48 protein-coding genes and 2 pseudogenes are annotated in these 56,632 nt (G+C 69.1%); 14 read left to right on the forward strand and 36 right to left on the reverse strand.

What is annotated here, in order from left to right; genetic code table 11:
* Positions 1–314: 314 nt before the first annotated feature.
* The 9 genes from GQ56_RS0129760 to GQ56_RS0129800 all read right to left on the reverse strand — a co-directional run bounded on the left by GQ56_RS0129760 (position 315) and on the right by GQ56_RS0129800 (position 9,546).
* Complete coding sequence (locus tag GQ56_RS0129760) at positions 315–1,268, reverse strand: oxygenase MpaB family protein (protein WP_031402133.1); 954 nt, start codon at positions 1,266–1,268, stop codon at positions 315–317.
* 23 nt (positions 1,269–1,291) lie between these two features.
* Positions 1,292–2,362, reverse strand: a complete 1,071-nt coding sequence (ruvB, locus tag GQ56_RS0129765; protein ID WP_031402134.1) for a Holliday junction branch migration DNA helicase RuvB — start codon at positions 2,360–2,362, stop codon at positions 1,292–1,294.
* A gap of 108 nt (positions 2,363–2,470) precedes the next feature.
* Positions 2,471–3,052 (reverse strand): Holliday junction branch migration protein RuvA, encoded by a 582-nt coding sequence (ruvA, locus tag GQ56_RS0129770; RefSeq protein ID WP_031402135.1) that lies wholly within the window; start codon positions 3,050–3,052, stop codon positions 2,471–2,473.
* A gap of 154 nt (positions 3,053–3,206) precedes the next feature.
* Positions 3,207–3,749 (reverse strand): crossover junction endodeoxyribonuclease RuvC, encoded by a 543-nt coding sequence (ruvC, locus tag GQ56_RS0129775; RefSeq protein WP_031402136.1) that lies wholly within the window; start codon positions 3,747–3,749, stop codon positions 3,207–3,209.
* Positions 3,750–3,900: 151 nt separating this feature from the next.
* Entirely contained in the window at positions 3,901–5,466 is a 1,566-nt protein-coding gene (purH, locus tag GQ56_RS0129780) for a bifunctional phosphoribosylaminoimidazolecarboxamide formyltransferase/IMP cyclohydrolase (RefSeq protein WP_031402137.1), read from the reverse strand.
* A gap of 44 nt (positions 5,467–5,510) precedes the next feature.
* A complete protein-coding gene (locus GQ56_RS0129785) occupies positions 5,511–5,744 on the reverse strand; it encodes a Fis family transcriptional regulator (RefSeq protein WP_017333386.1) in 234 nt (77 codons plus the stop codon).
* Positions 5,741–6,808: a tRNA dihydrouridine synthase DusB gene (gene dusB, locus GQ56_RS0129790; protein WP_031402138.1), complete on the reverse strand. Its 1,068-nt coding sequence runs from the start codon at positions 6,806–6,808 to the stop codon at positions 5,741–5,743. The genes GQ56_RS0129785 and dusB overlap by 4 nt, the downstream gene beginning before the upstream one ends.
* 124 nt (positions 6,809–6,932) lie before the next feature.
* On the reverse strand, positions 6,933–8,120 hold the full coding sequence (locus GQ56_RS0129795; protein ID WP_031402139.1) for a UbiH/UbiF/VisC/COQ6 family ubiquinone biosynthesis hydroxylase: 1,188 nt from the start codon (positions 8,118–8,120) through the stop codon (positions 6,933–6,935).
* 40 nt (positions 8,121–8,160) lie between these two features.
* A complete protein-coding gene (locus tag GQ56_RS0129800; protein ID WP_031402140.1) occupies positions 8,161–9,546 on the reverse strand; it encodes an aminopeptidase P N-terminal domain-containing protein in 1,386 nt (461 codons plus the stop codon).
* A gap of 185 nt (positions 9,547–9,731) precedes the next feature.
* Here GQ56_RS0129800 and GQ56_RS0129805 point away from each other — a divergent pair, with 185 nt between their 5' ends.
* Positions 9,732–10,343: a glutathione S-transferase family protein gene (locus tag GQ56_RS0129805; RefSeq protein ID WP_031402141.1), complete on the forward strand. Its 612-nt coding sequence runs from the start codon at positions 9,732–9,734 to the stop codon at positions 10,341–10,343.
* A 117-nt stretch (positions 10,344–10,460) separates the two neighbouring features.
* Here the strand turns inward: GQ56_RS0129805 and GQ56_RS0129810 are convergent, their stop codons facing one another.
* The 4 genes from GQ56_RS0129810 to GQ56_RS0129825 form a co-directional block, all read right to left on the reverse strand.
* On the reverse strand, positions 10,461–12,080 hold the full coding sequence (locus GQ56_RS0129810) for an FMN-binding glutamate synthase family protein (RefSeq protein ID WP_031402142.1): 1,620 nt from the start codon (positions 12,078–12,080) through the stop codon (positions 10,461–10,463).
* A 398-nt stretch (positions 12,081–12,478) separates the two neighbouring features.
* The gene (gene mnmA, locus GQ56_RS0129815; protein ID WP_031402143.1) at positions 12,479–13,618 is read right to left on the reverse strand and encodes a tRNA 2-thiouridine(34) synthase MnmA; all 1,140 of its coding nucleotides are present in this window, start codon (positions 13,616–13,618) and stop codon (positions 12,479–12,481) included.
* Positions 13,615–14,124: an NUDIX hydrolase gene (locus tag GQ56_RS0129820; protein ID WP_031402144.1), complete on the reverse strand. Its 510-nt coding sequence runs from the start codon at positions 14,122–14,124 to the stop codon at positions 13,615–13,617. The genes mnmA and GQ56_RS0129820 overlap by 4 nt, the downstream gene beginning before the upstream one ends.
* A gap of 316 nt (positions 14,125–14,440) precedes the next feature.
* The gene (locus GQ56_RS0129825; protein ID WP_031402145.1) at positions 14,441–15,361 is read right to left on the reverse strand and encodes a LysR family transcriptional regulator; all 921 of its coding nucleotides are present in this window, start codon (positions 15,359–15,361) and stop codon (positions 14,441–14,443) included.
* Positions 15,362–15,441: 80 nt separating this feature from the next.
* On the opposite strand from GQ56_RS0129825, the gene GQ56_RS0129830 reads away from it, so the two are divergent.
* Positions 15,442–16,365, forward strand: coding sequence for a carbon-nitrogen hydrolase family protein (locus GQ56_RS0129830; protein ID WP_031402146.1), 924 nt, complete (start codon positions 15,442–15,444; stop codon positions 16,363–16,365).
* Positions 16,366–16,459: 94 nt separating this feature from the next.
* Here the strand turns inward: GQ56_RS0129830 and GQ56_RS0129835 are convergent, their stop codons facing one another.
* The 8 genes from GQ56_RS0129835 to GQ56_RS0129880 form a co-directional block, all read right to left on the reverse strand.
* On the reverse strand, positions 16,460–17,146 hold the full coding sequence (locus GQ56_RS0129835; RefSeq protein WP_031402147.1) for a helix-turn-helix transcriptional regulator: 687 nt from the start codon (positions 17,144–17,146) through the stop codon (positions 16,460–16,462).
* A gap of 73 nt (positions 17,147–17,219) precedes the next feature.
* Positions 17,220–17,624, reverse strand: coding sequence for a VOC family protein (locus tag GQ56_RS0129840; protein WP_031402148.1), 405 nt, complete (start codon positions 17,622–17,624; stop codon positions 17,220–17,222).
* A 534-nt stretch (positions 17,625–18,158) separates the two neighbouring features.
* Positions 18,159–19,460, reverse strand: coding sequence for a THUMP domain-containing class I SAM-dependent RNA methyltransferase (locus tag GQ56_RS0129845; RefSeq protein WP_031402149.1), 1,302 nt, complete (start codon positions 19,458–19,460; stop codon positions 18,159–18,161).
* A 156-nt stretch (positions 19,461–19,616) separates the two neighbouring features.
* A complete protein-coding gene (locus tag GQ56_RS0129850; RefSeq protein WP_031402150.1) occupies positions 19,617–21,737 on the reverse strand; it encodes a site-specific recombinase in 2,121 nt (706 codons plus the stop codon).
* Between the two features lie 477 nt (positions 21,738–22,214).
* Positions 22,215–22,925, reverse strand: coding sequence for a PqiC family protein (locus GQ56_RS0129865; protein ID WP_031402151.1), 711 nt, complete (start codon positions 22,923–22,925; stop codon positions 22,215–22,217).
* Complete coding sequence (locus GQ56_RS0129870; protein WP_031402152.1) at positions 22,922–24,541, reverse strand: PqiB family protein; 1,620 nt, start codon at positions 24,539–24,541, stop codon at positions 22,922–22,924. Before GQ56_RS0129870 ends, GQ56_RS0129865 begins: the two co-directional genes overlap by 4 nt.
* Positions 24,534–25,163 carry a paraquat-inducible protein A gene (locus GQ56_RS0129875; RefSeq protein WP_031402153.1) on the reverse strand — a complete coding sequence of 210 codons (630 nt, stop codon included), beginning with the start codon at positions 25,161–25,163 and terminating at the stop codon, positions 24,534–24,536. The genes GQ56_RS0129870 and GQ56_RS0129875 overlap by 8 nt, the downstream gene beginning before the upstream one ends.
* Positions 25,160–25,825, reverse strand: coding sequence for a paraquat-inducible protein A (locus GQ56_RS0129880; RefSeq protein WP_031402154.1), 666 nt, complete (start codon positions 25,823–25,825; stop codon positions 25,160–25,162). Before GQ56_RS0129880 ends, GQ56_RS0129875 begins: the two co-directional genes overlap by 4 nt.
* 258 nt (positions 25,826–26,083) lie before the next feature.
* Between GQ56_RS0129880 and GQ56_RS0129885 the strand changes: the two genes are divergently transcribed.
* The 4 genes from GQ56_RS0129885 to GQ56_RS0129900 all read left to right on the forward strand — a co-directional run bounded on the left by GQ56_RS0129885 (position 26,084) and on the right by GQ56_RS0129900 (position 29,310).
* Positions 26,084–26,644 carry a cytochrome b gene (locus GQ56_RS0129885; RefSeq protein ID WP_031402155.1) on the forward strand — a complete coding sequence of 187 codons (561 nt, stop codon included), beginning with the start codon at positions 26,084–26,086 and terminating at the stop codon, positions 26,642–26,644.
* 8 nt (positions 26,645–26,652) lie between these two features.
* Positions 26,653–27,213, forward strand: a complete 561-nt coding sequence (locus GQ56_RS0129890) for a YceI family protein (protein WP_031402156.1) — start codon at positions 26,653–26,655, stop codon at positions 27,211–27,213.
* 65 nt (positions 27,214–27,278) lie between these two features.
* Entirely contained in the window at positions 27,279–27,860 is a 582-nt protein-coding gene (locus GQ56_RS0129895) for a YceI family protein (protein ID WP_031402157.1), read from the forward strand.
* 172 nt (positions 27,861–28,032) lie between these two features.
* Entirely contained in the window at positions 28,033–29,310 is a 1,278-nt protein-coding gene (locus tag GQ56_RS0129900) for an MFS transporter (protein WP_031402158.1), read from the forward strand.
* 12 nt (positions 29,311–29,322) lie between these two features.
* On the opposite strand, the gene GQ56_RS0129905 is transcribed toward GQ56_RS0129900, so the two are convergent.
* From GQ56_RS0129905 to queA, 6 genes are all read right to left on the reverse strand, one after another.
* Positions 29,323–30,855, reverse strand: a complete 1,533-nt coding sequence (locus tag GQ56_RS0129905) for a S41 family peptidase (protein ID WP_031402159.1) — start codon at positions 30,853–30,855, stop codon at positions 29,323–29,325.
* 196 nt (positions 30,856–31,051) lie between these two features.
* Positions 31,052–32,002, reverse strand: a complete 951-nt coding sequence (secF, locus tag GQ56_RS0129910; protein ID WP_006476870.1) for a protein translocase subunit SecF — start codon at positions 32,000–32,002, stop codon at positions 31,052–31,054.
* Positions 32,003–32,020: 18 nt separating this feature from the next.
* The gene (gene secD / locus GQ56_RS0129915; protein ID WP_031402160.1) at positions 32,021–34,045 is read right to left on the reverse strand and encodes a protein translocase subunit SecD; all 2,025 of its coding nucleotides are present in this window, start codon (positions 34,043–34,045) and stop codon (positions 32,021–32,023) included.
* Positions 34,046–34,151: 106 nt separating this feature from the next.
* The gene (gene yajC, locus GQ56_RS0129920) at positions 34,152–34,475 is read right to left on the reverse strand and encodes a preprotein translocase subunit YajC (protein WP_006476868.1); all 324 of its coding nucleotides are present in this window, start codon (positions 34,473–34,475) and stop codon (positions 34,152–34,154) included.
* 232 nt (positions 34,476–34,707) lie between these two features.
* A complete protein-coding gene (gene tgt / locus GQ56_RS0129925) occupies positions 34,708–35,895 on the reverse strand; it encodes a tRNA guanosine(34) transglycosylase Tgt (protein WP_031402161.1) in 1,188 nt (395 codons plus the stop codon).
* Between the two features lie 141 nt (positions 35,896–36,036).
* Positions 36,037–37,104 carry a tRNA preQ1(34) S-adenosylmethionine ribosyltransferase-isomerase QueA gene (queA, locus tag GQ56_RS0129930; protein WP_031402162.1) on the reverse strand — a complete coding sequence of 356 codons (1,068 nt, stop codon included), beginning with the start codon at positions 37,102–37,104 and terminating at the stop codon, positions 36,037–36,039.
* A 167-nt stretch (positions 37,105–37,271) separates the two neighbouring features.
* On the opposite strand from queA, the gene recG reads away from it, so the two are divergent.
* The 6 genes from recG (at position 37,272) to ubiA (ending at position 45,504) form a co-directional block, all read left to right on the forward strand.
* Positions 37,272–39,653 carry an ATP-dependent DNA helicase RecG gene (recG, locus tag GQ56_RS0129935; RefSeq protein ID WP_031402163.1) on the forward strand — a complete coding sequence of 794 codons (2,382 nt, stop codon included), beginning with the start codon at positions 37,272–37,274 and terminating at the stop codon, positions 39,651–39,653.
* A 126-nt stretch (positions 39,654–39,779) separates the two neighbouring features.
* A complete protein-coding gene (locus tag GQ56_RS0129940) occupies positions 39,780–40,739 on the forward strand; it encodes a hydrogen peroxide-inducible genes activator (RefSeq protein WP_031402164.1) in 960 nt (319 codons plus the stop codon).
* Between the two features lie 643 nt (positions 40,740–41,382).
* The gene (katG, locus tag GQ56_RS0129950) at positions 41,383–43,569 is read left to right on the forward strand and encodes a catalase/peroxidase HPI (protein WP_031402165.1); all 2,187 of its coding nucleotides are present in this window, start codon (positions 41,383–41,385) and stop codon (positions 43,567–43,569) included.
* Positions 43,570–43,671: 102 nt separating this feature from the next.
* Entirely contained in the window at positions 43,672–43,827 is a 156-nt protein-coding gene (locus GQ56_RS46115; protein WP_162836109.1) for a hypothetical protein, read from the forward strand.
* 118 nt (positions 43,828–43,945) lie between these two features.
* Positions 43,946–44,434: a Dps family protein gene (locus GQ56_RS0129960; RefSeq protein WP_031402166.1), complete on the forward strand. Its 489-nt coding sequence runs from the start codon at positions 43,946–43,948 to the stop codon at positions 44,432–44,434.
* A gap of 206 nt (positions 44,435–44,640) precedes the next feature.
* Positions 44,641–45,504 carry a 4-hydroxybenzoate octaprenyltransferase gene (gene ubiA, locus GQ56_RS0129965; protein ID WP_031402167.1) on the forward strand — a complete coding sequence of 288 codons (864 nt, stop codon included), beginning with the start codon at positions 44,641–44,643 and terminating at the stop codon, positions 45,502–45,504.
* Between the two features lie 90 nt (positions 45,505–45,594).
* Here ubiA and proC read toward each other — a convergent pair whose 3' ends face one another.
* The 6 genes and pseudogenes from proC to GQ56_RS0129995 all read right to left on the reverse strand — a co-directional run bounded on the left by proC (position 45,595) and on the right by GQ56_RS0129995 (position 52,706).
* Positions 45,595–46,407 (reverse strand): pyrroline-5-carboxylate reductase, encoded by an 813-nt coding sequence (proC, locus tag GQ56_RS0129970; protein ID WP_031402168.1) that lies wholly within the window; start codon positions 46,405–46,407, stop codon positions 45,595–45,597.
* 51 nt (positions 46,408–46,458) lie between these two features.
* Entirely contained in the window at positions 46,459–47,157 is a 699-nt protein-coding gene (locus GQ56_RS0129975) for a YggS family pyridoxal phosphate-dependent enzyme (protein WP_031402169.1), read from the reverse strand.
* 159 nt (positions 47,158–47,316) lie between these two features.
* Positions 47,317–48,543 carry a glycolate oxidase subunit GlcF gene (gene glcF / locus GQ56_RS0129980; protein WP_031402170.1) on the reverse strand — a complete coding sequence of 409 codons (1,227 nt, stop codon included), beginning with the start codon at positions 48,541–48,543 and terminating at the stop codon, positions 47,317–47,319.
* Positions 48,544–48,550: 7 nt separating this feature from the next.
* Positions 48,551–49,610 (reverse strand): annotated as a pseudogene (gene glcE / locus GQ56_RS39635) (glycolate oxidase subunit GlcE).
* A gap of 151 nt (positions 49,611–49,761) precedes the next feature.
* Positions 49,762–51,255 (reverse strand): FAD-linked oxidase C-terminal domain-containing protein, encoded by a 1,494-nt coding sequence (locus GQ56_RS0129990; protein ID WP_031402171.1) that lies wholly within the window; start codon positions 51,253–51,255, stop codon positions 49,762–49,764.
* A 41-nt stretch (positions 51,256–51,296) separates the two neighbouring features.
* The gene (locus GQ56_RS0129995) at positions 51,297–52,706 is read right to left on the reverse strand and encodes an FAD-binding oxidoreductase (protein WP_031402172.1); all 1,410 of its coding nucleotides are present in this window, start codon (positions 52,704–52,706) and stop codon (positions 51,297–51,299) included.
* A 173-nt stretch (positions 52,707–52,879) separates the two neighbouring features.
* Between GQ56_RS0129995 and GQ56_RS0130000 the strand changes: the two genes are divergently transcribed.
* Both GQ56_RS0130000 and hmpA read left to right on the forward strand, forming a co-directional pair.
* A complete protein-coding gene (locus GQ56_RS0130000; protein WP_031402173.1) occupies positions 52,880–53,431 on the forward strand; it encodes a cob(I)yrinic acid a,c-diamide adenosyltransferase in 552 nt (183 codons plus the stop codon).
* 103 nt (positions 53,432–53,534) lie between these two features.
* Positions 53,535–54,743 carry an NO-inducible flavohemoprotein gene (gene hmpA, locus GQ56_RS0130005; protein ID WP_031402174.1) on the forward strand — a complete coding sequence of 403 codons (1,209 nt, stop codon included), beginning with the start codon at positions 53,535–53,537 and terminating at the stop codon, positions 54,741–54,743.
* Between the two features lie 23 nt (positions 54,744–54,766).
* On the opposite strand, the pseudogene GQ56_RS42150 reads toward hmpA, so the two are convergent.
* From GQ56_RS42150 to aroG, 3 genes and pseudogenes are all read right to left on the reverse strand, one after another.
* Positions 54,767–55,179: pseudogene (locus GQ56_RS42150) on the reverse strand (type II toxin-antitoxin system VapC family toxin).
* On the reverse strand, positions 55,176–55,445 hold the full coding sequence (locus tag GQ56_RS0130010; protein WP_031402175.1) for a type II toxin-antitoxin system Phd/YefM family antitoxin: 270 nt from the start codon (positions 55,443–55,445) through the stop codon (positions 55,176–55,178). The pseudogene GQ56_RS42150 and the gene GQ56_RS0130010 overlap by 4 nt, the downstream one beginning before the upstream one ends.
* Before the next feature lie 113 nt (positions 55,446–55,558).
* Positions 55,559–56,632, reverse strand: a complete 1,074-nt coding sequence (aroG, locus tag GQ56_RS0130015; RefSeq protein ID WP_031402176.1) for a 3-deoxy-7-phosphoheptulonate synthase AroG — start codon at positions 56,630–56,632, stop codon at positions 55,559–55,561.

The following is a 56,632-nucleotide window of genomic DNA, read 5'->3' on the forward strand; positions in this document are numbered from 1 at the left end:
GGCGGGGGCGGGCGGCGTGGGCGCGGGGGGCGTCGGAGTGCCGGCGGACGGCGGTTGCGCGTCTGCGCGTGCGACGGCGGTGACATCGTCGCCGCCGCACGCGGCGAGGGCGAAGACGGTGGACAGGCTGGCGGCCAGGGCGAAACGGATCGGCAGGCGGGGCATCGCGGGCATCGGGTGTCGGTCGGGTTGGCGGGACACCGCGCGGGCGGACGTGCGAGAGGTGCGGCACATGCGGCCGCGCGCGGGTGCAAGCCCGTCAGCTTGTCACAGGTATTTGACAGCGATTTGAAATGATTCGGGAAAGCCGCTCGTCAGGCGGGCGGGGCGCCGTCGGGCGGCGCCGCGGCGGCGCGGCGCCGCGCGCGCTTCGACGCGCCGTTGACGAGCGCCCAGCGCAGGACGGGCGCGACGGCCCGTACGCCGGGCCGGACCAGCGCGCGCCGCAGCGGCGCGAACGCCGATACGCCGAGCATGCGCTGCGCCCACGGCGGCAGCAGGTCGATCCCCGCGTGCATCATCAGCGAGGCGGCCGGCCGCAGCGCGGGCGTTGCGACCGGCGCATTCAGCAGGATCTCCATCACGTCGAACGTGCGCGGCCCGGCCTCGAGTTCGGGCTGCATGCGGGCGAGATACGCGGCGACCTCGGCGCGCGAACGCGGCACGTCATGCGCGCCGAGCAGTTCGGCGATCAATGCCGTTTCGGCGTAGTAGTCGTCCTGCAGTTCGCCCGGCAGCGACGGATTCACGTAGCGCAGATGCGCGGCGAGAAAGCTCGACACTTCCGCGACATGCACCCACGTGAGCAAGGCGGGATCGTCGGCGCGGTACGGCCGGCCGTCGGGCGCGGTGCCCGAGATGCGCGCATGGATCGTTTTCACGCGCTCGATCAGCGCCAGCGCGTCCGCGCGGCTGCCGAACGTCGTGCCCGTGATGAACGTGGCGGTGCGCCGCAGGCGGCCGAGGATGTCGGTGCGAAACGACGAGTGATCCCAGACACCGGCGAGCGCGAGCGGATGGAGCGCCTGCAGCAGCAGCGCGGCGATGCCGCCCGTCATCATCGACGTGAAATCGGCATGCACGCGCCAGCAGACGGCGTCGGGGCCGAACAGCCCCGGATCCCCGGGTGGCGAAGAGAGGTCGATCGACGGACCGCCGCCGCCCGCCGTCAGGTGCGTGACGCCGGCCACGAGCCGCTTGCGGATCGGCTCGGCCCAACGCGGGCCCGTTGCGGGTGCGGCGGGGTGGCGGCTGGGGGGCGTCGTCATGGCAGGGCGGCTCGGGGGACGGGTTACTTCCCGTCGGGCGTGTCCCACTCGCCGCGTTCGGGGCGGCCGGTGTCCGGCGCGGAGAGCCCGAAGTGGCGATAGGTGAGCAGCGTCGCCACGCGCCCGCGCGGCGTGCGCTGCAGGAAGCCCTGCTGGATCAGGTACGGTTCGAGTACGTCCTCGATCGTGTCGCGCTCCTCGCCGATTGCCGCCGCGAGGTTGTCGATGCCGACCGGGCCGCCGTCGAACTTGTACAGGATCGCCTCGAGCAGCTTGCGGTCCATCAGGTCGAAGCCGACCGGATCGACGTCGAGCATCGCGAGCGCGGCATCGGCCACGGCCGCGGTGATCTGGCCGTCGGCCTTCACTTCCGCGAAGTCGCGCACGCGGCGCAGCAGCCGGTTCGCGATCCGCGGCGTGCCGCGCGAGCGCTTCGCGATTTCCAGCGCGCCGTTCGGATCGATCTGCGCGTTCAGCAGCGACGCCGAGCGCCGCACGATGCGCGACAGCTGATCGGCGTCGTAGAACTCGAGGCGCGCGACGATCCCGAAGCGGTCGCGCAGCGGGTTGGTCAGCATCCCCGCGCGGGTGGTCGCGCCGACCAGCGTGAAGGGCTGCAGGTCGAGCTTCACGCTGCGCGCGGCCGGCCCCTCGCCGATCATGATGTCGATCTGGTAATCCTCGAGTGCCGGATACAGGATTTCCTCGACGACCGGCGACAGCCGGTGGATCTCGTCGATGAACAGCACGTCGTTCGCCTCGAGGTTCGTCAGCAGCGCGGCGAGATCGCCCGCGCGCTCGAGCACGGGGCCCGACGTCTGGCGCAGGTTCACGCCCATCTCGCGCGCAATGATGTGCGCGAGCGTCGTCTTGCCGAGGCCCGGCGGCCCGAACAGCAGCACGTGATCGAGCGGCTCGGAGCGGCGCTTCGCGGCTTCGATGAAGATCTCGAGCTGGCCGCGCACCTTTTCCTGGCCGACGTAGTCGTCGAGCTGGCGCGGCCGCAGCGCACGTTCGAACACCTCCTCGTGCGACGAGGCGGGCGTGGCGGCGATGATCCGCTGCTCGGTGGCGAGTTTGTCGGTTTCAATCATGCGGCCATTGTACCGCGCGCCGACCCCGGGCCCACCTGGCCGAACGGCCGACTGGCGAGCGCCGCGCGACCGCGCGACACTGGCTTCGACGGCCCGACCTGTTACGCGTTACGCCTTCGACAGCGCCTTCAGCGCGAGCTTGATGCCTTCGGACACGCCGGTGCCGGCAGGCACGTTCTTGATCGCGGCGAGGCCTTCCTTCTCGGAGTAGCCGAGCGCGAGCAGCGCGTTGAGGATGTCGGTCGCGTGGTCGGACGGCGACGCCGCGCCGGCGAGCGCGCCGAGGTCGGCGCCGAGCTTGCCCTTCAGCTCGAGCAGCAGGCGTTCGGCCGTTTTCTTGCCGATCCCGGGCAGGCGCGTGAGGCGCGCGGCGTCCTGCATCGTCACGGCCTGCGCGAGTTCCTGCACGCTCATGCCGGACAGCACGGCCAGCGCCATGCGCGCGCCGATGCCGGTGATCTTCAGCAACTCGCGGAAGGTCGTGCGCTCCTGCGGCGTGAGGAACCCGTACAGCAGGTGCGCGTCCTCGCGGACGATCTGCTGCGTGAGCAGCACGATGCGCTCGCCCGTTTGCGGCAGGTTGTAGAAGGTGCTCATCGGCACGTCGATTTCGTAGCCGACGCCGTTGCAGTCGACGAGCAGGTGAGGCGGGTTCTTTTCGAGCAGGATGCCGGCGATGCGACCGATCATGGATGGCGGGATGCGAGGAATAAAGCGCGAGTGTAGCGCAGGTGCGGCGCCATGCCGACGCGATCGGCCACCGGGCCGGCACGATGCGCGCCGGAGGCGCGTCGCGCGCGCCCGGAACGGTCGGTCCTGCGCGCCGGGCGAGGGCGCGCGGGCGTCAGCCGACCAGCCGCCCGCGTCGTACGCGCAGCCCTTTTTTCACGAGCGCCGGCGCGAGGCCGCCGAGCGTGTCGAGCGTGTTGCCGCCGTGCGCATGGCAGATCGCCATGCCGAGCGCGTCGGCGGCGTCGGAGCCCGGCTGGCCGGAGAGGCTGAGCAGTCGCGTGACCATTTCCTGCATCTGCGCCTTGGTCGCGCGGCCGTAGCCGACGACGGCCTGCTTGAGTTGCAGCGCCGTGTATTCGGCAACCGGCAGGCCGCCCGCGACGAGGCCGCAGATCGCGGCGCCGCGTGCCTGGCCGAGCAGCAGCGTCGACTGCGGGTTCACGTTGACGAACACCTTTTCGATCGCGGCCTGGTCGGGCGCATGTTCGCGCACGATCGTCGAGACGCCCTGGAAGATCGTGCCGAGCCGGGTGGCCAGGTCGGCCGTCGGCGTGCGGATGACGCCGCTCGTGACGTAAGCGAGCCGGTGGCCGCTGACGTCGATCACGCCGAAGCCGGTGACGCGCAGGCCGGGGTCGATGCCGAGAATTCGCATGAGTGAGGAGAAATGCCTGATGCAGCGATACTACAACGAATGGTGCGGCAAGCCGGCCGCACGGTCGCACGCGAACGCGCCGCGCAATAAAAAACCCGGCGGGTGCAACGCCGCCGGGCCTGCATGGCGCGGCCGCCCGGGCCGCGTGAGATCAGTGACGGAAGTGGCGCACGCCGGTCAGGATCATCGCGATGTTGTGCTCGTCGGCCGCGGCGATCACTTCGTCGTCGCGCACCGAGCCGCCCGGCTGGATCACGCAGGTCGCGCCGGCCGCCACGACGACGTCGAGGCCGTCGCGGAACGGGAAGAACGCATCCGACGCGACGGCCGAGCCGGCCAGCGTCAGGCCCGCGTTCTGTGCCTTGATGCTCGCGATGCGCGCGGAATCGACGCGGCTCATCTGGCCGGCGCCGACGCCGAGCGTCATGCCGTTGCCGCAGAACACGATTGCGTTCGACTTCACGTACTTCGCGACGCGCCATGCGAACAGCAGGTCGTCCATTTCCTTCGGCGTCGGGTGGCGCTTCGTGACGACGCGCAGCTCGTGCGGCTGGACGTTCTTCGCGTCGAGCGACTGCACGAGCAGGCCGCCGCCCACGCGCTTCAGGTCGAATGCGTTATGGCCGTCGCCGAGCGCGATTTCGAGCAGGCGCACGTTCTGCTTCGCGGCGAATACCTGCTTCGCGGCGTCCGAGAACGACGGCGCGATCAGCACTTCGACGAACTGCTTCGCGACGGCTTGCGCAGCCGCCTCGTCGACTTCGCGGTTGAACGCGATGATGCCGCCGAACGCGGAAGTCGGGTCGGTCTGGAACGCCTTTGCGTACGCATCGGCCGAATCGTTGCCGACCGCGACGCCGCACGGGTTCGCATGCTTGATGATCACGCAGGCCGGCGCGTCGAACGTCTTCACGCATTCCCATGCCGCGTCCGAATCCGCGATGTTGTTGTACGACAGTTCCTTGCCCTGCAGCTGGCGGTAGTTCGCCAGCGCGCCGGCCGGCGTCGCGAGGTCGCGGTAGAACGCCGCGCTCTGGTGCGGGTTCTCGCCGTAGCGCAGGTCCTGCACCTTGTCGAACGCCATGTTCAGCGTCGCCGGGTAGGCGCTGCGCGAGGCGTGCTTCAGCTCGTCGGTCAGGCTCGTCAGGTAGTTCGTGATCGCGCCGTCGTACTGCGCGGTGTGCGCGAACACCTTCGTCGCGAGGCGGAAGTTGGTCGCGTAGCCGACCGCGTTGCCGTTCGCCTTCATCTCGTCGAGCACGACCGCGTAGTCGGCCGGATCGACGACGACCGTCACGTCGCGATGGTTCTTCGCGGCAGAGCGCAGCATCGTCGGGCCGCCGATGTCGATGTTCTCGATCGCGTCGGCGAGCGTGCAGTCGTCCTTCGCGATCGTCGCGACGAACGGATACAGGTTCACGACGAGCAGGTCGATCGTCGGGATGCCGTGCTGTTCCAGTGCCTGCATGTGCTCGGGCAGGTCGCGCCGGGCGAGGATGCCGCCGTGCACCTTCGGGTGGAGCGTCTTCACGCGCCCATCGAGCATTTCCGGAAAGCCCGTGTAATCGGCCACTTCGGTCACGGGCAGGCCCGCGTCGGCGAGCAGTTTCGCGGTGCCGCCCGTCGACAGCAGCTTGACGCCGAGGTCGGACAGCGACTTCGCGAAGTCGACGATGCCGGTCTTGTCGGAAACGGAAATGAGCGCTTGCTTGATCATGATGGAACCACCAATAGCCAGGGAAACGGGGACGGGACGGCTGCCTACAGCAGGCCGTGCTGCTGCAGCTTCTTGCGCAGCGTATTGCGGTTGATGCCGAGGTACTCCGCGGCGAGTGACTGGTTGCCGCCTGCCTGGTCGAGCACGACCTCGAGCATCGGCTTTTCGACGCAGGACATCACCATTTCATAGACGTCGTGCGGATTGGAGCCGTCTAGATCCCGGAAATACACGTCCAGGCTCTCGCGGACACATTGTTCGATGTTGTGCTTGCTCATGCTGCTAACTGGTTATGGTCGTCCGACTCGCCCTGGCCGTTTTCCTCTTCGTCATCGACGTAGACGAGGTGGTCCGACAGCGCTTTTTGCGCCTCGAAGAATGCATTGACGGCGGCGAGCTGCTCGCGGGAGGAATCGAGCGTGTTCATCCTGTGCCGGAACCCGTTGGCACCGGAAAGGCCGCGAGTGTACCAGCCGATGTGCTTGCGCGCAGTACGGACTCCCGTGAATTCGCCATAGAAAGCGTAGTGGTCTTCCAGGTGCTCGTTCATCACGTGCTGGATCTCGTCGATCCGCGGCGGGGGCAGCAGCTCGCCGGTTTGCAGGAAATGATCGATTTCGCGGAACAGCCACGGCCGACCTTGCGCGGCACGACCGATCATCAGGGCGTCGGCGCCCGTGGCATCGAGCACGGCCTTCGCCTTCGCGGGCGACGTGATGTCGCCGTTCGCGACCACCGGAATCCGCACGGCGGCCTTCACGGCCGCGATGGTTTCGTATTCGGCGTCGCCGCGGTACAGGTCGGCGCGGGTGCGGCCATGCACGGTGAGCATCGAGATGCCGGCGGCTTCGGCCAGGCGCGCGACCGTGATCGCGTTCCGGTGCTCGCGATCCCAGCCCGTGCGGATCTTCAGCGTGACGGGCACCGCATCGGGCCCCGTGCCGACCGCCGCGACGACGGCCTCGACGATCCGCTGCACGAGCGGCTCGTTCTGCAGCAGCGCGGAGCCGGCCGCGACGTTGCAGACCTTCTTCGCCGGGCAGCCCATGTTGATGTCGATGATCTGCGCGCCGTTGTCGACGTTGTAGCGGGCCGCCTCGGCCATCATCGCCGGATCGGCGCCCGCGATCTGCACCGCGATCGGCTCTACCTCGCCTTCGTGGTTCGCGCGCCGCATCGTCTTCGCGCTTTTCCACAGCTGCGCGTTGGAGGCGACCATCTCGGACACGGCGTAACCGGCCCCGAGCCGCTTGCAGAGCTGGCGGAACGGACGATCCGTCACGCCGGCCATCGGGGCGACGAACAGGTTGTTACGCAATACGTGAGGGCCGATAACGGGCATCGCAATGGCACCGCCCGCGACAGGCGCGGGCAGGGAAAGGGCAGACGGAAACGCGCATTTTACCGTATTCCCGTGCCCCGCCGATTTGACCCGGTTTGTATGGCGCCGCTGTGCGTGCTGCGCGTCAGTTGCGCTGGCCGAACATCATCTGGCGCGCGATCGCCTGCTTGAGCGGCGGCACGAATTCCAGCGCGGTGAGCGCGGCGCCGCGCAGCAGCGGGAGCGGGCCCGCGCCGATCGTGAACAGTCGCGCCAGCGTGTCGGTCGCACCGATCGTGAAGCGCCGGTCGAGCGCGCGGCGCGCATTGAAGGCGGCCAGCGCGGTCGTTTCGAAGCCTTGCGCGGACAGCGTGTCGACGAGCGTATGCGCATCGCGCAGCCCGAGGTTGAGCCCCTGGCCCGCGACGGGATGCAGCGTTTGCGCGGCGTTGCCGACGATCGCGACGCGGCCGCTGACGAGCGTCTGCGCGGCGCTCAGGCCGAGCGGGAACGACGCGCGGCCCGCGATCGCGACGAAGTCGCCCATGCGCGCGCCGAACGCGCTGCCGAGTTCGCGCAGGAACGCGTCGTCGGGCAGTGCGGCGCGGCGCGCCGCTGCGTCGGGCGTGCAGCACCAGACGAGCGCGTACTCGGCCTGGCGCGGCCCGCCGAGCGGCAGCAGCGCGAGCGGGCCTTCGTCGGTGAAGCGCTCCCAGGCGACGTTCGGGCGCGGCGCCGATACCGTGACCGTGCCGACGAGCGCGGTCTGCCCGTAGTCGCGGCGATGCTTGCCGGCATCGGCTTCGTGTTCCTGGAACAGCCCGCCTTCGGCATTGATGACGATGCGCGCCCGCAGCGTGCGCTCGCCCTGCGGGCCGTCGAGCGTCAGCGTGACGCCGTCGGCATCCTGCTGCGGCGCGCGCGCGGTGGTCGACGTGAGCCAGTCGACGCGCGTGCCGCGCACCGCGCCCGCGAGCGCCTGCACGATCGCGCCGTAGCGCACGACGTAGCCGAGCGCGGCGACGCCGTGCTCGTCGCGGTCGATCAGCGTGCGGCCGAAGTGGCCGCGCTGCGAAACGTGGATGTGTTCGATCGGGGTCGCGTCGGCGGGCCATGCGAGCGTGTCGAGCAGCACGCGGCTGCCGTGCGATACGGCGATCGCGCGCGGGTCGTTTGCGCTCGCGGCCGGCTCGCGCGCGTCGATCAGCGCGATCGACGCGTGTCGCGTGGCGCTGCGGCGCGCGAGCCAGCCGGCGAGCGCGAGCCCGACGGGGCCCGCGCCGACGACGGCGAGGTCGTAGTCCGGCGTGGCCGGGGAGGAGGCGGTCGTCATCTTGATTCGTGAAACGGAGGTAACGGTCGGCGGCAGCCGGTCATGCGCCCGCGCGCATCAGCGCTTCGATCTCGTCCGCGGCGACGGGCACGCCCCGCGTGATCAGTTCGCAGCCGTGCTCGCGCACGATCGCGTCGTCCTCGATGCGGATGCCGATGTTCCAGTACTCGGGCGGCACGTCGTCGGCCGCGCGGACGTACAGGCCAGGCTCGACCGTCAGCGTCATGCCGGCCTTCAGCGTGCGCCACGGCAGCGCGCCGTTGCCGTCGCGCGCGGCGAGCCGCTCGCGGTAGTCGCCGCAGTCGTGCACGTCCATGCCGATCCAGTGGCCGGTGCGGTGCATGTAGAAGCGCGTGTAGGCGCGCTCGGCGATCACGTCGTCGACGTTCGAGAAACGTGCTTTCGGGATGATGCCGGTGTCGAGCAGCCCCTGCGCGAGCACGCGCACCGCGGCGTCGTGCGGCGCCTCGAACGGCACGCCGGCGCGCGTCGCGTCGATCGCTGCCTGCTGCGCGGCGAGCACGATGTCGTACAGCGTGCGCTGCGCGGGCGAGAAGCGTCCGTTGGCCGGGAACGTGCGCGTGATGTCCGACGCGTAGCCGTCGAGTTCGCACGCGGCGTCGATCAGGATCAGGTCGCCGTCCTTCGCGGCCGCGTTGCCGGCCGGGTAGTGCAGCACGCACGCGTTCGCGCCGGCCGCGACGATCGAGCCGTACGCGGGCGACTGCGCGCCGTGCTTGCGGAACACGTACAGCAGCTCGGCTTCGAGTTCGTATTCGCGGACGCCGGGGCGGCACGCCTGCATCGCGCGGCGATGCGCGAGCGCGGAGATGTGCGCGGCGCGCATCATGACCGCGAGCTCGTGCTCGTCCTTCACGAGCCGCATGTCGTCGAGCAGCGGCGTGAGGTCGAGCAGCGCGTCCGGCGCGGCTACGCCCGTGCGGGCCAGGGCGCGCACCGCATCGATCCAGCCTGCGAGCTGGCGGTCGAAGTCGGCCGACGCGCCGAACCGGTAGTGCACGGTTCCGGCATCGGCGAGCAGGCGCGGCATCTCGGTATCGATCACGTCGACCGCGAACGCCGCGTCGAAGCCGAACCCGTCGCGCGCGGCGTCGGGCCCGTAGTGGAAGCCTTCCCAGATTTCGCGCTCGGCATTCTTGCCGCGGCAGAACAGGATCGACTGCGGCGCGCCGTGCGGCGCGGCCGCGTTCAGCACGAGCACGGCATCCGGCTCGGTGAAGCCCGTCAGGTAGTGGAAGTAGCTGTCGAACCGGTACGGGTAGGTCGTATCGCGGTTGCGCAGCAGTTCCGGCGCGGTGGGGACGATGGCGACGCCGCCGCCCGCGGCGCGCAGTGCGGCGAGCACGCGTTCACGGCGCTGGCGGTAGACGTCGACGGCGATGGCGGTATCGAGGGGCGCATTCATCGTGCGATTGTAGCGCCGCGGGACGCCACGCGTGAGAGGGCGGCTGCGAACCGCGCCGGAAGGCCCGCGCGACGGTTGTTGCAAACCATCCACAGGCCGGCCGGGCGATTTTCTACCGTGCGCCGCTGGCCGGTTATGATCGGCGACAACGTATACTCTCGGCGGTTCCCTTAAAAAGGCAGATGATGAAATTAATCGGTTCGCTCAGCAGCCCGTACGTCCGAAAGGCGCGGATCGTGCTTGCCGAAAAGAAGATCGACTACAAGCTGGAGCTCGAGAACGTATGGGCGCCGGAGACGGACATTCATGCATCGAACCCGCTCGGCAAGGTCCCGTGTCTCGTGATGGAGGATGGCGCCGCGGTGTTCGATTCCCGCGTGATCTGCGAATACGTCGATACGCTGTCGCCGGTCGGCAAGCTGATTCCGCCGTCGGGTCGCGAGCGCCTCGAGGTGCGCTGCTGGGAAGCGCTGGGCGACGGCGTGCTCGAGGCGGCGGTCGCGATTCGCGTCGAACATACGATGCGCGACGAGGCGCAGCGCAGCCCGAGCTGGATCGCGCGCCAGCAACGCAAGATCGACGACGGCCTCGTCGCGATGTCGCAGGGGCTCGGCGGCAAGATGTGGTGCGTCGGTAATCATTACACGCTCGCCGACATCGCGCTCGGCTGCGCGCTCGGCTACCTCGACTTCCGGATGCCCGAGCTCAACTGGCGCGATCGCCACCCGAATCTCGACAAGCACTTCGTGAAACTGCAGCAGCGGCAGTCGTTCGCCGATACGCTGCCGCAGAACTGAGCCGCGGCGTCCGGATTCACTCGCGCATTCGGCAGACGAAAGAAAAGCGCCCCGCGGGGCGCTTTTCTTTTTGCTGCGCGAGCCGCGGCCGCCGCCGGTGCGGTGCGGCCGGCCGCGTCAATCGATCGACGCGTACACGGCGTCGCCGAGCGTGAACGAATCGCTGCGCGCGATCGGCCACCACTTGTCGTACAACGTGAAGCCGCAGGTCTGTCCGTCGAGCAGCGAGCCGGGCTTGAGGTACTTCAGCAACTGCGACATCAGCCGGACTTCGTGCGGCGCGACGCGCTGCACGATATGGTGCGCGCGCAGTTCCGACGGATGCGCGAGGCCGGCCGCCTGGACGAGTTCCTGCAGCGCGTGCAGCGTATTGCGGTGGAAGTTGTACACGCGGTCCGCCTTGTCGGGCACCACGAGCGCGCGCTGGCGCACCGGGTCCTGCGTCGCGACGCCGGTCGGGCAGCGGCCCGTGTGGCAGGTCTGCGCCTGGATGCAGCCGACCGCGAACATGAAGCCGCGCGCCGAGTTCACCCAGTCCGCGCCGATCGCGAGCGTACGGGCGACGTCGAACGCGGTGATGATCTTGCCGCTCGCGCCGATCTTCACGCGATCGCGCACGCCGATGCCGACGAGCGTGTTGTGCACCAGCAGCAGCCCTTCCTGCAGCGGCACGCCGACATGGTCGGTGAATTCGAGCGGCGCCGCGCCCGTGCCGCCTTCCGCGCCGTCGACGACGATGAAGTCCGGCACGATGCCCGTTTCGAGCATCGCCTTCGCGATCCCGAAGAATTCCCACGGATGCCCGATGCACAGCTTGAAGCCGGTCGGCTTGCCGCCCGACAGCGTGCGCAGCCGTTCGACGAATTCGAGCAGCCCGCGCGGCGTCGAGAACTCCGAGTGCGTCGCGGGAGAGATGCAGTCCTTGCCCATCGGCACGCCGCGCGTCTCGGCGATTTCCGGCGTGATCTTCGCGGCCGGCAGCACGCCGCCGTGGCCCGGCTTCGCGCCCTGCGACAGCTTGACCTCGATCATCTTGACCTGCGGATCGGCGGCCTGCTTCGCGAACTTGTCGGGGTTGAACGTGCCGTCGTCGTTGCGGCAGCCGAAGTAGCCGGACGCGATTTCCCAGATGATGTCGCCGCCGTTCTCGCGGTGGTATTTCGACAGCGAGCCTTCGCCCGTGTCGTGCGCGAACCCGCCTTTCTTCGCGCCGAGGTTCAGCGAGCGGATTGCGTTCGCGGACAGCGAGCCGAAGCTCATCGCCGAGATGTTGAAGATCGAGATGTCGTACGGTTGCGCGCGATTCGCGCCGACGCGGATGCGGAAATCGTGGTTCGGCAGCCTGGTCGGCGCGAGCGAGTGGCTGATCCATTCGTGCGCGACGGCCTTCACGTTCAGCTCGGTGCCGTACGGGCGGTTGTCGGCGACGTTCTTCGCGCGCTGGTAGACGAGGCTGCGCTGCGCGCGCGAGAACGGCTTCTCGTCGGTGTCGTCCTCGACGAAATACTGGCGGATTTCAGGTCGGATGAATTCGAACAGGAAGCGGAAGTGGCCCCAAAGCGGATAGTTGCGCAGGATCGCGTGGCGGTCCTGCTTCAGGTCGTACAGGCCGAGTGCGACGAGGGCGGCCGGGATCACGAGCCACGGCCACGCGAGCGCGTGCCGGGCGGCGAGCGCCGCGACGGCCACGAACAGCAGGACCGCGCACCACATCGCGATATAGCGTCGGGAAAACATGGGGACTCCATCGTAATTGTTCGGATGGCCGTCACGTCGCCAGGGTTGCGCGGCGGCCGGCAGGTCGGCGCCCGAGGCGTCGCGCAGGCCCGGCGGGCATGCTGCCCGTGCCGTACCCGTCGCCGCCGGCGCCCACGATGGTCGAGAGTCTACTACGGGTGTCGTGAAGCTCGCGTTGCGGAGCCGGCGGCTGCCGGCAGGCGCGGGGAGGGCGGTATGGAGGCGAGCCGGCACGCGGTGCGGGGCCGGCGCGGAAAGCCGCGTCGCGATTGAATGGCGTCCGGCGCGACCCGTGCCGGGCGGCACTTAACCGTGCGCGGCGCAGCGGTGCGGCGTGAAGCGGGCGACGAGCGGAGCGGGCGGGTCCGGCCGGCGCGGCTCGCGCGGCCGGATCCGCATCAGCGTGCGGCCGCGAGCGTGTCGCGCGCCGCCATGTCGGCGGCCGCGGCTTCGATGATGCCCCCGCCGAGGCAGATCTCGCCGTCGTACAGCACGGCCGACTGGCCGGGCGTGACGGCCCACTGCGCGTCGTCGAACGCGAGCGAGAAGCGCGGCTCGCCTGCCGGGCCGGGCGTCGCGGCGCCGAATGCGCAGGCCGCGTCGGCCTGCCGGTAGCGCGTCTTGGCGCCGCACGCGAAGCCTTCGGCGGGCGGCGTGCCGGCGACCCAGCTCACGTTGCCGGCGACGAGCTGCCGCGACAGCAGCCACGGATGATCGTGGCCCTGCACGACGTACAGCGTGTTCGACGCGATGTCCTTCGCGGCGACGAACCACGGTTCGCCGCTGCCGCTCTTGCTGCCGCCGAGGCCGATGCCCTTGCGCTGGCCGAACGTGTAGAAGGCGAGGCCGATGTGCTCGCCGACGATCTTGCCGTCGGGGGTCTTCATCGGGCCGGGCTGGGTCGGCAGGTAGCGGTTCAGGAAATCGCGGAACGGTCGCTCGCCGATGAAGCAGATGCCGGTCGAGTCCTTCTTCTTCGCGTTCGGCAGCCCGATCTGCGCGGCGATCTCGCGCACCTTCGTCTTTGGAATCTCGCCGAGCGGGAACATCGTCTTCGACAGTTGCGCCTGGTTCAGGCGGTGCAGGAAGTACGACTGGTCCTTCGTATGATCGAACGCCTTCAGCAGCTCGAAACGCCCGTCGCGCTCGCGCACGCGCGCGTAGTGGCCGGTCGCGATCATTTCCGCGTCGAGCGACATCGCGTGATCGAGGAACGCCTTGAACTTGATCTCCGCGTTGCACAGCACGTCGGGGTTGGGCGTGCGGCCGGCCGAGTACTCGCGCAGGAATTCGGCGAACACGCGGTCCTTGTATTCCGCCGCGAAGTTGACGGCCTCCACGTCGATACCGATCAGGTCGGCCACCGACACGACGTCGATCCAGTCCTGGCGCGTCGAGCAATACTCGCCGTCGTCGTCGTCTTCCCAGTTCTTCATGAACAGGCCGACCACGTCGTAGCCCTGTTCCTTCAGCAGCCACGCGGTCACCGACGAATCGACGCCGCCCGACATGCCTACCACTACACGGCGCCGGCTCATTTGCTGACCGCCTGACGTTCGAATGCATCGGGGCGCGGCGCCACCGAATGCGTGTGCACGAAATCGAGCGGGATGCGCCGCCCGGCGAGGTAGTCGTCGACACCGCGCATCACCGCGGGCGAGCGGTGACGGTCGCTGCACGCGCGCAGTTCGTCGGCCGTCAGCCACAGCGTGCGGACGATGCCTTCGTCGAGCGCATGGCCCGCGACCGGCTCGCCGGCCGTGCCGCAGAACGTGAAGCGCAGGTAGGTCGCGCCGGCGGTGCCGGGGCGGTCGTAGTGCGCGAGATAGACGCCGACGAGCGCGTCGGGCGTGAACGGGTGCGCGGTTTCCTCGAGCGTTTCGCGGATCACGGCGTCGGCCAGCGTCTCGCCGGCCTCGAGATGACCGGCCGGCTGGTTGATGCGCAGGCCCGTCGAGGTTTCTTCCTCGATCACGAGAAAGCGGCCGGCGCGCTCGACGAGCGCGGCAACCGTCACATGCGGGGTCCAGATTTCGGGTTTCATGGTTCGGCATTTTACCGGTTGCGACCGAACGTTGCCGGTCGCTTCATCAGACGAATCCGACCCTCGTGGACTGCCCGTCCCGCCGGCGCGCGGTGGCGCCGGCGGCGCGCAGGCGCGGCGGCCGGTGGAGCCGGGCCCGGCGGCGGTGGCGTCGTTTCCGCCCGGCAACGCGGCCGGGCGCTTCACGGGCGGCCCGACCGGCCCGAACGGCGCAAGCCGGCCGGCATCGGCGACATTCCGGGCCCGAACCCTGCCAATCCGGCTACGCCGGGCAGGGATCGTTCCTGCCGGCGGCTCGCCCCGGCCCGGTTTCGCTTCAGGGCGCGACCCGGTTCGCGACGCACGCGGCAATCGTGTCGCGCACGCGCACGATCGCCGGGTCGCGCTGCGTGCTCGTGCGCCAGCCGATTTCCACCGGATAGCGCGGCAGGTCGACCGGGCACGCGAGTGCGCGCAACGGCGTCGATTGCGCGATCGCGTGCGCCGCATGCGCGGGAATCGTCGCCACCGCGTCGGAGCCGGCGAGCAGGTACGGCAACGCGGCGAAATGCGTGGTCGATGCAGCAACGCGCCGCTTGTGGCCGAGCGCGGCCAATGCTTCGTCGACGATCCCGATCACGCCGCCCGACGACACGAGCAGGTGGTCGCGCCGCAGGAAATCGGCGAGCGTCAGCGTGCGCGGCGGCCGCGTGCGGGCGGCCGGATCGATCAGGCACGCATAGCCGCCCGTCGCGACCGCGCGCCGGCTGAGCCCGTTCGCCGAAAACCCGCCCGACGCGATCGCGAGATCGACGCCGTGTCGCAGCAGCGCGTCGCCGGCGATGCCGCTGTGCGTCTGCCGGAAGATCAGCCGGATGCCGGCCGCCTCCCGCGCGACCGCATCGATCAGCGCGCGGCCGAGCGCGATCTCGAAGTCGTCCGACAGCCCGATCGAGATCGTGCGGCCGACCCGGTCGCCGCCGTCGGCGGCAATCGCGAGGCTTGCGCGGCAGCGGTCGAGCGCATCGGACAGGATCGGCTTCAGTTCGTCCGCGCGCGGCGTCGGCGCAAGCCCGCGGCCGGTGCGCACGAACAGCGGATCGGCGTAGATCACGCGCAGCCGCGCCAGCGCCGCACTCACCGCCGACTGCGTGAGCCCGAGCCGCAGCGCCGCGCGGCTCGCGCCGCCTTCCTCGTACAGTGCCTCGAATACCTTGAGCAGGTTCAGGTCGAGGCGGGCGATATCATCCGGATTCATGACACTTATCGTTCTATCGATTTGATCGATGACATCTTATCGATAAAGATGGCGATACCCCATTCACCGGAGACGCCCTCATGTCCACATCCGTCATCGCGGCACTTCAGATCGGCGCATCGCCCGCCGGCACGCGCACCACGCTCGACACGATCCTCGGCTACGAAACCGCGATCCGCGACAGCGGAGCGTCGCTCGTCGTGCTGCCCGAGGCCGTGCTCGGCGGCTATCCGAAGGGCGAGATCTTCGGCACGCGGCTCGGCTACCGGCTGCCCGAGGGCCGCGACGCGTATGCGCGCTATGCCGCGCAGGCGATCGAGGTGCCGGGGCCCGAAACCGACGAACTGGCCGCGCTGTCGCAGCGCACGGGCGCGAGCCTCGTGGTCGGCGTGATCGAGCGCGGCGGCAGCACGCTGTACTGCACGGCGCTGTTCTTCGATCCGCGCGACGGGCTCGTCGCGAAGCACCGCAAGCTGATGCCGACCGGCACCGAGCGGCTGATCTGGGGGCAGGGCGACGGCTCGACGCTGCCGGTGGTCGATACCGCCGCAGGCCGCGCGGGCGCCGCGATCTGCTGGGAGAACCACATGCCGCTGCTGCGCTGTGCGATGTACGCGAAGGGCGTGCAGATCTGGTGCGCGCCGACCGTCGACGAGCGCGACGTGTGGCAAAGCTCGATGCGGCACATTGCGCACGAGGGGCGCTGCTTCGTGGTCAGTGCGTGCCAGGTGCAGCCGTCGCCGCGCGCGCTCGGCATCGACGTGCCGGGCTGGGACCCGGAGCGGCCGCTGATTCGCGGCGGCAGCGTGATCGTCGGGCCGCTCGGCGACCTGTTGACGGCGCCGCTGATCGGCGAGGCCGGGCTCGTGACCGCGCGCATCGATACCGACGAGCTCGTGCGGGCCCGCTACGACTTCGACGTGGTCGGGCATTACGCACGGCCCGACGTGTTTTCGCTGCACGTCGACGAGCGGCCGAAGCGGACGGTGGTGTTCGGCGAGTAGGCGAGTAGGCCGGGAGCGGGCCGGGGCGTGGGCACGGCCCGGGCGCGTTGCGGCGGCGCGCCGGCAAGCTGTGCGTGCCGGCCGTCTCGCGCGGTCAGCGCATCGGCGCTTCCGCGATCCGCATGTAATCGGCGATCCGCCGCCCTTCCATGTCCGGAAACTGCTCGTGCACGGTGATGTCGCCCATCCGGGCGATGTCGAAGGTGCGGAAATCGCCGCGCAGCTCGCACCACGCGCCGATCGTCCAGCGCCCGCCCCAGTAGACGAGCCCGAGCGGCCATACGCGGCGCTGCGAGTGCGCGCCGAGCCGGTCGCGATAGTCGAAGCCGACGACGTGGCGCGTGTCGATGGCCTGGTGGATCGCGTCGACCTTCGCGCAGAACGTCTCGTCGATGTGGAACGACGGTGCGAACACGGGCAGGCGGTCGAGCGCCGTGCGCTTGTCGGCCGGCATTGCCGACGCGATCTTGGCGAGCGCGGAGCGCGCGCCGCTCGCGAAGCGCGCCCCGCCCCAGGTTTCGAGCATGCGCGCGCCGGTGGCGAGCGCCGAAAGCTCCTCGGCCGTGAACGTGAGCGGCGGCAGGCTCGCGTTGCGGTTCAGCCGGTACCCGATGCCGGCTTCGCCTTCGATCGGCACCCCTGACAGTTGCAGGTCGCGCACGTCGCGATAGACCGTGCGCGGCGACACCGACAGCCAGTCGGCCAGTTGCTGCGCGGTCGTGAGACGACGCCCGCGCAGCAGCTCGGCGATCTGGAACAGGCGGTCGGCGCGGCGGGTCATGACGGCACCTCGACTCTTGCGGCGGTGGGGACTTCGCGATGATAGCGCCGCGCCGGCCCGACGGCCGGTGCGCTCAGTGGCATTTCGGCGCGTGCAGGCCGACGCGGTTGCCTTCGGTATCGATCAGGTAGCCGATGTAGCCGTAGTTGTTCGGCAGCTCGACGACCGAGCCCTGCACCGCGCCGCCCGCGCGCTTCGCGCGTTCGAGCGCGGCAACGACCGAATCGCCGGCGTTCAGGTAGACGAGCACGCCGTTCGCGCTCGGCTTCATCTGCTGCGGATCGAACACGATGCTGCCGCCCGTGCTCGACGCCTCGCGCTCGAACGTGGCCATCGGCACGCCGCCGATCACCGTGCGCTGCAGCGTCGTTTGCAGCACGGTCTCGTAGAAGCGGATCGCCCGGTCGAAGTCGAGGGACGGAATGTCGAACCACGCGATCGCGCGCTCCAGGGTGGCGGTGGCAGTTGCGGACGTCATGACGAGCTCCTTGTCGTTCGGGTTCGGTAGGGATGCCGGCGCTGCATTGCGCCGGGATTGAAGTGTGACCGCGGGCTGCTGACACCGTATTGTCAGTAGAGTTGTCACCCCTGCCAGGCAACGGTTCGACGACGATCCGTCGCGGGTCGACCTCGTCGAAGAAGGGGCGCAGAACGATCCGCCGCGCAGGCGGGTCGTCGCGCGGCGTATGCCGTCAGGGGGAAGCCGAGCGTCGTGCGCGAGCGGTCGCGTCGGGCCGCGCGAGGGCGCCGTGAAGCCGGCCGTCACGCACGATGGGCGGATGGCCGGCCCGGAGATGAGGCGCGGGATTCGGGGCGGGTGGCCGGTCGTGTCGTCGCCCCGGAAGGCGCTGCCCGAAACGGGGCGCGCGCTGCCGTTCACGACGCAGTGCGGGAAGACGTCGAGGCGCTGAAAAGGGAACGCCGCGGAAACCGCGGGTGCGGCTTCGGCGGCGTTACGAGTGGTGCAGCGGCGGCCGTGCAGGCCGCCCGTTCGGAGCCCGGGCGCTGCGGCTCAGGCGTCGCCTTCCGGCGCGGCCGGGCGCGCCTTCACGCTGCCGGCGATCAGGTCGAAGCGGAACAGCCGGCATTCGAGCGCGCCGTTGAACAGCGGCGTCTTCGCCGATTCGCGCAGTCGCAACTGGCCGGGCAGCGACCGGTCGGACGTGAGCAGGAACGCTTGCCAGCCAGTGAAGCGCTGCTTCAGCGCATCGCCGAGCGCGTTGAAGAATTCGCTGTCCGGCGCGTCGGTGTGCGTGCGGCGGAACGCGTCGTCGTTGCCGCGGTTGCGGCCGGTTTCGCGCACTTCGCCGCGCGCGCTGCGGCCGCGCACCTCGATCCGCTCGCCGTACGGCGGGTTCGCGAGGAGGATGCCCGGCCCGTCGCACGGCGGCGTCATCCCGCGCGCATCGACCTGCTTGAGCCACACCGACGGCACGCCCGCGCGCTCGAGGTTCGCGCGCGCCTTCTCGAGCATGTCGCCGGAGATGTCGCTGCCGTACACGCCGAGCGTATCGTTGCGCCTGCCGCGCGCCGCGCGCTTCGCATCCAGCGCCGGGACCTTCAGCCCCTGCCATGCGGTGATGTCGTACTGCTTGAGTTTCTCGAAGCCGAACCGGCGCTCGACGCCGGGCGCCACGCCGAGCGCGATCTGCGCGGCTTCCGCGAGGAACGTGCCGCTGCCGCACATCGGGTCGTACAGCGCGGTGCCGGGCGTCCAGCCCGTCAGGCGCAGGATGCCGGCCGCGAGGTTCTCGCGCAGCGGCGCCGCGCCCTTGTCGAGCCGCCAGCCGCGCTTGAACAGCGGCTCGCCCGACGTGTCGAGGTAGAGCGTGCACTCGTTGGCCGTCAGGAACGCGAACACGCGCACGTCAGGCGCACCCGTGTCGATGCTCGGGCGCGCGCCGGTCTTGTCGCGCATCCGGTCGCAGATCGCGTCCTTCACGCGCAGCGTCGCGAATTCGAGGCTCTTCAGCGGCGACTTGATCGCGGTGATGTCGACGCGCAGCGTCTGCGTTGCCGCGAACCAGCGCTCCCACGGCTGCTCGAGCGCGAGCGCGTAGACGTCCTGCTCGTTGCGGTAGGCGCGGTGCGCGATCTTCAGCAGGATCCGGCTCGCGATCCGCGAATGGAGGTTCGCGGCCATGCCGGCGGCCCAGCCGCCGCTGAAATGGACGCCGCCCGGCACCTGCGCGCCCGCGGTGAACGGCGCGCCGTTCAGATGGCGGCCGGCGATTTCGGCCAGCTCGGCGGCAAGCGCCGCTTCGAGGCCGCGCGGGCAGGGGGCGAAGAATTCGAACAGGGTGGGCGAGGACATAAGGCGGGTGAGGACGTGCAAAAGTCCACTATTGTACGCGGCGCGGGCGACCGGGGCCGGCGTTTCGGCGTGCGGACGCCGGTCGAACGGCCGTTTGCATGCGCCGGGAGGCGGGCGCGGCGATGCCCGGCCGGGCGCCGCCGCGCCGCCGCGGGCTCAGTGCGAGCCCGACTGGCCGGCGCGCGCGGCCTGGCCGCCGGCCGGCCAGAGCAGGGCCAGCGGATTCGACAGCACCGTGCGGACGATCGCGGCGACGAGCGCGCGCACCCGGGTCGGGCGCAGGCTGCGCGAGCGCACGGCCATCGTGAACGCGAGCGCGAAGCTCACGAGCACGTTGAGGATCGCCATGCTGAGCACGCCGGCGGCGGCCCACCACAGCTCGGGCGTGCCGAGCGCGCCCTTGCCCAGCACGCCGAGCGCGATCCCGATCGAGCCGGCCGACAGCGTCACGTGCCGCACCTCGAACGGGAACAGGAACACGGTGACGATCGCCGGGATGAGGCCGAGCATCAGGCCGAGGCCGACGTTCGCGACCACGCCCGCGACGTTCGACCGGCAGAAATGCGCGAGCTTCGCGGCGCCGGCGACGCCGAGCGTGAGACGCAGCCGGCGGTTGTACGTGAGCGCGTCGCCGACCCGGTGCAGCACGAACCAGTTGTCGGCCCAGCCCGCGAGCAGGCTCGATGCCCACAGCAGCACGCCCGTCAGCGCCGCGTAGAGCGGCGTCGGCCCGAGCAGCGAGAACGAGTGCAGCGTCGCGTGCGCCTTCTGCGGCGAGATCAGGTTCGCGTGCAGCACGTTGCCCGCGAACAACTGCACCAGCAGGCACACCGGCAGCACGACGAGCACGTTGCCGGAAATCGCGGCGGCCTGCGTGCGGATCAGCGCGATCACCGACGCGACGAACGCCTTCACGCCTTCCTCGTGGCCGGTGCCGTCGAGTTCGCGCGCGAGCGTCGGCGCGGTCATCGCGGGCTGCTTGGTCGCGAGCGTGAAGTGCAGGAAGTGCATCAGCATGAAGCTGGCCGCGTAGTTGATGCCGGCGAGCAGGCCTTCTAGCATCGACTGCAGGTGGGCGCCCGTGATCGCGAACTTCACGCACACGGTCACGACGGTGACCAGCCCGCCGCCCGCGGCCATCCGCAGCATCTTCAGGTATTCGGCGCGGCCGCGCGAGATGTAGTGCTCGCCGGTGTCCGCGTTGGTTTCGACGAGCTTGCGCGCGAACAGCGAGAAGTTGCTGCGCACGAGGTGCGTCACGCTCTGGCTGTTCTGGTTCGCGTCGACGAGTTCCGCCGTCAGGCGCGCCATCCCGTGCAGGTCGTCGCGGGCCATCCACGCGTTCAGCAGCGTTTCGGCGCGCAGGATGCGCATCCGCATCCGCTCGACCTGGAACACGATGTCGACCGACACGCCGTTGCGATACAGGTGCGCGAACACGTCGTCGACGGCGATCCGGCATTCGTCGAGCAGCACGCGCAGGTAGTTCACCTCGTGCAGCAGCTTGCTCGGGTCGCCGCCGTCCTCGACCGCCGCGTGCGCGGTCTCGACCGCGAGCATCGCGCGCGTGAGGCGGTAGAAGGGCTGCGTTTCGAGCGGCTTGCGCGCATCGTCGTCGGACAGGCGGCTGCGCACCGTCTGCGACAGGCCGGTCGAGCTGATCTGGCAGGTCAGGTTGTGCAGCGCGGCCAGCAGGTCGCGCGAGAACGAGCCCGGCTCGTGGCGCTCCTCCTCGGTGACGTCGAACGAGATCAGGTCGGCGAGGCGCGCGAGCAGGTCGTCGGGCAGCGCGTCGATCCATTGGGCGTCGTCAGGCGTCGGGAACATCAGCGTGAACAGCGCCGACAGCTCCCGGCGGTTCGGCGCGGGCGGGATCAGCGACGAGTCGATCCGCTCGAACAGCGCGCCGAAGAAGCCCGAGTGCACCGGCATGCCGGCGTCGCACAGCAGCGAGATGCCGTCGCACTCGCGCAGGATGCCGCGCAGGATGCGCGCGGCGTGCGCCTTCCACGCGGGGTTGCGGTCGAGCACATGGAACAGGTAGCGCAGCCGTGCGTGGGCCGGGTATGCGCGCACGTCGGCGTCGCGATCGGCCGACGCGTCCTGCGCGGCCATCGCGCCGGTGCGGCGCAGCCAGTGCGCGAGCTCGATCAGCCACTCGCTGCGTTCGGCATACGACGCATCGGCGTCGGCATGCGCGAGCAACGCATCGAGCTGGTGACCGGCATTGCGCGACGCGCGCCACTTCTTGATCAGGGTCGTCAGGGAACGAAACATAAGCGGAATAGCGAAAGCCCTGGACGGGCGGGTTCGGGATGCCGGCCGGGGAAACGGCGCGGCGCCGGGGAGAACGGGTGAGACGGGGCGGTGGCCGGACAATGCGCGGCGACCCGCGATGCGGCTGCCCCGCTGCGTTGCACGCCGATCGCGTGCAGGCGCCGGGAGGCACGGCGGTCGGGCCGAACGCGCCCCGGCGCCGCTGGCTGGCGCGCACGACGAACGGCGCGGGCCTGAAAGTGCGTAGGATCGTCAATCGCGACGGAAAACGCAAGCCGACCGCGTGGCATGTCGCCGGTTCCGGCCGACTTTGCCAAACAATGCAAAGTCGCCGATCGGCCGATGACCGCGCCGCGACGCGCGTCGCGGCCGGCTTGTGCCGACCGCTGCCGGCGAGCGCCGGCGAACAGCGCGGGGCGGCGGCGGCGTGCTAACGAACGCCGTGCCGGGCGGCCGCCTGCGCGCCGCGCGCCCGGGCTAGGCGCCGGCGTTGCCGCCCGGCGCCGGATTGGCCGGGCACGGCACGACCGGCACGGCGGCCGTCTTGCCGCCGGGCGCGGGCCCCGCGGCGACCGGCGTGCCGCGGCGCGCGGCCATCGCGCGCACGCCGGCCGCGGCTTGCGCGGCAATCACGTCGAGCGCGCGCCGGTGGCCGGCGACGAGCGCGTCGTAGCCGTCGGCCACCGATTCCGCGACGCTGGTGCGGCAGGTCATCACGGCCTGCGTGGCGAGCGAGCGCACGCTCCAGACGGCGTCGACCGCCGCGCGTTTGCCGGGCCACGACTCGAAGCGCTGCACGTTCACGCTGATCCGGTACACGGGCACGCCGGGCGGATACGCGGAATTCACGACGTCGATCGTGCCGAGCTGCGCGGCGAGATCGTCCGACAGCGCGCGGCGGATCTCGTCGGCGGGCGGCGACGCCCAGCGTTCCTGCTCGAGCACGTCGACCTGCGCGGCGTTCTTCTGCACGACCAGCTGGTTCTTCGCGACCTGCTCGGGCACGCCGACCGACGGTACTTCGATCAGGAAGGCCGGGTTGGCCGGCGCGGTGCGCAGCGGCGCGGCGGCGTCGGCCGGGCTGAGCGTGTAGAACCGCGCGGGCGGCGAGCTGCACGCGGCGAGCGCGAGTGCGGCGAAGGCTGCCGCCGCGGCGCGCGCGAAACCGTTCACGCGTGTCGTCGTCATGGTTGATCTCCTGGCTTGCCCTTGAGCAGCGATTCGGGGTGGCGCTCCAGATAGTCGGCGAGCGCGTTCAGCGACTGCAGCGTGCGCGTAAGCTCCTTCAGCGCGCCGCGCACGTCGGATTGCAGCGGCGAATCCTGCTGCAGCGTCGCCTCGGCGGTCGAGAAGGTCTGCTTCGCGGCCGTCAGCGTGTCGCGCGCTTCCGGCGCGACCTGCGTGTCGAGCTGCTTGAACAGCTTGTCGGCGTTGGACAGCGCGCTGTTCAGGTTCGCGCCGATCTGGTCGAACGGCACCTTGTCGAGCTTCTTCGCGATGTCGGCGACCTGCAGCTGCAGCTCGTCGAGCGAGTTCGGCACGGTCGGCAGCTCGAGCGGCTGGCGCGTCGTGTCGATCTTCACGCCCGGCGCCTTCGGGAAGAAGTCGAGCGCGACGTACAGCTGGCTCGTCAGCAGGTTGCCGGTGCGCAACTGGCCGCGCAGCCCGTGCTGGACGAGCCGCTCGACGATCTCGCGGCGGGCCGGTTCGCCCTTGCTGCCGATCGTCTCGCGGAAGCGGCGGCCGAGGCGCTCCGGATACACGTTCATCGTGACCGGCATCGTGAAATTCTTCGCCTTCGGATCGTAGTCGATGCCGATGTTCGTCACTTCGCCGAGCACGATGCCGCGGAAGTCGACCGTCGCGCCGACGGCGAGCCCGCGCAGCGACTGGTTGAAGTTCATCACGACCTGCAGCGGCTGGCCGTCCGGATCGCGCATCGCGTCGCTCTCGTCGGACGCGAGGCGGAACGTCGTGTTGTTCGGCGCGGTCGCGCCGCTGTCCTGGCTCGGCGGCGTCTGGAATGCGATGCCGCCGATGATCACCGTCGCGAGCGACTGCGTGTTCAGCTTCAGGCCGCTCGAATCGAGCCGCAGGTCGACGCCGCTCGCCTGCCACCAGCGCGAGTTCACACCGACGTACTGGTCGTACGGCGCATTGACGAACACGTTGAACGTGACGCCCGTGCCGTCCTTGTCGAGCGAGAAGCCGACCACCTGGCCGACCTGCACGCGGCGGTAGTAGATGGGCGAGCCGATGTCGATCGAGCCGAGCGAATCGCCGCGCAGCACGTACTGCGTGCCTTTCTGGTCGCCCGTGACGGCGGGCGGCGTCTCGAGGCCCGTGAAGTCGGTCAGCGTGTCCTGCCCGCGCCCGGCGTCGACGCCGATGTACGCGCCGGACAGCAGCGTGCCGAGCCCCGACACGCCGGTCGCGCCGACGCGCGGCCGCACGATCCAGAAGCGCGAGCCCTTGACCGCGAAGTCCTCCGCTTCCTTCTTGAGCTGCACCTGGACCAGCACGCGTGACAGGTCCTTCGACAGCGTGATCGTCTTGACCATGCCGATCTCGACGTCCTTGTACTTGACCTGGGTCTTGCCGGGCTCGAGCCCCTCGGCGCTGTGGAAGCTGATCGTGATTTCCGGGCCGCGCTCGCGCACGGACTTGATCACGAGGCCGATGCCGATCAGCGCCGCGATCAGCGGCACGAGCCAGACGAGCGACGGCAGCCAGCCGCTTTTCGTCGAGATCGTCGGATCGGGCGGCCGGGGCGCGTCGTGCTGCGGGCCTTGTGGACTATTCATGGTGATTCCCTGAGGTTTCGACTGGATCCCAGATCAGGCGGGGATCGAACTGCATCGACGCGAGCATCGTCAGGATCACGACGGAACCGAACGCAAGCGCGCCGGGGCCGGCCGTGATGACGGCGAGCGAACGGAAATGGACGAGCGCGACGGTCAGTGTCACGACGAAGATGTCGAGCATCGACCAGCGGCCGATGCGCTCGACGATCCGGAACAGGCGCGTGCGCTGCAACGGCCGCCAGGTGGCGCTGCGCTGCGTGCTGATCACGAGGATCAGCAGCACGCCGAGCTTGAGCATCGGCACGAGGATGCTCGCGACGAACACCACCACGGCGAGCGGCCAGTCGCCGGACACCCAGAAGTAGATGACGCCGCTCATGATGGTGTCTTCCTGCGAGCCGACGATCGACGCGGTGCGCATGATCGGCAGCAGGTTCGCGGGAATGTAGAGGATCACGGCCGCGATCAGCAGCGCCCACGTGCGCATGATGCTGTTCGGCGTGCGGAAATGGAGCGCGCTGCCGCAGCGCGCGCAGTGCGCGTGCGGGCGCTCGAGCGTCTGCACGAGCCCGCACACGTGGCAGCTGGCGTAGCCCTCGCGGGCGGCGGTCGGGATCGTCATCGGCGGGTGGCGTCCGGCAGCGCGGCGTCGGCGTCGGGCTGCGCGCCCGTGCGCCCGGCGCGCAGGTCGTCGGCGATGTCCCACAGCGTGCGCGGATCGAACATCAGCACGACCGCGATCATCAGCGTCAGCGCGGCGAACGCGAACAGCGCGGCGTCCGGCACGACGCGCGCGAGGCTGACCATCTTGACGATCGTCACGAGAATGCCGAGCATGAACACCTCGATCATCCCCCAGGGCCGCACGAGTTCGATCGCGCGCAGCACCAGATTGAAGCCGGGCGGCACGACGCCGCGGCGGATCGGCAGCAGCAGGTACAGCAGCGCGGCCATTTCGACGAGCGGGAACAGCACGGTCGAGCAGAACACCATCACGCCGACGATCGCCATGTCCTGGTGCCACAGCGAATCGATCGCGCCGATCAGCGTCGTCTGCACGCGATTGCCGTTCACGTCCATTTCGAGGATCGGGAACGCCTGCGCGATCGTGAACGTGATCAGCGCCGCGAGCGCGAGCGCGCAGATCCGCTCGATCTGCGCGGCGCTGTTGCGGTAGAGCAGCGCGTCGCAGCGCGGGCAGCGCGCGGATTCACGTCCGCTGAGGCGCGGTTTGTGCAACAGTGCGTCGCACTCGTGACAGGCAATCAGGTCGTTTCGTTGCATGGAAAGGGCGGTTGTGCGACGGTCGGGGAGATGCGTCGACGGGGCCGGAACCCGCGCCAATCTTACCAAAAGGCCTTTTTCGGTGCGTCAACGATCGCGTGTCCGGTGACCGGTCGGTAACATGACAGGAAACCGTCAGCCGGCTGACACGCCTGTTTTCAGAGTCCGCGCGTGTCAAAAGGTTGCGGTAGCATGGCGCCCTTGACAAGCGTCGGACGAATCGCCGGCGCGGCCGTTCGCTGAACTGAGGAATCCAAGATGGCATCGAATTCGCTGCCGGCCAGGCCGGTGCGCTATACGCAGACCGCGATCGCGCTGCACTGGCTGATCGCGCTGCTGATCATCTGCGGCTTCGCGCTGGGCTGGGTGATGACCGACATCCCCGGCTTCACGCCGACGAAGCTGAAGTACTTCTCGTGGCACAAGTGGATCGGCGTGACCGCGTTCGCGCTGGCCGTCATCCGCGTGCTGTGGCGCGCGACCCACGTGCCGCCGGCGCTGCCGGGCGCCACGCCCGCGTGGCAGCGGGCGGCCTCGCACGGCGTGCATTTTCTGCTGTACGTGCTGATGCTGGTGATTCCGGTCACCGGCTACCTGTACAGCTCGGCGTCGAACATTCCGGTCGTCTACCTGGGCATCGTGCCGCTGCCGCGGCTGATCGACCCCGATCCGGTGCTCAAGGAAACCTTCAAGACGCTTCACGTATCCTTGAATTACATTCTGCTTGCGCTCGTGTCGCTGCACGTGCTCGCCGCGCTCAAGCACCAGCTGTTGGACCGTGACGGCCTGCTGTCGCGGATGCTTCCCTTTGCCAAATGAAGGATCCCATGAAAGTGTCTTTCTCCCGCTCCATGCTGGCCGCGCTCGCCGCGGTGTCGTTCGTCGCGTCGGGCGCGGCGCATGCCGACGTCGATCTCGCGAAGAGCAAGGTGTCCGCCGTGTCGAAGCAGATGAACGTGCCGACCGAAGGCGCGTTCCGGAAGTTTTCCGCCCAGGTGAAGTTCGACCCGGCGAAAGCCGCGCAGGGCAGCGCCCAGATGACGATCGACGTCGCGAGCTACGACCTCGGCGACAAGATGTACAACGACCAGGTCGCCGGCAAGGACTGGTTCGACGCCAAGACGTATCCGCAGGCGACGTTCGTGTCGTCGGCGATCGCGCCGGCCGGCGGCAACAAGTACAACGTGACTGGCAAGCTGACGATCAAGGGCAAGTCCGAGACCGTCACGGTGCCCGTCACGGTCACGCAGAGCGGCGCGACGCAGACGTTCGACGGCGTGCTGCCGATCAAGCGTTCGACGTTCAACGTCGGCACCGGCGAGTGGAAGGACACGTCGGTCGTCGCGGATGAAGTGCAGATCAAGTTCCATCTCGTCGCCACGAAGTAAGCGGCGGCTGTCGCATCACCCGATTGCCGCGCCCGGGGGCGCGGCGCCGTTCCAAGGAGAATGAATTGAAAAAGCATCTGATGATCGCCGCGGGCGCGCTGGCTGCATCGCTGTCGTTCTCGGCGTTTGCCGAAAGCGCGACGTACCAGTTCGACCCGAGCCACACGTACCCGAGCTTCGAGGCCGACCACTTCGGCGGCCTGTCGGTCTGGCGCGGCAAGTTCGACAAGTCGAGCGGCAGCGTGACGCTGGATCGCGAAGCGAAGACGGGCACGGTCGACGTGACGACCGACATCGCGTCGATCCACACGGGCAGCGCGAAGCTCGACGAGCATCTGCAGACGAACGATTTCTTCGATGTCGCGAAGTTCCCGCAGGCGAACTACAAGGGCACGATCAAGTTCGACGGCGACAAGCCGGTGGCGGTGGTCGGCAACCTGACGCTGCACGGCGTCACGAAGCCGCTGACGCTGAAGATCGACTCGTTCAAGTGCATGCCGCACCCGATGCTCAAGCGTGAAGTGTGCGGCGTCGACGCCGTCGGCGAATTCAACCGCGACGATTTCGGCCTCGACTACGGCAAGCAGTACGGCTTCAAGATGAAGACGAAGCTGCTGATCACGGCCGAAGCCGTCAAGCAGCAGTAACGTCGCCGGCCGGGCCGACCGGCCGCGCGCCAGCCGCCGCCTTCCCGTTACGGGGGCGGCGGCTTTTTTTTGCGCGCCTATAATCGCCCGAGCGCCGTTCGCGGCGCGGCGGCAAGCCGATGGCGCTGGACGGCCGCCGCACACAGAACGTACAACGACAAGGAGATCGCCGATGCATGCCGCCACGCAGTCCCGTTCCATTGCCTCGTCGCCGCGCGTGTGGCGCGCGGTGGTCGCCGCGTCGATCGGCAATGCGCTCGAGTGGTTCGATCTCGTCGTCTACGGCTTCTTCGCGGTGACCATCGCGAAGCTGTTCTTCCCGGCCGGCAACGACACCGTGTCGCTGCTGCTCACGCTCGGCACGTTCGGCGTGTCGTTCTTCATGCGGCCGCTCGGCGCGATCGTGCTCGGCGCGTATGCCGACCGCGCGGGCCGCAAGGCCGCGCTCACGCTGTCGATCCTGCTGATGATGGTCGGCACGCTGATCATCGCGGTGCTGCCGACCTACGACACGATCGGCGTCGCGGCGCCGCTGATCCTCGTCGCCGCGCGGCTGATGCAGGGCTTCTCGGCCGGCGGCGAGTTCGGCAGCGCGACCGCGTTCCTCGCCGAGCACGTGCCGGGGCGGCGCGGCTTCTTCGCGAGCTGGCAGGTCGCGAGCCAGGGCTTCACGACGCTGCTCGCCGCCGGCTTCGGCACCGTGCTGAACGCGCAGCTCACGGCCGCGCAGATGGCGTCGTGGGGCTGGCGTGTGCCGTTCTTCTTCGGGCTGCTGCTCGGGCCGGTCGCGTACTACATCCGCAAGAAGGTCGACGAGACGCCCGAGTTCCTGGCCGCCGAGGGCACCGCGAACCCGTTACGCGACACGTTCGCGTCGCACAAGGCGCGGCTGGTTGCCGCGATGGGCGCGGTCGTGCTCGGCACCGTCGCGACCTATCTCGTGCTGTTCATGCCGACCTACGGCGTGAAGCAGCTCGGCCTCGCGCCGTCGGCCGCGTTCGCGGCGATCCTCGTCGTCGGCGTGATCCAGATGGCGTTCGCGCCGCTGGTGGGCCACTGGTCGGACACCTACGGCCGCGTGCGCGTGATGATCGCGCCGGCCGTCGGCATCCTCGTGCTGATCTACCCGGCGTTCGCGTACCTGGTCGCGCATCCGGGCTTCGGTACGTTGATCGCGCTGCAGGTGCTGCTCGCGTTCCTGATGACGGGCTATTTCGCGGCGCTGCCGGGCCTGCTGTCCGAGGTCTTCCCGGTGCAGACGCGCACGACCGGGATGTCGCTCGCGTACAACGTCGCGGTGACGATCTTCGGCGGCTTCGGGCCGTTCATCATCGCGTGGCTGATCCGCGCGACCGGGATGAAGACCGCACCGAGCTTCTACTTGATGTTCGCGGCCGTGCTGAGCCTCGTGGCGCTGGTGGTGTTGCGCCGGCGCTTCGGGTTCCGCTGAGCGGGCGGCGCGTCAGCTGCCGGCACGCTCGCACACGGGCTGTGCGGGCATCAGTCGCGCCGGCGCGTCGACGGTGCGCACCGGGCGCCCCGCGAGCGCGGCGAGCGCCTGCCGAAGCTGCCAGTCGGCGGCCGTGCCGAACGCACGTTGCGGCAGGGCCGCGCTCCTCGACGTGTCGACCTTCGCGCGCACGCGCGCGTCGCGCAGCTTCTGGCGGTCCTTGCGCACCTGCGCGAACGGGTCGGGCGCCAGCCGGTCCGCATACGGTGCGCGGGCGAGGTCGGCTTCCCGGTACCACAGCAGCACGCCGTCGACGTCCGAGTCGCGGCGCGGCGGCACGAGCCAGTCCGGCACGACGCCGTAGCCGTCCATCGGGCAGCCGTTCGGCCGCAGGTTGCGCGCGAACGTGAAATTCAGGCGCGTGCCGTCGATCAGGTCGACGCCCGTCTGCGCGAGCCCCTTCCCGTAGGTCGGCATGCCGAGCAGCTTCGCGCGGCCGAGGTCCTTCAGCGCGGCCGCGGTCGCCTCGGCGGCCGACGCGCTCTGCCCGTCGACGAGCACGACGAGCGGCACGGTGCGCCACCAGTCGTCGGCCTGCAGCGGCGCGAGCGGGTCCTGCCCGTGCATGACCGGCAGTTCGTAGTCGGGCCAGTTGGTCGTGTAGCGGCGGCGGTGGGCGTCGTCGCGCTCGACCGTCACCATCGCGGTGCGGTCGCGCCCGGCGAACAGCGCGGTGATGCCGATCGCCGCATTGAGCGCGCCGCCGCCATTGATGCGCAGATCCAGAATCATGCCCTTCACCGGCGGGCCCGTGCGGCGCGCGGCCTGCACCGCGTCGATGTAGTCGCCGACCGCAGGCTCCGGAAAGCTCGACAGCCGCGTGTACAGGATGTCGCCGTCGAGCCGTTTCGCGATCGCCGGATGCGGCTTGACGATCGCCCGCACGGGCGCGAAGTTCAGCACCGTGTGTTGCGGGCCGCGCTGCACCGTGAGCCTGAGCGGGACGCCCGCGTCGCCTTTCGCGAGTTTCACGATCTCGGCGCTGTCGATGCCGACGACGCTCCTGTCGTTCATCGCGACCACGAGATCGTCGGGGCGCACGCCGGCCTGCTCGGCGGGCGCGTCGGGAATCACGTCGATGATGTGCAGTCCGTCGGGGCGCGTCTCGAACACGATCCCGATGCCCGGCGTGCCGTCGCGCGCGCGCCGCTCGTCGTCGAGCTGCTCCAGCCGCTCCTTCGCGTTGAAGAAGCGTGCGTACGGCAGTGTCTTGATGCCGTCGTGCACCGTGGCGTCGAGCAGTGCGCCGATGTCGATGTCGGTCAGGTGCTGCTTCTTCAGGAGTTCGACCGCCGCCTTCAGTTCGCAGAGCTGCGGTTCCCAGTCGTGCGGGCAGGGCGACGGCGGCGGCGAAGCGGCGGGAAGCGAAGCGGCGGCCGGCGCGGACGCCGGTTGCGCGCCGGCCGCCGATGCATGCGGCAGCAGCACGGCCGCGACGGTTGCGCAGGCGGCGAGGCGACGAACGATAAACGTGGCAGGCATCATCGGGACAGCAGGCTCGAACGGGTGGCGAGGGGCGCCCGGCCGCACGCGACCGTCAGGCCGCGGGGAAGGGCGGAGACGATTGTAGCCGACGCGCGTGACGGCGCAGGTCGGGCCAGCCGCGCGTCGCACGGCGGCGCGGGCATGAAAAAACCGGCCCGACGGGCCGGTTTGGGTCCTTGCCGAAACGGCGCGGTGCTTACACCTGCGCGCCGGCGTTGGGATCGTCCGGATCGTGCGCGGTCTTCTTTTCCTTGACCAGGTCTTCGCGCTTGATGCCGAGCCACATCGCGAGCGAGCCCGCGACGAACACCGACGAGTAGATGCCGAACATGATGCCGACCGTCAGCGCGAGTGCGAAGTAGTGCAGCGTCGGGCCGCCGAAGAAGAACATCGACAGCACCATCATTTCGGTCGACGTGTGCGTGATGATGGTTCGCGACATCGTGGTCGTGATCGCGTGGTTGATCACTTCCTGCACGCTCATCTTGCGTTCGCGGCGGAACGTCTCGCGGATCCGGTCGAAGATGACGACCGACTCGTTGACCGAGTAGCCGAGCACCGCGAGGATCGCCGCGAGCACCGCCAGCGAGAACTCCCACTGGAAGAACGCGAAGAAGCCGAGAATGATCACGACGTCGTGCAGGTTGGCGATGATGCCGGCCACCGCGTACTTCCATTCGAAGCGGAACGACAGGTAGATCACGATGCCGATCACGACGCAGGCGAGCGCGAGCAGGCCGTCGGTCGCGAGCTCCCGGCCGACCTGCGGGCCGACGAACTCGACGCGCTGCAGCGTGACGTCCGGGCTCTGCGCCTTCAGCGCGCCCATCACCTGGTCGCTCTGCTGCGCGGACGTGAGGCCTTCCTTCAGTTGCAGGCGGATCAGCACGTTGCGCGACGTGCCGAAGTTCTGCACCTGCGCGTCGGCGTAGCCGAGCTTGCCGAGCGTCGCGCGCACCGGTTCGAGTTCGGCGGCCTGCTGGTACTGCACCTCGATCACCGTACCGCCGGTGAATTCGACGGACAGGTGCAGCCCGCGGTGGAACAGGAAGAACACGGCGGCGAGGAACGTGACCAGCGAGATCACGTTGAACACCAGCGCGTGCCGCATGAACGGAATGTCTTTACGGATGCGGAAAAATTCCATGGTCTCGTCTCCGGGGCCTTATTGGGTCGAGCCCGGTTTCTTCGGCGACACGCCTTGCTGCGCACGGTTGCGCAGTTGCGGCTTGCCGGCGCGCGGCGCGTTGCCCTTCGCCGGGGCGGCGAGCTTCGCGGCGCGCGCGGTATCGGTCGATTCGTCCGCGTCGGAGAACGACGCGGCGGCGGCAGCGGCGCCTTCCGGCTTCCACACCTGGCCGATCGCGAGCGACTTCAGCTTCTTGCGGCCGCCGTACCAGAGGTTGACGATCCCGCGCGAGAAGAACACCGCGGAGAACATCGACGTCAGGATGCCGAGGCAGTGCACGATCGCGAACGCGCGCACCGGGCCCGAGCCGAACGCGAGCAGCGCGAGGCCGGCGATCAGCGTCGTGACGTTCGAGTCGAGAATCGTCGCCCACGCATGCGCGTAGCCGGACTGGATCGCGAGCTGCGGCGGCTGGCCGGCGCGCAGTTCTTCACGCACGCGCTCGTTGATCAGCACGTTCGAATCGATCGCCATGCCGAGCGCGAGCGCGATGGCGGCGATACCGGGCAGCGTCAGCGTCGCCTGCATCAGCGACAGTACGGCGACGAGCAGCAGCAGGTTCACCGACAGGCCGATCACCGAGATCACGCCGAACAGCATGTAGTACGCGATCATGAACACGGCGATCGCGCAGAAGCCCCAGATCACCGAGTGGACGCCCATCTTGATGTTGTCGGCGCCGAGGCTCGGGCCGATCGTGCGTTCCTCGATGATGTCCATCGGCGCGGCGAGCGAGCCGGCGCGCAGCAGCAGCGCGAGGTCGGCTGCGGCTTGCGGCGTCGGCTGGCCCGTGATCTGGAAGCGGTCGCCGAGTTCCGACTGGATCGTCGCGACCGTCAGCACTTCACCCTTGCCCTTCTCGAACAGCACCATCGCCATCGGCTTGCCGATGTTCTCGCGCGACACCGCGCGCACCGAGCGGCCGCCGGCCGAATCGAGGCGGATGTTGACGGACGGACGCTGGTGGTCGTCGAAGCCGGCCGACGCGTCGATGATGCGGTCGCCGGTGAAGATCACGTCCTTCTTCAGCAGCACGGGCGCCTGGTTGCCCTGCGTGAACAGCTCCTCGCCCGGCGGCACAGGGTCGTTCGGGTTCGGGTGCGTGTTGATCGGGTCGGCGAGGCGCGCCTCGAGCGTCGCGGTGCGGCCGATGATGTCCTTCGCCTTCGCGGTGTCCTGCACGCCCGGCAGTTCGACCACGATGCGGTCGCTGCCCTGCTGCTGCAGGATCGGCTCCGACACGCCGAGTTCGTTCACGCGGTTGTGGAGCGTCGTCAGGTTCTGCTTGAGCGCGGCGTCCTCGACGGACTTCTGCACGGCCGGCGTGAACGTGCCGACGACCTGCGTGCCGCCGCCGCCGGGCTGGGTCGCCCATTGCAGTTCGGTGATCGAGGCGGCGAGCGCCTGGCGCGCCTGGTCGGCCGTCTGCGCATCGCTGAAGTTGACGACGACGGACTGGTCGACGCGGCTCACGCCGCCGTCGCGGATGTTCTTGTCGCGCAGCAGCGTGCGTGCGTCGGACGCGTCGGAGTCGAGCTTCTTCGTGAGCGCGCCGGTCATGTCGACCTGGAGCAGGAAGTGGACGCCGCCGCGCAGGTCGAGGCCGAGATACATCGGCAGCGCGTGCAGGGCGGTCAGCCAGCGCGGCGACGCACTCTGCAGGTTCAGGGCGACGACGTACTGCGGATCGTTCGGGTCGGCGTTCAGCGACTTCTGCAGCAGGTCCTTGACGCGCAGCTGCGTATCGGTGTCCTTCAGGCGCACGCGGATGTTCGCGTTGGTCGCCGTGTTCTCGAAGGTGACGTCGTCCGGCGTGATCTGCGCGGAAGCGAGCGCCGATTCGACCTGGGTCAGCGTGGTCGAGTCGAGCTTGACCGTGGCCTTGCCGCTCGACACCTGCACCGCCGGCGCTTCGCCGAAGAAGTTGGGCAATGTGTACAGAAGGCCGATGGCGAGCGCCACGACCATCACGACATATTTCCAGAGTGGATAACGATTCATGAGGGAGCCGAACGGGTGGTTGGCGTGAAAGCGTCGCGTCCGGCGCCGCGGCGGCCCCCTCGGTCGGGCGGGCGCGGCGCGGGGAGCCGGACGCTCGGTGAAGGGCTTACAGCGACTTGATCGTGCCCTTCGGCAGAATGGTCGTGACAGCGGCCTTCTGCACGGTGATTTCGGTGCCTTCGGCGATCTCGACGCCGATGTAGCCTTCGGTGACCTTCGTCACCTTGCCCACGAGGCCGCCGCTCGTGACGACTTCGTCGCCCTTGGCCATGGCCGCGAGCATGTTGCGGTGCTCCTTCTGACGCTTCATCTGCGGACGGATCATGATGAAGTAGAGCACGGCAAACATCAGGATGAGCGGCAGGAAGCTCATCAGGCTCGATTCGGCGCCACCGGCACCTTGCGCGAACGCGTTGGAAATGAACGGCACTTGGTCTCTCCGTAGGGGAAGATCGAAAAATAAGCCGGTTATTCTACCACCGGCCCCATGCGCAAACGGATCGGCAAATGCGCTTTCGGATCAAGCTGTTAAAGCGCGAACCGATACCGTTACGGCGTGTATGGAAAGGCAATTGTAATATTTGGCGGTCGCGGCTGGCCACTGGAACGCGTCAATTAGTACACGTCCTATGTGACGTGCCGCCGCGCGGGCGGCCGGCCCGTCAGTCGACGCCTCTCGCGCGATCCTCCGCGAAGCGCTGGCGGAACGCATCGAACGTATGGGTCTCGATCGCGTCGCGGATCTCGCTCATCAGCTGCAGGTAGTAGTGCAGGTTGTGGATCGTGTTGAGCTGCGCGCCGAGGATTTCGCCGACGCGGTGCAGGTGGTGCAGGTAGCCGCGCGAGAAGTTCCGGCACGTGTAGCACGTGCAGCTCGCGTCGAGCGGCTTCAGCGAGTTCTTGTGCGTCGCGTTGCGGATCTTCACGTCGCCGAAGCGCGTGAACAGCCAGCCGTTGCGCGCGTTGCGGGTCGGCATCACGCAGTCGAACATGTCGACGCCGTTGGCGACGCCCTCGACCAGGTCCTCCGGCGTGCCGACGCCCATCAGGTAGTGCGGCTTGTCGGCCGGCAGCTTCGGGCCCACGTGCCGCAGCACGCGCATCATGTCTTCCTTCGGCTCGCCGACCGACAGCCCGCCGATCGCCAGGCCGTGGAAGCCGAGTTCCGACAGGCCGGCAAGCGATTCGTCGCGCAGGTCCTCGAACATCCCGCCCTGGACGATCCCGAACAGCGCATTCGGGTTGCCGAGCCGGTTGAATTCGTCGAGCGAGCGCTTCGCCCAGCGCAGCGACATGCGCATCGAGTCGGCCGCTTCCTTGTGCGTCGTCGGCACGCCGTCGGTGGCGTACGGCGTGCATTCGTCGAACTGCATCACGACGTCGGAGTTCAGCACCTTCTGGATCTGCATCGACACTTCCGGCGACAGGAACAGCTTGTCGCCGTTGATCGGCGACGCGAACGTGACGCCGTCCTCGGTGATCTTGCGCAGGTCGCCGAGCGAGAACACCTGGAAGCCGCCCGAGTCGGTCAGGATCGGCTTGTTCCAGCCCATGAAGCGGTGCAGGCCGCCGTGCGCGTCGATCGTGTCGAGGCCCGGGCGCAGCCACAGGTGGAACGTGTTGCCGAGGATGATCTGGGCGTTGATCTCGTGCAGCTCGCGCGGCTGGATCGCCTTCACGGTGCCGTACGTGCCGACCGGCATGAAGATCGGCGTCTCGACCACGCCGTGGTTGAGCTTCACCCGGCCGCGGCGCGCATGGCCGTCGGTCGTCAGCAGTTCGAATTCGAGCCCGTTTGCCGGGCGGTCCTGCACGGGCGCGTGCGTATCGTGGGATGAACCTTCGGTCATCGCGTCATTCTCCTTGCTACCGGAGAACAGTCCGGCGCATGTTGAAAACGCCGCCGGAACGCCGGCGGCGGTGAAAAAAATCGGGCGTGCGACCGGCGCGGGCCGGCCGACGGGAGCGTCGGGGCGGCCGCGCGCCGCGCTTCAGGCGCCCGCCGCCTCCGGCGTGTCGCGCCGCGTGAGCAGCATCGCGTCGCCGTAGCTGAAGAAGCGGTAGCGTTCGTCGATCGCGTGCCGGTACGCGGCGCGGATCGTCTCGACGCCGGCGAACGCGGACACGAGCATCAGCAGCGTCGACTTCGGCAGGTGGAAGTTCGTGACGAGCCGGTCGACCACGCGGAAACGGTAGCCGGGCGTGATGAAGATGTCGGTCTCGGCCTGCGCGGCCGCGAGCGGGCGGCCCGCTTCGTCGGCCGCGCGCGCGGCCGCTTCGAGCGCGCGCATCGACGTCGTGCCGACCGCGATCACGTTGCCGCCGCGCGCGCGGGTCGCGGCGATCCGGTCGACGAGCGCCTGCGGCAGGTCGTACCACTCGCTGTGCATCTTGTGCTCGGCGATGTTGTCGACGCGCACCGGCTGGAACGTGCCCGCGCCGACGTGCAGCGTCAGCGTCGCGCGCTCGACGCCCATCGCGTCGAGCTTCGCGAGCAGCGGCTGGTCGAAGTGCAGCCCGGCCGTCGGCGCGGCGACCGCGCCCGGGTTGCTCGCGTAGACGGTCTGGTAGCGCGTCTCGTCGGTCGCGTCGGGATCGTGCTCGATATACGGCGGCAGCGGCAGGCGCCCGTACTGCTCGATCAGCTCGAGGCACGGCGCGGGGAAGTGCAGCGTGAAGAACGGCTCGACGCGCTCGCCGACCGTCACGTCGAAGGCGTCGGCGAGACGCAGCGTCGTGCCGGCGCCCGGCGACTTGCTCGCGCGGATCTGCGCGAGCGCCGTGTGTGTGCCCGTCACGCGCTCGACCAGCACCTCGATCTTGCCGCCGCTGGCCTTCTGGCCGAAGAAGCGCGCCTTCAGCACCTTGGTATCGTTGAACACGAGCAGGTCGCCGGGCGCGATGCACGACGGCAGCTCGGTGAAATGCCGGTCGACGAGGCGCGCGGGCTCGACGGCGCCGTCGACCTCGAGCAGGCGGCTCGCGGTGCGGTCGGGCAGCGCGGTTTGCGCGATCAGCTCGGGCGGCAGATTGAAATCGAAATCGGAAAGCGTGAACATGCGGGCTGGTTCGAAACGGCCGGCGGGCGTCGCCGGCAGGGCGGAAACGCGTAATCGGGGCGCGCGAGCCGCTATGATGGCGGGATGCGCGGCCTGGCCGGCGTCGTTCGTTCGGGCGACGTGAAAGCCGCTATTGTACTTGCCTTGCGAAGCACCCAGACGATCCGATGCCTGTGTCACCACGCCGTTCCTCCGCTGCCGTTGCCGATTCCGCCGATCCGTTCGACGCGGAGGATGGGGTGTTACCCGCGCGCGGCGCGGGGGAGCGCGACGTGGCGGCGCACGATCCGGCGGAACCTGGCGCGGGCGAGCGCGACGCGGCGGAGCGGGCCGCCCCGCGCCGCGCCGGCCCGAAGCGCGGCGCCGACGGGCGGCTCGCGCAGCCGGCCGCGGCCGACGCGGCGCCCGACGCCGAACACGCCGCCGCGGGCGACGCAGCGGGAGCGGCCGGCGCGAAGCGCAAGAAAAAGGCCGCCGCCGACAAGCCCGTGAAGACCGCCGACAAGCTCGCGAAGCTCGGCCTCACGCGCTCGATCGATCTCGTGCTGCATCTGCCGATGCGCTACGAGGACGAAACCACGCTCACGCCGATCGGCGAGCTGCTGCCGGGCGGCATCGCGCAGGCCGAAGGCGTCGTGTTCGACAACGAGGTCGCGTACCGGCCGCGCCGCCAGCTCGTCGTGAAGATCCAGGACGACGACGGCGAGCACCTGGTGCTGCGCTTCCTGAATTTCTACGGCTCGCAGGTCAAGCAGATGGCCGTCGGCCAGCGGCTGCGCGTGCGCGGCGACGTGCGCGGCGGCTTCTTCGGGATGGAGATGGTGCATCCGGCGGTGCGCGTCGTCGAGGCGGATGCGCCGCTGCCGCAGGTGCTCACGCCCGTCTATCCGAGCACGGCCGGGGTGTCGCAGGCCTATCTGCGCAAGGCGATCGAGAACGCGGTCGAGCGCACGCCGCTGCCCGAGCTGCTGCCGCCCGAGATCGAGCGCGATTACCTGAAGCCGCTCGGCGTGCCGTCGCTCGAGCAGGCGGTGCGCATCCTGCACCATCCGGGCGTCGATTCCGACGAGGCCGCGCTGATGGACGGCTCGCATCCGGCGTGGACGCGCATCAAGTTCGAGGAACTGCTCGCGCAGCAACTGTCGCTCAAGCGCGCGCACGAGGAGCGCCGCACGCGCGCGGCGCCCGCGATGCCGCGCCGCACGGCGAGCGATGCCGATGCGCTGACGACCCGGTTCTACGCGGCGCTGCCGTTCACGCTGACGGGCGCGCAGTCGCGCGTCGTCGACGAGATCGCGCAGGATCTGACGCTCGCGCACCCGATGCAGCGCCTGCTGCAGGGCGACGTCGGCAGCGGCAAGACCGTCGTCGCGGCGCTGGCCGCCACGCAGGCGATCGACGCCGGCTACCAGGCCGCGCTGATGGCGCCTACCGAAATCCTCGCGGAACAGCACGCACGCAAGTTGCGCGCGTGGCTCGAGCCGCTCGGCGTCACGGTGGCGTGGCTCGCGGGCAGCCTGAAGGCGAAGGAGAAGCGGGCGGCGATCGAGGCGGCCGCGCTGGGCACCGCGCAGCTCGTGATCGGCACGCACGCGATCATCCAGGACACGGTCGAATTCGCGCGGCTCGGCCTCGTGATCGTCGACGAGCAGCACCGCTTCGGCGTCGAGCAGCGGCTCGCGCTGCGCGCGAAGGCCGCGAACGCGGCCAACGGCGCCCGCGATTTCCAGCCGCACCAGCTGATGATGTCGGCCACGCCGATTCCGCGCACGCTCGCGATGACGTACTACGCGGATCTCGAGGTCTCGACGATCGACGAACTGCCGCCGGGCCGCACGCCCGTGCTGACGCGTCTCGTCGGCGACGCGCGGCGCGAGGAGGTGATCGCCCGCGTGCGCGAGGCGGCGCTGACGGGGCGCCAAGTGTACTGGGTCTGCCCGTTGATCGAGGAGAGCGAGACGCTGCAGCTGCAGACGGCCGTCGAGACCTACGAGACGCTGGCCGCCGCGCTGCCCGAGCTGAAGGTCGGGCTCGTGCACGGCCGGCTGTCGCCGGCCGACAAGGCGGCCGTGATGGACGCGTTCACGCGCAACGAGGTGCAGCTGCTCGTCGCGACGACCGTGATCGAGGTCGGCGTCGACGTGCCGAACGCATCGCTGATGGTGATCGAGCACGCGGAACGCTTCGGCCTCGCGCAGCTGCACCAGCTGCGCGGCCGCGTCGGGCGCGGCACCGCGGCGTCGGTGTGCGTGCTGCTGTACACGGGGCCGCTGTCGATCGCCGGCCGCGAGCGGCTGAAGACGATGCGCGAGACGACCGACGGCTTCGAGATCGCCCGCCGCGACCTCGAGATCCGCGGCCCCGGCGAATTCCTGGGGGCGCGCCAGTCGGGCGCGGCGATGCTGCGTTTTGCGAACCTCGAGACCGACGGCTGGCTGATCGATCCGGCCCGCGAAGCCGCGACGCGGCTGATCGCCGCGTACCCCGGCGTCGTCACGCAGCATCTCGCGCGCTGGCTCGGCGCGCGGGAACAGTACCTGAAGGCCTGATCCGCAGGCTGAGGCCGGGTTTGAAACGGCCGTTCGACGTATTCCGATATACAGAGAACTTGGCGAACCGGTGTCACAGGGTGTATAAATTAAACCTATCGCATGTATATCCCTGATTGACCCACAATGACGCTGACTGAATTGAAATACATCGTCGCGGTCGCGCGCGAACGGCATTTCGGCCGCGCGGCCGAAGCCTGCTTCGTGAGCCAGCCGACGCTGTCGGTGGCGATCAAGAAGCTCGAAGACGAGCTCAACGTGCAGATTTTCGAGCGCGGCGCGAGCGAGGTGAGCGTAACGCCGATCGGCGACCAGATCGTCACGCAGGCGCAGCGCGTGCTCGAGCAGACCTTCGCGATCAAGGAGATCGCGAAGCAGGGCAAGGATCCGCTGGTCGGGCCGTTCCGTCTCGGCGTGATCTACACGATCGGGCCGTACCTGCTGCCGACGCTCGTCAAGCAGATGATCCAGCGGGTCCCGCAGATGCCGCTGATGCTGCAGGAGAACTACACGCTGAAGCTGCTCGAACTGCTGAAGCAGGGTGAGATCGACGCCGCGATCATGGCGCTGCCGTTCCCGGAAACCGGCCTGATGGTGCGGCCGCTGTACGACGAGCCGTTCGTCGTCGCGCTGCCTGCGGGCCATCCGTGGGAGAAGCGCGCCGAGATCGACGCCGAGGACCTGAAGCAGGAAACCATGCTGCTGCTCGGCAACGGCCACTGCTTCCGCGATCACGTGCTCGGCGTGTGCCCGGAACTGATGCGCTTCTCGCAGACTGCCGACGGCATCCAGAAGACCTTCGAGGGCTCGTCGCTCGAGACGATCCGCCACATGGTCGCGAGCGGCGTCGGCATTACCGTGCTGCCGCGCATGTCGGTCGCCGAGATCGGCCCGCGCGCGAACGGCCCCGATGCCGAGTTGCTGTCGTACGTGCCGTTCAACGAACCGGTGCCCGACCGCCGCGTCGTGCTCGTATGGCGCAAGAGCTTCACGCGGATGCCCGCGATCGACGCGATCAGCGACGCGATTTCCGCGTGCGATCTGCCGGGCGTCGCGAAGCTCGACATGCCGGCCACGATGAACTGAGCGGGCGGTAGCACGCAGGCGTGGCGGTACGATGAACGGGGTCTTGCGACCCCGTTTATTTTTCTCTATCACATAGATAAAATTTATTAAATTTAAATTATTGATAGATGTAGATAGAATGCTCTACATGGATCGGCGTCGTGTCGGCGCCCGGTCTGCACGTGGAATGCAAGCGTCAAAGGAGGATGTCATGATGCGGTCGGTATTGCAGCACGCGCAGCGGAACATCCCGTCGCGCGACGCGGTCGTACATCGCGCCAGGTCGGTGGTTCGCAGCCTGCGTCCGATTGCGTTCGCGTACCTGGCGGACCGCGTGTATGGTGGCTGAACGTCGCCCGCACGCCGGTTTCCTGTTCCCCCGATTCACCGACGTCTAGCCATGAGGGAGCATCGCATGTCCGAAAGCTGGAACACCCCCCGCACCACCGGCGCGGCCCCGGCCGGCAGCCGTTTTCCCGGGCGCCCCGCTGGCGGCGCCACGCCGAGGGAGCGCACGCCGATCGCCGCGCACGACACCCCGTAGTACGACAGGAGGACCGACCTGTTCCGTTTCCCATCCCCGCAATGACACTCCACGAACCGCACCCGGCATGACGCCGGAGCGGACCGATGGAGGCAGACGAGCAAGCCAAGGAGAAATCGCATGTCGAACGAAACGAAGTGCCCGTTCAACCACACCGCTGGCGGCGGCACGACGAACAAGGACTGGTGGCCGAATCAGCTGAACCTCAACATCCTGCACCGGCATTCGGCGCTGTCCGATCCGATGGACAAGGATTTCGACTACGCCGAGGCATTCGGGAAGCTGGATCTCGCGGCGGTGCGGAAGGACCTGCATGCGCTGATGACGGCGTCGCAGGACTGGTGGCCGGCCGACTTCGGCCACTACGGCGGCCTGTTCATCCGCATGGCGTGGCATAGCGCCGGCACGTACCGCACGGCCGACGGCCGCGGCGGCGCGGGTGGCGGGCAGCAGCGCTTCGCGCCGCTCAACAGCTGGCCGGACAACGTGAGCCTCGACAAGGCGCGCCGCCTGCTGTGGCCGATCAAGCAGAAGTACGGCCGCAACATCTCGTGGGCCGACCTGCTGATCCTGACCGGCAACGTCGCGCTCGAATCGATGGGCTTCAAGACCTTCGGTTTCGCCGGCGGCCGCGTCGACACGTGGGAACCGGACGACGTCTACTGGGGTTCGGAAAAGATCTGGCTGGAACTGAGCGGCGGCCCGAACAGCCGCTACACGGGCAAGCGCGACCTCGAAAGCCCGCTCGCCGCGGTGCAGATGGGCCTCATCTACGTGAACCCGGAAGGTCCGGACGGCAACCCCGACCCGGTCGCCGCCGCGCATGACATCCGCGAGACCTTCGCGCGGATGGCGATGAACGACGAAGAGACGGTCGCGCTGATCGCGGGCGGCCACACGTTCGGCAAGACGCACGGCGCCGGCCCGGCCTCGAACGTCGGTCCCGAGCCGGAAGCGGCCGGCCTCGAGCAGCAGGGCCTCGGCTGGAAGAGCACGTTCGGCACGGGCAAGGGCGCGGATACGATCACGAGCGGCCTCGAAGTCACGTGGACGTCGACGCCGACGCAGTGGAGCAACGACTTCTTCAAGCACCTGTTCAGCTATGAGTGGGAACTGACGAAGAGCCCGGCCGGCGCGCACCAGTGGGTCGCGAAGGATGCCGGCGACGTGATTCCGGATGCCTACGACGCGTCGAAGAAGCATCGCCCGACGATGCTGACGACCGACCTGTCGCTGCGTTTCGATCCGGCCTACGAGAAGATTTCGCGCCGCTTCCACGAGAACCCGGCCGAGTTCGCCGATGCGTTCGCGCGCGCCTGGTTCAAGCTCACGCACCGCGACATGGGCCCGCGTGCCCGCTATCTCGGCCCGGATGTGCCGGCCGAGCAGCTGTTGTGGCAGGACCCGATCCCGGCCGTCGACCACCCGTTGATCGACGATGCCGACGTCGCCGCGCTGAAGGCGAAGGTGCTGGCATCGGGCCTGTCGGTGTCGCAGCTCGTGTCGACCGCCTGGGCGTCGGCGGCGACGTTCCGCGGTTCGGACAAGCGCGGCGGCGCGAACGGTGCGCGGATTCGCCTCGCGCCGCAGAAGGACTGGGAAGTGAACCGTCCGGCCGAACTCGCGAAGGTGCTCGCGACGCTCGAGGGCGTGCAGAAGGCGTTCAACGACGCGCAGACGGGCGGCAAGAAGGTGTCGCTCGCCGACCTGATCGTGCTGGGCGGTGCGGCCGGCGTCGAGCAGGCCGCGAAGAACGCGGGCGTCGCGGTGACGGTGCCGTTCGCCCCGGGTCGCGCGGATGCGCTGCAGGAACAGACCGATATCGACGCAATGGCCGTGCTCGAGCCGGTTGCGGACGGTTTCCGCAACTTCCTGAAGCACGCGTACAAGACGCCGGCCGAGGCGCTGCTGGTCGACAAGGCGCAACTGCTGACGCTGAGCGCGCCCGAGATGACTGCGCTCGTCGGTGGCCTGCGTGTGCTCGGCACGAACGTCGGCGACGCGAAGCATGGCGTGTTCACCGATCGTCCGGAAGCGCTGACGAACGACTTCTTCGTGAACCTGCTCGACATGGGCACGGAATGGAAGCCGGTGTCGGCCGCGAACGACGTGTTCGAAGGGCGCGACCGGGCGACGGGCAAGGTCAAGTGGACCGGCACGCGGGTCGACCTGATCTTCGGCTCGCACGCGCAACTGCGCGCGCTGGCCGAGGTGTACGGCAGCGCAGATGCGAAGGAGAAGTTCGCGCGCGACTTCGTCGCGGCCTGGAACAAGGTGATGAACCTCGACCGCTTCGACCTCGCGTGAGCGTCGCCGCGCGGTAGGGCGGCCATGCAGTAACGGGAAACGGCCGGCCATCCGGCCGGCCGTTTCTTCCAGAGCAGGGGTTTTGTCGAAGGAGTGACGATCATGACGCAAATGATGTTGAACATGCGCGCCGCGCTGGCGGCGCCGAGGGTGCGCGCGCCGGCCGGGATCGTGCGGCGCGTGGTCGGGTTCGCGATCCTCATCGGCGGCGCGGCCGAACTGGTGTCGCAGGCGCTGCGCGCGATCGCGGCCGCCTGAGTCCGGCGCCCGGTGCGCCATGCTGCCGGCGCGCGCCGCGCGTGCGGTCAATGCAGGAACAGGAAGGTCGCCGGATTCGCCGGGTGCGTTCCGGTGCACTGGATAAGGAGTCCATAGCATGTCGAGAAAGCGCAACGCCGCACAGATCAACATCGGCATCGGCGACAAGGACCGCAGGAAGATCGCGGAAGGCCTGTCGCGCCTGCTTGCCGATACGTTCACGCTGTACCTGAAGACCCACAATTTCCACTGGAACGTCACGGGCCCGATGTTCAATACGCTGCACCTGATGTTCGAGGCGCAGTACAACGAACTGTGGCTCGCGGTCGATTCGGTCGCGGAGCGGATTCGCACGCTCGGCGTCGTCGCGCCGGGCACATTCGCCGATTTCGCGAAACTGTCGTCGGTGCCGGAAGCGAACGGCGTGCCGGCGGCCGAAGAGATGATCCGCCAGCTCGTCGAAGGGCACGAGACGGTCGTGCGCACCGCGCGCGAAATCTTTCCGGTCGCCGCCGCGGCAAGCGACGAGCCGACCGCCGACCTGCTGACCCAGCGTCTGCAGACGCATGAAAAGACCGCGTGGATGCTGCGGTCGCTGCTGGCGTAGGCGCGGCATCGCCGCGCAGGGCCGGCCGCTCCGGTGCGGGCCGGATCGAATCAGTCCCTTGATTGACGTGCGGCACGGCGCGGCCTTACGGGACGGGCGCTGGCGGCTCGTCTGCCGTTGCCGGCGGCAGGCCCCGGGCGGCCGCGACATGACGCGAAGCGCCGCTCGGCTCTAAAATGCCGGGGTTATCTTCCCGGTGCTTCGCCATGCTTGCCCGCTTCCCCCTGTATCTGCGGCTTGTCCGGATGGACAAGCCGATCGGCAGCCTGCTGCTGCTCTGGCCGACGCTGAATGCGCTGTGGATCGCGTCGGACGGCCATCCGCGCTGGTCGCTGTTCGTGATCTTCTCGCTCGGCACGCTGCTGATGCGCTCGGCCGGCTGCGCGATGAACGACTACGCCGACCGCGATTTCGACCGCCACGTGAAGCGCACCGCCGACCGGCCGCTGACGTCCGGCAAGATCCGCGCATGGGAGGCCGTCGCGATCGCCGTCGCGCTCGCATTCATCTCGTATCTGCTGATCCTGCCGCTCAACACGCTGACGAAGGAGCTGTCCGTCGTCGCGCTGTTCGTCGCCGGCTCCTATCCGTTCATGAAGCGCTTCTTCGCGATTCCGCAGGCGTATCTCGGCATCGCGTTCGGCTTCGGCATTCCGATGGCGTTCGCGGCCGTGCAGGACACGGTGCCGGCGATCGCGTGGGTGATGCTGGTCGCGAACGTCTTCTGGTCGGTCGCGTACGACACCGAGTATGCGATGGTCGATCGCGACGACGACATCAAGATCGGGATCCGCACGTCGGCGCTGACCTTCGGCCGCTTCGACGTCGCGGCCGTGATGGCGTGCTATGCGGCGACGCTCGGCATCTACGTGTGGATCGGCGTGACGCTCGGCTTCGGTCTCGCGTACTGGGCCGGCTGGGCGGCGGCGGCGGGCTGCGCGCTGTATCACTACACGCTGATCAAGGGCCGCGAGCGGATGCCGTGCTTCGCGGCATTTCGCCACAACAACTGGCTCGGCGGCGTGCTGTTCGCGGGCATCGCCGCCCATTACCTGCTGGCCGGCAACTGAACGCGGCCGCGCGCTGCGCCTGAAAAAAAAGCGGCCTGACGGCCGCTTTTTTTACGTCGGGCGCCGGCGCGCCGGCGGATGTCGCCGCGCCTACGCGCGGCCGAGTTCGTCACCCATTTCCCTGGCGCGGGCCTCGGCCGCGAGCGCGCCGCGCACGATCGCCTCCTTTACGCCCTGCGTGTCGAACGACGCAAGCGCGGCGGCCGTCGTGCCGCCCTTCGACGTCACGCGCTCGCGCAGCACGCTCGCCGGTTCGCCCGATTGCGCGGCGAGCTGCGCGGCGCCGGTGAACGTCGCGACCGCGAGCGCGCGGCCCTGTTCGTCGTTCATGCCGAGCTGGCGCGCGGCTTCCTGCAGCGCTTCGATGAAATAGAACACGTACGCCGGGCCGCTGCCCGAAATGGCCGTGACGGCGTCGAGCTTCGATTCGTCGTCGAACCATACGATCTCGCCGACCGCGCCGAGCACGTTCGACGCGAGTTCGCGGCCCGTCGCATCGACGCCCGGCAGCGCGGCGAGCCCGGTCACGCCCATGCCGACGAGCGCGGGCGTGTTCGGCATCGTGCGTACGACGCGCGCGTAGCCGCCGAGCCAGCGGGCGAGATCGGTGCCGCGGATGCCGGCCGCGATGCTGATCACGAGCTGCGACTTCAGGTGCGGCGCCAGCGCTTGCGCGACATCCTTGAGCACCTGCGGCTTCACCGCGAGCACGATCGCGTCGTAGCCGGCGAGCGTCGCGTCGGCGGCCGCGCCGGTGCGCACGCCGAATTGCTGCGCGGCGCGCGCGCGGACGTCCTCGTTGACGTCGATGGCATACAGGCCGTCCGCGGCGACGCCGCGCTTGATCAGGCCGCCGATCAGGGCCGCGGCCATGTTGCCGCCGCCGATGAATGCGATTTTCATGATGTCCGATTGAGCGAGTGAGTGAACGGAAAGGCGGAAAAGGGGCGGCGCTCAGTGCGCGTAATCGCGCGCGCCGAAGATCGCGGTGCCGACGCGCACGATCGTCGCGCCTTCGAGCACGGCCGCGTCGAGATCGGCGGACATGCCCATCGACAACGTGTCGAGCGGCAGGCCGTCCGCGCGCAATGCGTCGAACAGCGTGCGCAGCGCGCGATGGGGCGCACGCTGCGCAGCGGTATCGCCGGCCGGTTCGGGAATCGCCATCAGGCCGCGCAGCCGCAGCGACGGCAGGGCGGCGACCGCGCGCGCGACTTCCGCCACGTCGGCCGGCGCGACGCCGCTCTTCGACGCCTCGCCGCTGATGTTCACCTGCACGCACACATTGAGCGGCGGCAGGTGCGCGGGGCGCTGTTCCGACAGGCGCTGCGCGATCTTCAGCCGGTCGACCGAATGGACCCAGTCGAAGCGCTCGGCGACCGGGCGCGTCTTGTTCGACTGCAACGGCCCGATGAAATGCCATTCGAGCTGGGCGCGCAGGTCGGCGAGCGCATCGATCTTGTCGATCGATTCCTGCACATAGTTTTCGCCGAAGGCGCGCTGCCCGGCCGCGTGCGCGGCGCGCACGTCGGCGGCGGGAAACGTCTTGGAGACGGCGAGCAGCGAAACGGTGGCGGGGTCGCGGCCGCCCGCGCGGGCGGCGTCGGCGATGCGGCGATGAACGGATTCGAGTCGGGCGGCGAGATCGGACATGACGGGCACGAGGACAGGCACGGAAGCGGACATGAAGCGGGCATGAAGCGGGCATGAAGCGGAGGCGCCGCGTTACGCGGCGCATCGGTCCGCCCATTATACGGACGCCGCGCGCGGAGCCCGGCGCCGGCGCGCGTCCGTCATCGCCGTGAAGCGGCGTCAACCGTACAGCAGATGCTCGACGAGCTGGACCCAGTGGGCGACCGGGATCTGCGTGCCGCTTTGCAGATGCGCGATGCAGCCGACGTTGCCGGAGACGATCATCTGCGGCTCGAGCGCCTGCAGTTTCAGCAGCTTCTGCTTGCGCAGCCGGTACGACAGCGACGGCTGCGTCAGCGAATAGGTGCCGGCCGAGCCGCAGCACAGGTGGCTGTCGGCCGGCAGCCGCACGTCGATGCCGAGCGTCTCGAGCAGGCGTTCGACCTTGCCGCGCGATTGCTGGCCGTGCTGCAGCGTGCACGGCGGGTGGTACGCGACCGTATGGATCGCGCGGCGCCGCGCGAGCGTCGCGAGTTCGGCTTCGAACGCGAGCAGCACGTCGGAGATGTCGCGCGTCAGCGCCACGACGCGCTGCGCCTTCTCCGCGTAGGCCGGGTCGTCGCGCAGCAGGTGGGCGTATTCGAGCACCGTCGCGCCGCAGCCCGATGCGTTCATCACGATCGACTCGACCCCCTGTTCGATATGCGGCCACCACGCGTCGATGTTGCGGCGCGCGTCGTCGAGCGCTTCGTCGTGATAGTTCAGGTGCAGGCGGATCGCGCCGCAGCAGCCCGCATCGGGCGCGACGACGGTCTCGATGCCGAGCGCGTCGAGCACGCGCGCGGTCGCGATGTTGATGTTCGGCAGCATCGACGGCTGCACGCAGCCGCCGAGCATCAGCATCTTGCGCGTATGCGTGCGGTGCGGCCATTCGAGCAGCCGCGTGCGCGGCGGCACCTTGTCGCGCAGCCGCTTCGGCAGCAGCGGCCGCACGTGCTGGCCGAGTCGCATCACGGGCGAGAACAGCGCGGCGTTCGGTACGAGGCTCGCGAGCATGCGGCGCACGAGGCGCTGCTGCGCCGGGCGCTGCACCTGCGCCTCGACGTGCTTGCGGCCGATCTCGACCAGCCGGCCGTACTGGACGCCGGACGGGCAGGTCGTCTCGCAGCTGCGGCACGTGAGGCAGCGGTCGAGGTGCTGCTGCGTGCTGCGCGTGACGGGCGCGCCTTCGACCATCTGCTTGATCAGGTAGATGCGTCCGCGCGGGCCGTCGAGTTCGTCGCCGAGCAACTGATAGGTCGGGCAGGTCGCGGTGCAGAACCCGCAGTGCACGCACTTGCGCAGGATCGCGTCGGCCTCGTCGCCGTCGGGCGTATTGCGGATGAAATCGGCGAGGTTCGTTTGCATCGAGCCCTCAGAGATCGGGGTAAAGCCGGCCGCGGTTGAAGATGCGCGCGGGATCGAACGCGGCCTTCAGCCCGCGGTGGATTTTCATCATCGGGGCGGGGAGCGGCGTGAACACGCCCGCGCTGCGGTCGTACGCATCGCCCGCGCGGAACAGCGTCGCATGGCCGCCGGCCTGCTTTGCGCTCATGCGCACGGTCTGCGCGTCGGCGTCGGTGATCCACCAGCGCTGCGCGCCGCCCCATTCCATCAACTGGGTGCCGGGCAGATGCATCGGTTCGGTGATCGACGGCAGCGCGAGGCGCCACAGCGCATAGCCGGGCGGGATGCCGTTGAAGAACGGGTCGGTGTGCTCGCGCAGGCCGGCCCAGAAGCGCTCGGCCTCGACCGCGTCGACGACTTCGCCGCCGAGCAGCGTCTTCGCGGATTTCACGGACGCTTCGGCGCCCGACAGGCGCAGCACGAGCGTGCCGTTGCGCCATGCGCTGGCGCTGATGGGCAGCGGGTGGCCGCCCCATTCGTTGAGCTTGCGCACGGCGTCGGTGGCGCTCATCTCGAACTTCAGCGTGACCTCGGCGACGGGCATCGGCAGTACCTTGATCGACAGGTCGAGCATCAGCCCGAGCGTGCCGAGCGCGCCGGCCATCAGCCGCGACACGTCGTAGCCCGCGACGTTCTTCACGACCTGCCCGCCGAAGCGCAGCGTGTCGCCGCGGCCGTTCATCAGCGTGACGCCGAGCACGAAATCGCGCGGCGCGCCCGGCCGCGACGCAGCCGCCGACGGTGGCCGCGCGGCCGAAGTGCGGCGGCTCGAACGGCAGCATCTGGCCGCACTCGGCGAGGACCGTTTCAAGCTGCGCGAGCGGCGTGCCCGCGCGGACCGTGACGACGAGCTCGGCCGGGTCGTACGACACGATGCCCTGAAACGCGCGCGTATCGAGTATGTCGCCCTCGAGCGCCTGGCCGTACCAGTCCTTGGTGCCGCCGCCGCGAATCCGCAGTGGCCGGCCGTCGGCGCTGGCCGCGCGGATGCGCTCGGCCCATCCGGCGACGATGTCGTCCTCTTCCATGTTCCGTTGCTGCCTCGACTTGTTGTTCGGTCGATTGTACCGGGGTGGCACGATTCCACATCGCGACTATCCCTAAGCCCGGTATCACGCGCCGACGGCCCGCGCCGCCGGGGGCCGGCCGCCGGACCGGGCCGCACGCCGCGCGCGACGCTCAGAAACGCGGCAGGTCGGGGTGCGGCAGCAGCCCGCCGCGCACATGCTGGCGGCCGTATTCGGCGCAGCGCGCGCGGGTGGGGATGCCCTTGTCCGGGTTCAGCAGCCCCGCCGGATCGAATGCGCGCTTGACCGCGAAGAACGCATCGCGCTCCTGCGGCGAGAACTGTACGCACATCGAATTGAGCTTCTCGATGCCGACGCCGTGCTCGCCCGTCACGCTGCCGCCGAATTCCACGCAGCATTCGAGGATTTCCGCGCCGAACTGCTCGGCGCGGTGCAGTTCGTCCGGATCGTTCGCGTTGTAGAGGATCAGCGGATGCATGTTGCCGTCGCCCGCATGGAACACGTTGATGCAGCGCAGCCCGTAGCGCGTTTCCAGCTGCTCGATGCGTGCGAGCAGCGGGCCGATCGCGCGGCGCGGGACGGTGCCGTCCATGCAGTAATAGTCGGCGGAGATCCGGCCGGCGGCCGGAAACGCGTTCTTGCGGCCCGACCAGAAGCGCAGCCGCTCGCTCTCGTTGCGCGACACCTGGATGCGGGTTGCGCCGTGCTCGCGCAGCACCGCCGTCATCCGCACGATTTCTTCCGCGACCTCTTCGGGCGTGCCGTCCGATTCGCACAGCAGGATCGCCTTCGCGTCGAGGTCGTAGCCCGCGTGCGTGAACGCCTCGACGGCCTGCGTGGCCGGCTTGTCCATCATCTCGAGCCCGGCCGGGATGATGCCCGACGCGATGATCGCCGCGACGGCCTCGCCGCCCTTGACGACGTCGTCGAAGCTCGCCATCACGAGTTGCGCCGTCTGCGGCTTCGGGATCAGCCTCACCGTGACTTCGGTGACGATCGCGAACATCCCTTCGCTGCCGATCATCACGGCCAGCAGGTCGAGGCCGGGCATGTCGAGCGCGAGCGAGCCGAACTCGACGATCTCGCCGTCGATCGTCACCGCGCGCACGCGCATCACGTTGTGCACGGTCAGCCCGTATTTCAGGCAATGCACGCCGCCGGAATTTTCCGCGACGTTGCCGCCGATCGTGCACGCGATCTGCGACGACGGATCGGGCGCGTAATACAGGCCGTACGGCGCGGCGGCCTCGGAGATCGCGAGGTTGCGCACGCCGGGCTGCACGGTCGCCGTGCGCGCGTACGGGTCGATCTCGACGATGCGCGTGAAGCGCGCAAGCGACAGCACGACGCCGAGCGCGATCGGCAGCGCGCCGCCCGACAGGCTGGTGCCCGCGCCGCGCGGCACGATCGGCACTTCCATGCGGCGGCAGATCTGCACGATCCGCTGCACCTGCGACTCCGTTTCGGGCAGCGCGACCGCCAGCGGCAGGCGGCGATACGCGGACAGGCCGTCGCATTCGTACGGTGCGGTGTCTTCGTCGCGGTACAGCAGGCAGTGCGTCGGCAGCACGGCCATCAGCGCCTGCACGACTTCGCGCTGGCGCTGCGCACGGGCCGCGCTCGACAGTTCGACGGGAGCGTTCATGAGGTCTCCAGCAGCAGGGGGCGCGTCGTCGCGCCGCCGTGTCAGCACGTGAAAATCTTGCCCGGATTCATCAGGTTGCGCGGATCGAGCGCGAGCTTGATTGCGCGCATCGTGTCGATCGCGTTGTCGCCGTGCTCCTTCGGCAGGAAGCGCATCTTGTGCAGCCCGACGCCGTGCTCGCCGGTGCAGGTGCCGCCGAGACGCAGCGCACGCTCGACGATCCGGTCGTTGATATGCTCGGCTTCGGCGATTTCCTCGGGCTTGTCGGGGTCGATCAGAATTGCCACGTGGAAATTGCCGTCGCCGACGTGGCCGACGATCGGGCAGGGCAGCGACGACGCGCGCAGGTCGACCTCGGTTTCCTCGACGCAGGCGGCGAGCTGCGAGATCGGCACGCAGACGTCGGTCGTCACCGCGCGGCAGCCCGGCTTCAGCTGCAGCATCGCGAAGTACGCGTTGTGGCGCGCGGCCCAGAGCCGGCTGCGATCTTCGGGGCGGGTCGCCCATTCGAAGCCCTGGCCGCGGTTCTGGCCCGCGAGCGCCTGCACGAGTTCGGCCTGTTCCCTGACGCCGGCCTCGGTGCCGTGGAATTCGAAGAACAGCGTCGGCGCTTCGGCGAGCGTCAGGTTCGAGTGGCGGTTGATCGAGCGCACGGCAAGCGCATCGACGAATTCGACGCGCGCGATCGGCACGCCGATCTGGATCGTCTCGATCACGGTGCGCACCGCGTCGCCCATCGACGGGAACGTGCAGATCGCGGCCGACACGGCTTCGGGCAGCGGATGCAGGCGCAGCGTGATCTCGGTGATCACGCCCAGCGTGCCTTCCGAGCCGACGAACAGGCGCGTGAGGTCGTAGCCGGCCGACGACTTGCGGGCGCGCGTGCCGGTTTTCACCACGCGGCCGTCGGCGAGCACGGCGGTCAGGCCGAGCACGTTCTCGCGCATCGTGCCGTAGCGCACGGCGTTGGTGCCCGACGCGCGGGTCGCGGTCATTCCGCCGATGCTGGCATCGGCGCCCGGATCGATCGGGAAGAACAGGCCGGTGTCGCGCAGCGCCTCGTTGAGCGCCTTGCGCGTGATGCCGGGCTCGACCGTCACGGTCAGGTCTTCCGCGTTGATCGACAGCACGCGGTTCATTTCCGACAGGTCGAGCGAGATGCCGCCGCGCACCGCGAGCAGGTGCCCTTCGAGCGACGAGCCGGCGCCGTACGGGATCAGCGGCACGCCGTACAGCGAGCACAGCGACACGACTTCGCGCACGTCGTCCGCGCTGTGCGCGAACACGACGGCGTCGGGCAGTTGCGGATCGAACGGCGATTCGTCGCGGCCGTGATGGGCGCGCACGGCGTCGGCGGTCGACACGCGCGCGCCGAAGGCGGCGCGCAGCGCATCGAGCATGGCGGGGGGAAGCGGCCGGCGCGTGGCGGCCGGCGGGGCAGGGTGATTCACGAACGTCTCCTTGTCGATCCGGGCGGACGCGTCGGCGCCGGCCCGGCTCCCGTGCTGCGGGGTTGCGGCCCATTCTACGCTGTAACGCCTGCTGCGCCTGCCGCCGCGGGCTGCGATAATCGCGTTCCAACGCAACCCGGCCGCAGCGCGGCCGAGCACGGGAGGACCTCCGCATGGGCAACCGCTTGAGCAAGATCGCCACGCGCACGGGCGACGACGGCACCACCGGCCTGGGCGACGGCCGTCGCATCGGCAAGGACGACACGCGGATCGCGGCGATCGGCGACGTCGACGAACTGAATTCGAACCTCGGCGTGCTGCTCGCCGAGACGCTGCCGGACGATGTCCGCACGGCGCTCGTCACGATCCAGCACGACCTGTTCGATCTCGGCGGCGAGCTGTGCATCCCCGGTCATACGGTGCTCGACGACACGCATCTCGCGCGGCTCGACCGCTGGCTCGCCGACTACAATGCGACGCTGCCGCCGCTGAAGGAATTCATCCTGCCGGCCGGCTCGCGCGCCGCGTCGCTCGCGCACGTCTGCCGCACCGTGTGTCGCCGAGCGGAGCGCTCGATCGTCGCTCTCGGGCGGACCGAAACGCTCAACGACACGCCGCGGCGCTACGTGAACCGGCTGTCGGATCTGCTGTTCGTGCTGGCGCGCGTGCTGAACCGCACCGATGGCGGCGCGGACGTGCTGTGGGAGCGCGGCCGCGTCCGCTGACACCTTGCCCCCTTCGCCCCCGTTGCCGCACTGCGACAATTTGCCCGGGAGGCGCCGATTTCTTAAACATGTATTGTGTATGCATGTTTAACGGAGAACGAACATGACCCACATCACCGCTGACCAGATGGCTCGCGTGAAGGCCACTGCCCCTGTCCTCGCCGTGCACGGCGCGACGATCACGAAGCACTTCTACCAGCGCATGTTCGCGCGCCATCCGGAACTGAAGAACCTGTTCAACCAGACGCACCAGCAGACCGGCAGCCAGCCGGAGACGCTCGCGAAGGCCGTCTACGCGTACGCGGCGAACATCGACAATCTCGGCGCGCTGGGCGGCGCCGTGACGAAGATCGCGCACAAGCACGCGAGCCTGAACATCCGCCCCGAGCATTACCCGATCGTCGGCGAGAACCTGCTGGCGTCGATCGTCGAGGTGCTCGGCGACGCGGTCGACGCCGACACGCTCGACGCGTGGCGGGTCGCGTACGGCCAGCTCGCGCAGATCCTGATCGGCGCCGAGGCCGATCTGTACGCGGGGGCGGCGTGGAGCGGATTCCGTCCGTTCAAGGTCGAGCGCAAGGTGCGCGAAAGCGACGAGATCACGTCGTTCTACCTGACGCCGGCCGACGGCGGCGCGGCGCCGTCGTTCGAGCCCGGGCAGTACGTCACGGTGAAGCGCTTCGTCGGCGAGCTCGGCGTCGACCAGCCGCGCCAGTACAGCCTGTCCGATGCGCCGCACGGCAAGTGGCTGCGCATCTCGGTGAAGCGCGAGGCCGGCAAGCCGGAGGTCATTCCGGCCGGCAAGGTGTCGACGCTGATGCACGATGGCGTGGAAGAGGGGGCGATCGTCGAGGTGACTGCCCCGATGGGCGAATTCTCGCTGAAGCGCGGCGTCGAGACGCCCGTCGTGCTGATCTCCGGCGGCGTCGGCATCACCCCGATGATGTCGATGGCGTCGTCGCTGATCGCCGAGGGCAGCCGGCGCGAAGTCCGGTTCGTCCACGCGTGCCGTTCGGGCGCAGTGCATGCGTTCCGCGACTGGCTGAACGATACGGTGCGCGAGCATGCGAACGTCACGCGCACGGTGGTGTACGAGCTGGTCGGCCCGCACGATCGCGCCGGCATCGATCACGACCTTGAAGGCCGGCTCACGCCGGAACGCCTGAAGGCGTTCGCGCTCGTGCCGGACGCCGACTACTACATCTGCGGCCCGATTGCCTTCATGAAGGCGCAGCGAGATGCGCTCGTCGCGCTCGGCGTCGCGCCGGAACGCGTGCATACCGAAATCTTCGGTTCGGGCGCGCTCGAGTGAAGCCTGTGCGCAAGACCTGCGGTTCATGAAAAAGCCCGGCGTGAGCCGGGCTGTGATTTTGTCGTCCGCGCTGTCACGCGGATGACGTCGGTCGGGGCGGCACTTGCGAGCGGCATGCCTTCACGGCGTGCCTGGGCGACCATCGAGCGGTCGAACGGATCGGCATGGTCCGAATTCGGGCTGCGCGGCGATGCCTTCGATGTGGTCGCTGCCGATCGACAACTCCGCGAAACCGGCGAACCGAAACGCCGGGCGCGCGTTGCACGCACGAACGGGCAGGTGCCTTTGCGGTATTTGACCGCGATTTTCCGGATGGATGCGGCACTGACGTACAGCGTGTTCTCCGGATTCTCGATCAGCGCGGTCGCGGTCGACGAAAGCGGGGGGCGTCTCCGGCGGCCCGGAGCGCGATATGCGTGTCGGGCAACAGCTTCACGGCGCGAGCGTCCGTTCGGCGCCGGCATCGAAGTCGGCGGCGATCGATGCGTCGCCGGCGTTGAATGCTTCGACGGTCGCCGGGATGCTCAGGCCGGTCCGCAATTGACGGGCCGCCCCGATCCGTTGCGGTGCCGCATAAGGAACGATCCGGGCGACCGGATGGCCATTGCGGGCGATCACGACTTCGGATTCGCGTCCCGGCTCCAACGCCTCGACAAGGCGGGAGAGTCGTGATTTGGCATCGTGCAGGTTGACGGTCGGCATCGGGGTTGGCCAGGCAGTGTCAGCGGGTCTGGCAGAGCCCGACGCAGGCGGCAGCCCGACCGGATGGCCGACCCGCCCGCAGGCGGGGGGGCGATCCGGCCGGTTTTCGTCCGTCAGTTCCCGCTGCCGCGCGCGACGCGGCGCGCCTTGACCGATTCCGCCAGGCCTTCGAGCACCTTCACGCTGTCGTCCCACGCGATGCACGCGTCGGTGATGCTCTGGCCGTAGGTCAGCTCGCAGCCTTCCTTCAGGTCCTGGCGCCCTTCGACGAGGTGCGACTCGATCATCAGGCCGACGATGCGCGAGTCGCCGGCCGCGATCTGGCGGCCGATGTCGGCGCAGACCGGGATCTGGTTCTCGTGCTTCTTCGAGCTGTTCGCGTGGCTCGCGTCGATCATCAGGCGCGCGGCGAGGCCGGCCTTGCCGATGTCCGCGCAGGCGGCGTTCACGCTGTCCGCGTCGTAGTTCGGCGTCTTGCCGCCGCGCAGGATCACGTGGCAGTCCTCGTTGCCGGCGGTCGACACGATCGCCGAATGGCCGCCCTTCGTCACCGACAGGAAATGGTGCGGCTGCGACGCGGCCTTGATCGCGTCGACCGCGATCTTCACGTTGCCGTCGGTGCCGTTCTTGAAGCCGACCGGGCACGACAGCCCCGACGCGAGCTCGCGGTGCACCTGCGATTCCGTCGTGCGCGCGCCGATCGCGCCCCACGAGATCAGGTCGGCGATGTACTGCGGACTGATCATGTCGAGGTATTCGGTCGCGGCCGGCAGTCCCATTTCGTTGATCTGCAGCAGCAGCTCGCGCGCGGTGCGCAGCCCTTCGTTGATCTTGAAGCTGTTGTCGAGATGCGGATCGTTGATGAGGCCCTTCCAGCCGACCGTCGTGCGCGGCTTCTCGAAGTACACGCGCATCACGATTTCCAGTTCGCCCTTGAAGCGCTCGCGCTCCGCCGCGAGCCGGCCCGCGTATTCGATCGCCGCCTTCGTGTCGTGGATCGAGCACGGCCCGATCACGACGATCAACCGGTCGTCCATCCCGTGCAGGATGCGGTGCATCGACTGGCGCGCGTTGTAGATCAGCTCGGACGCGGCTTCGGAGCACGCGAATTCGCGGATCAGGTGGGCGGGCGGCGTCAGTTCCTTGAGCTCGCGAATGCGGACGTCGTCGGTGTTGTGCGGGGGCAT

The organism is Burkholderia paludis, assembly GCF_000732615.1.
Classification (GTDB): domain Bacteria; phylum Pseudomonadota; class Gammaproteobacteria; order Burkholderiales; family Burkholderiaceae; genus Burkholderia; species Burkholderia paludis.

Bases quoted from the DNA above. Each gene is read 5' to 3' on its own strand.
- GQ56_RS0129760 (WP_031402133.1), bottom strand. From the start codon at position 1,268: ATGACGACGCCCCCCAGCCGCCACCCCGCCGCACCCGCAACGGGCCCG.
- ruvB (WP_031402134.1), bottom strand. From the start codon at position 2,362: ATGATTGAAACCGACAAACTCGCCACCGAGCAGCGGATCATCGCCGCC.
- ruvA (WP_031402135.1), bottom strand. From the start codon at position 3,052: ATGATCGGTCGCATCGCCGGCATCCTGCTCGAAAAGAACCCGCCTCAC.
- ruvC (WP_031402136.1), bottom strand. From the start codon at position 3,749: ATGCGAATTCTCGGCATCGACCCCGGCCTGCGCGTCACCGGCTTCGGC.
- purH (WP_031402137.1), bottom strand. From the start codon at position 5,466: ATGATCAAGCAAGCGCTCATTTCCGTTTCCGACAAGACCGGCATCGTC.
- GQ56_RS0129785 (WP_017333386.1), bottom strand. From the start codon at position 5,744: ATGAGCAAGCACAACATCGAACAATGTGTCCGCGAGAGCCTGGACGTG.
- dusB (WP_031402138.1), bottom strand. From the start codon at position 6,808: ATGCCCGTTATCGGCCCTCACGTATTGCGTAACAACCTGTTCGTCGCC.
- GQ56_RS0129795 (WP_031402139.1), bottom strand. From the start codon at position 8,120: ATGACGACCGCCTCCTCCCCGGCCACGCCGGACTACGACCTCGCCGTC.
- GQ56_RS0129800 (WP_031402140.1), bottom strand. From the start codon at position 9,546: ATGAATGCGCCCCTCGATACCGCCATCGCCGTCGACGTCTACCGCCAG.
- GQ56_RS0129805 (WP_031402141.1), top strand. From the start codon at position 9,732: ATGAAATTAATCGGTTCGCTCAGCAGCCCGTACGTCCGAAAGGCGCGG.
- GQ56_RS0129810 (WP_031402142.1), bottom strand. From the start codon at position 12,080: ATGTTTTCCCGACGCTATATCGCGATGTGGTGCGCGGTCCTGCTGTTC.
- mnmA (WP_031402143.1), bottom strand. From the start codon at position 13,618: ATGAGCCGGCGCCGTGTAGTGGTAGGCATGTCGGGCGGCGTCGATTCG.
- GQ56_RS0129820 (WP_031402144.1), bottom strand. From the start codon at position 14,124: ATGAAACCCGAAATCTGGACCCCGCATGTGACGGTTGCCGCGCTCGTC.
- GQ56_RS0129825 (WP_031402145.1), bottom strand. From the start codon at position 15,361: ATGAATCCGGATGATATCGCCCGCCTCGACCTGAACCTGCTCAAGGTA.
- GQ56_RS0129830 (WP_031402146.1), top strand. From the start codon at position 15,442: ATGTCCACATCCGTCATCGCGGCACTTCAGATCGGCGCATCGCCCGCC.
- GQ56_RS0129835 (WP_031402147.1), bottom strand. From the start codon at position 17,146: ATGACCCGCCGCGCCGACCGCCTGTTCCAGATCGCCGAGCTGCTGCGC.
- GQ56_RS0129840 (WP_031402148.1), bottom strand. From the start codon at position 17,624: ATGACGTCCGCAACTGCCACCGCCACCCTGGAGCGCGCGATCGCGTGG.
- GQ56_RS0129845 (WP_031402149.1), bottom strand. From the start codon at position 19,460: ATGTCCTCGCCCACCCTGTTCGAATTCTTCGCCCCCTGCCCGCGCGGC.
- GQ56_RS0129850 (WP_031402150.1), bottom strand. From the start codon at position 21,737: ATGTTTCGTTCCCTGACGACCCTGATCAAGAAGTGGCGCGCGTCGCGC.
- GQ56_RS0129865 (WP_031402151.1), bottom strand. From the start codon at position 22,925: ATGACGACGACACGCGTGAACGGTTTCGCGCGCGCCGCGGCGGCAGCC.
- GQ56_RS0129870 (WP_031402152.1), bottom strand. From the start codon at position 24,541: ATGAATAGTCCACAAGGCCCGCAGCACGACGCGCCCCGGCCGCCCGAT.
- GQ56_RS0129875 (WP_031402153.1), bottom strand. From the start codon at position 25,163: ATGACGATCCCGACCGCCGCCCGCGAGGGCTACGCCAGCTGCCACGTG.
- GQ56_RS0129880 (WP_031402154.1), bottom strand. From the start codon at position 25,825: ATGCAACGAAACGACCTGATTGCCTGTCACGAGTGCGACGCACTGTTG.
- GQ56_RS0129885 (WP_031402155.1), top strand. From the start codon at position 26,084: ATGGCATCGAATTCGCTGCCGGCCAGGCCGGTGCGCTATACGCAGACC.
- GQ56_RS0129890 (WP_031402156.1), top strand. From the start codon at position 26,653: ATGAAAGTGTCTTTCTCCCGCTCCATGCTGGCCGCGCTCGCCGCGGTG.
- GQ56_RS0129900 (WP_031402158.1), top strand. From the start codon at position 28,033: ATGCATGCCGCCACGCAGTCCCGTTCCATTGCCTCGTCGCCGCGCGTG.
- GQ56_RS0129905 (WP_031402159.1), bottom strand. From the start codon at position 30,855: ATGATGCCTGCCACGTTTATCGTTCGTCGCCTCGCCGCCTGCGCAACC.
- secF (WP_006476870.1), bottom strand. From the start codon at position 32,002: ATGGAATTTTTCCGCATCCGTAAAGACATTCCGTTCATGCGGCACGCG.
- secD (WP_031402160.1), bottom strand. From the start codon at position 34,045: ATGAATCGTTATCCACTCTGGAAATATGTCGTGATGGTCGTGGCGCTC.
- tgt (WP_031402161.1), bottom strand. From the start codon at position 35,895: ATGACCGAAGGTTCATCCCACGATACGCACGCGCCCGTGCAGGACCGC.
- queA (WP_031402162.1), bottom strand. From the start codon at position 37,104: ATGTTCACGCTTTCCGATTTCGATTTCAATCTGCCGCCCGAGCTGATC.
- recG (WP_031402163.1), top strand. From the start codon at position 37,272: ATGCCTGTGTCACCACGCCGTTCCTCCGCTGCCGTTGCCGATTCCGCC.
- GQ56_RS0129940 (WP_031402164.1), top strand. From the start codon at position 39,780: ATGACGCTGACTGAATTGAAATACATCGTCGCGGTCGCGCGCGAACGG.
- katG (WP_031402165.1), top strand. From the start codon at position 41,383: ATGTCGAACGAAACGAAGTGCCCGTTCAACCACACCGCTGGCGGCGGC.
- GQ56_RS46115 (WP_162836109.1), top strand. From the start codon at position 43,672: ATGACGCAAATGATGTTGAACATGCGCGCCGCGCTGGCGGCGCCGAGG.
- GQ56_RS0129960 (WP_031402166.1), top strand. From the start codon at position 43,946: ATGTCGAGAAAGCGCAACGCCGCACAGATCAACATCGGCATCGGCGAC.
- ubiA (WP_031402167.1), top strand. From the start codon at position 44,641: ATGCTTGCCCGCTTCCCCCTGTATCTGCGGCTTGTCCGGATGGACAAG.
- proC (WP_031402168.1), bottom strand. From the start codon at position 46,407: ATGAAAATCGCATTCATCGGCGGCGGCAACATGGCCGCGGCCCTGATC.
- GQ56_RS0129975 (WP_031402169.1), bottom strand. From the start codon at position 47,157: ATGTCCGATCTCGCCGCCCGACTCGAATCCGTTCATCGCCGCATCGCC.
- glcF (WP_031402170.1), bottom strand. From the start codon at position 48,543: ATGCAAACGAACCTCGCCGATTTCATCCGCAATACGCCCGACGGCGAC.
- GQ56_RS0129990 (WP_031402171.1), bottom strand. From the start codon at position 51,255: ATGAACGCTCCCGTCGAACTGTCGAGCGCGGCCCGTGCGCAGCGCCAG.
- GQ56_RS0130000 (WP_031402173.1), top strand. From the start codon at position 52,880: ATGGGCAACCGCTTGAGCAAGATCGCCACGCGCACGGGCGACGACGGC.
- hmpA (WP_031402174.1), top strand. From the start codon at position 53,535: ATGACCCACATCACCGCTGACCAGATGGCTCGCGTGAAGGCCACTGCC.
- GQ56_RS0130010 (WP_031402175.1), bottom strand. From the start codon at position 55,445: ATGCCGACCGTCAACCTGCACGATGCCAAATCACGACTCTCCCGCCTT.
- aroG (WP_031402176.1), bottom strand. From the start codon at position 56,632: ATGCCCCCGCACAACACCGACGACGTCCGCATTCGCGAGCTCAAGGAA.